Origin of the sequence: Paenibacillus roseus, from assembly GCF_016424485.1 — a bacterium.
GTDB classification, from domain to species: domain Bacteria; phylum Bacillota; class Bacilli; order Paenibacillales; family Paenibacillaceae; genus Paenibacillus_D; species Paenibacillus_D roseus.
In genome coordinates, this window is the sequence record NZ_JAELUP010000025.1 from 1 (window position 1) to 41594 (window position 41594).

Consider the following 41594-nt stretch of genomic DNA (forward strand, 5'->3'; position numbering starts at 1 on the left):
TGAATGTGGAAGACATTAAAGCGAATGCCCAAGAAGGAAAAGTGTTGAAAACTTCTGAAATTCCGGACGCTGCTAAAAAGCAGTCGAGCGGAAAAACGACAGGTGTAAAAAAATAAACCATCATCAGATGGGGATGTCCCATAAGTGTTACTATAAAAAAAGTTGGGCGGAGCATGGTTTCCGTCCAACTTTTTTACTGTTCTCAGTTCTTACTTCACCACGCCGCATGCAATCCGGTTGCCGGAATTACCGGACGGATCGGTTACGTAGTCATCCTCTTTCTCGTGAATGATAATCGCAGTCCCGCCTTCTTTAAGCAAAGAGTTGGGCTTGCCGCGAAGTAAGGTGACATGGGAGCTGGAAATGTCTACATTTACTTCTCCATCTTTCTTGACCTCTATGTTCGGCAGATCGCCGCTGTGGAAGCCCTTCGGATTATTGAAGCCGTGCTGCTTTCCTGTCGGGTTGAAGTGCTCTCCGGCGCTTTTGAAATCCGGGGTATCGCATTTGCCGACATTGTGGAAGTGGATGCCGTGCTTGCCTGGCGGCAGTTTTTCGGCTTCAAGGTGCAAGTGAACCTTGTCTCCCTCCTGCGTCAGCTTGGCTGTACCGATATTCTTGCCCTCGCTGTTAATAATCGGGACGACCAGCGGACCTTCGGAAGCTTCAACTTTCGCAGATATGGTTCCAACCGTCGAGGTCAGAAAAAGCAAACAGGTGAGCATCGCTATTATTTTCATGTGTATCCTCCTGATATTCTATACAAGTTTGGACGAATGAAACGAAAGGCGGAGCCGGAGTGTGAGAGGATTCTGGAGAAGCGAAGCGCTCGCCTTTGTTCCCGGATTCCTCAGAACCTTTCACACGCAGGCCTCGACATTTTTTTTCACCTTATATATCAAAAGCATTATCCTTAGCATGCACATAAAATTGCATAATATGTATAATTCTGTTTTCATTTATTGTCATGATGTTTTGTAATCCTGTGAGGTGTTAATAGTAAATAGGTGCTTAATTCGATTTGGCTACCATTCATTACATTCCAGAGGCGGCGCTTCCGGCGGATAATGGTGTATACTTTTGTCCCGTAATCACAAAATAAACAAGGATATTGACATCCTTAACTGTAACTGATAAAATTACAGTATGAATCGGGGTGCCATGTATGAACAGCGAATTTACCATAGCCGTCCATAGTCTTGTGCTGCTGGCCCATCTGCCAGAAAGGATGGCGCGCAGCGAATATATCGCAGAGAATGTGCAGACTCATCCTGCCCGAATTCGCAAAGTGATGGGATTTTTAAGACGCGAAGGCTATGTCGAGACCCGTGAAGGAACCCGCGGCGGCTATAAGCTAATAGCTGATCCTTTGACGGTTACACTCGGCGACATCTATCGCTGTATAGCGAAGGGCACACTCAGTCCCAGCTGGTGTTCAGGTGACCCGGACATGGATTGTGTTGTAGGTTCGAACATGCAGGAGGTTATGAACCGTATATTCTGTACGGCAGAGCGTCAGCTTGAAGCCCATTTCAACGGGATTACGATTCAGGAAGTACTGGGTCAGATTCATGAGTGCGAGCAATGTTGATGTGACGGGTAATCCCTTAACATAGCTTCATATTACCTTGAGAGGATGATTATAATGGCAGTAGTATTGACTAAAGATAACTTTAATCAAAGCATTGAAAACGGCGTATCGGTTGTAGATTTCTGGGCTCCATGGTGCGGACCTTGCAAAATGCAGCTCCCAATCGTAGAAGAACTGGCAACTGAAATGGAAGGCCAGGCTACGATCGGCAAAATCAACGTGGATGAAGAGCCAGAACTGGCTTCCCAATTTGGCGTTATGAGCATTCCTACCCTGATTGTGTTCAAAGACGGTCAGCCTGTTGACAAACTGGTTGGTCTGCAAAGCAAAGACGCGCTCAAAGGCAAAATCCTGGGCCAACTGTAAATCATACATTTTCTATAAAGAACCTCCTGCTTTAAAGCTGCTCCCCCGCAAAGGGGATGCTGCTTGGCAGGAGGTTTGTTTTTTCAAGATACAGAATCGTTTGTGTTTGTTTCAGTACGTTCAAGTCGAGTATAGTCAATAACTCTCCTCTCTTGACCTCCTTCGTAATATAACACCTACTTTATTTAGAAATGCACATCGTTATGAAAGCGATACCAAATTATGATAAAGAGGTGAACGATTTACATAAGCGAGTGCTTGCGGTGTCAGTTGCACTGCACTTGCGTATCCTAGGAGGTCTGTACAATGAAACGTGCAAGGTCTGTTTTGGCATTTATGCTGGCATTGCTGCTCGCGCTTACAGCAGCGCCTGTCTATGCGAATGAGGCATTGCTGCAGGGTGAGGGCGAATTGCAGCAAGAAGCGGCACAGGAACTGGCTGTTGCCCCTGGGCTGGAGTCCGGCTATGTAAGAATTCAGAACAAGTGGAAACGCAATTATTTATACGAGGATGAAAGCGGTGTTGTCCGCTACGGTTTTCCGGCCTATGACGATAAGTCTGCGCAATGGCTCATTGAAGATTACCAGGGCAACAAGCGTATTCGAAACCGGGCAACCGGCCATTACATCACAATCGCTGATGTTCAGAAAAGGCGTGATCCGCTGACGAGCCGGGAAATTACAACGAGCACGTTGGCGGACCAATGGACGATTCATGAGTCCAACCGTGCGGGGTTCGTGGTCATCAAGAGCGCGACAGTGCCAGAGAACGCCAACCTGGTTATTCACCAGGAGGATCAGCTTGGGTTTGCCGAGGTCAGCAATGATATTAATATCACCTTCGAAAGCCCGCAATGGGCGTTTGAGCCGGTGGAGGCTGCCGCTCCGGTACGGCTGGCCAACAAGTTTCGTGCAGGACAATATCTGTATGAGGGGGAAGGCGGCGCTGTCGATTATGGCGAAACTCCGGCTTTGAATCGCAACTCGCACTGGATTTTGGAGCCGGGCACGACACCTGGCACTTACCGTCTTAAAAACCGCGCAACTGGGAACTACGTGACCCAGGTTGAATTCTGGGAACCGATTACAGCAAAACCTTTGGATCATACATCGAAAAGCGAGTGGACGATTAACCCGACCGAGAGTGGGGACTTCATCACGATTCAGAATGTAGATGTTTACCAGTCAGAGTCCAAGGTTTATGTCCTCAATACCCAATATGATGACATTCATGCACGGTCTAACGACTGGTCTGTGCCGGAACGCGACAATGCACAATGGCGGGTAGAGGTAGCCCCGGACGTGCAGCCATACCGTATTGCGAATTTTACGCCTGAAAAGGTCAGTAATGCCTATTTGCATGAAGCAGGAGGCGTTGTGAACTATGGTTCGCTAACGACTGATCCCGGACAGAAGGCTTTCTATCAATGGGTGACTGAGAATTTTAACGGCAAGCAGCGGCTGCGCAATTTGGCCACCGGCCATTATATCACGCGCGAAGGAGCAGGCCCCGTCACCGACCCGCTGCGGGTTGCGCAGCTTGAGGTTAGTACGGCGGCGGACCAATGGACCATTATCAACTCCAAGCTCTACGATGATTATAAGACGATCCAAAGTCAGGCTGGTCAAGGCGAGTATTTGCACATTCAGAACAGTACTGGCGCTGCTCAGGCAGGGGCAATTCCCCCAGGGGAGGATGCGGCGCAATGGCTGTTCGAAGATCCCGTTTTAAGCGGCGACGGCTCTCCGCAATATTTTCGCATTCAAAATGAATGGAAAGCTTTCGTGCTCTATGAGGATGAGGCAGGGCAGTTGAAGTATGGCAATGTGGCCGAAGATGATCATAAAGGGCAATGGCTGATCGAGCGTTTCAAGGGACGCAAGCGGATCCAGAACCGGGCCACGGGCCATTATATCAATCTGGAGCGTGTGTCCGAAGGAAAAATCAGTGTGTCTGACGTTGACGATGAGTGGAAAAGCGCGATTTGGGTCATTGAGGATATTGACGGGGCCAAGCTGATTCATAGTGTGCTGGACGCCAATGAGGTTCCTGAACAGCAAAAATACGTCAATCTGGAAAATCTGACCAAGTATCCAGAGTACGGCGTCATTAACCCTAAATGGGGAAGCACGCACTGGCGGTTTGTACTGGTGACGGATACTGTGCTTTCGAATGTCAGACTAAAGAACAAGGCCAACGGAAATTACCTCTATGAAGTAACGGAAACTGGCGATGAGCTTGGCAAATTAAAATATGAAGCGCTGCCGGAGACGGATCAACGTTCGGTGTGGTATCTGGAGAGAACTGGGGACGGACCTACATCTGTACGGTTGAAAAATCTGGTTACCGGTCATTATGTCGCCATGGAGCATGTGGGCCTAGATGTCGAGCAAGATGCGCCGCCGCAGCAAATAATAGCGCAAGGCGATATCTGCCCATGCTGGGGCAGCGCAAAGTGGCTGATGGAGCCAGGCGTTGAAGAAGGGCTCACGATTTTGAAAAGCGGCTGGGCCAGCCATCTGCTGTATGCCGATGAAGAGGGTTTTACCAAGGTCAGCAAGCTAGTGGCGGAATCAGACAGCGCGCAATTCATCGTGGAGCCTGTTGTATTGCCCTCCGAGCCGCTCCCGAATGCACCAATTCGCATTAAAAATAAAGCGACCGGCGAATTTCTGTATGAGAACAACGGAGGAATTGTCCTCTATGGCTCGGTAGCTGAGAACAACGGCTACAGCCACTGGTTGATTGAGGATCGCGATGGCGTGCAGCGGTTGAAAAACCGGGCGAGCGGCCGTTATATCACGATGAATCACGACTATGATTACCTTGAGGTGAAAGATGCGGATATCGCAAACGCTGCTTCGCAGTGGGCCGTTGAAAGAACGCCAGGCGGAGCTGAATACTTCATCCGCAGCCTGAACGGCAAGTATAATGATGAGCTGATTCATGTGGAAAATCGTGTCGGATATCCGGAACGAGGCTTGTACCCGGTATCATTAGGCACCGTACAATGGGTCTTCGAACTGGCGCCGGAGCAATTCGAAAAGCCTGCGATGGGGGAGGAAAAGACATATGACACCGCGACTCCCAGCTTTAATGCGAACAACTACGTAAGGATCAAAGGGAAGAAGAGCACAGATTATTTGTATGAAAGCGACGGTAAGGTGCAACTCGGTAAAGTCTCGGAGAATAGAGAGAGTTCGCAGTGGCTGCTGCAGGATTATAATGGACGCAGACTGCTCAGGAACAAGGCCTCCGGTAATCTGATCGCCTGGAGCGAAGAGGGACTCGTTACTGTGTCCGGTGATGCCAGAGGGGAAGATGCAGCCCAGTGGACGATTGAAGACCGCGCAGGTTACCAGCAACTATTCCATGCAGCAGGACAGAATGGAACGCTGCTGCTGGACAGGGGTCAAGTCAAATACGGTGTGCCGGATCAAATCGAGCAGTCACTTTGGCAGCTTGTTCCAGTAGCTTCCAATCAGCGATATGAGGCCGAAAAGGCATTTTATTCCGGAACAGTTGCATTGGACACCTTGCATGATGATTATAGTGGTGAAGGTTATGTTGGCAGCTTCACTGCAACTGGCGACAAGATCACATTTACGGTCCATGCCCAGTCAGCCAGAAGCTACAACACGGAGCTTCGTTATTGGAGTGAAGCTGATGCTGGCAAGACATTAAGCCTGTATGTCAATGGTCTCAAAGTGAAGCAGCAGTCCTTCGATCCGGCGGAAGGCGAGCCGGGCTGGGCCGATGCGGGGATTGCAATCCGGCTTCGCAAAGGGATCAATACCATCACACTGCAAAAGGATGCCGCGGACACAGGAGACATCTGGCTAGACGGCCTGCTCGTAAAAAACAGTGTGGGCCTCGATTATCGGGGAGCAACAGTGCCTTATATTACCTATGAGGCTGAACACGGCAAGACAAACGGTGAACTGATCGGTCCGTCCCGCAAGTACCGTGAGATTGCCTCCGAGGCTTCGGGGCGTCAGGCGGTAAAGTTGGCGCAGGTGGGCCAGTACGTGGAGTTCGAGCTTGCGAAGCCCGCTAATTCACTTGTGCTCCGCTACGTAATTCCGGACAGCGAGGACGGAAGTGGACGGAATGAGACGCTTGCGCTCTATGTGAATGGCGTGTTCAAGCGCAATCTGTCGCTCAGCTCCAAGCACGCGTGGGCATACGGCAGCTACCCATGGTCGAAAGATCCGAAGCAGGGCAATGCCCATCGATTCTTTGCGGAGACTCATGCGCTGATTGGCGATATTAAGGCAGGCTCAAAGATTCGATTGCAGAAGAATTCCGATAATAAAGCGGACTATTACGTTATTGATCTGGCGGATCTGGAGCAGGTGGACGGCCCGCTTGCGAAGCCGGAGGGCTTTCTGTCTGTGACGGATTTTGGCGCTGTTGCAAATGATGGTCAGGACGATACAGAAGCTTTCGATCGTGCTGTTGCCGCTGCGAAGGAGCAGGGCAAAGGGGTATGGTTCCCGCGAGGGGAGTTCGTGCTGAATCAGGATAATATTATTCTGGACAACATCACGATTCGCGGCGCGGGCATGTGGTACACCAAGCTGATTGGAGCCAAGTTCATAGGAAAAGGTGCGAACATCGGCGTCTATGACTTGCTCATTGACGGCGACCTGAATGTCCGTGATGATGAAGCGCTGACACATGCCTTCTACGGCGGATTTGGTCCCGGGTCTGTCATTCAGAACGTATGGGTGGAGCATTCCAAGACCGGGTTATGGTTATCCAGAGTCCGGGGCGGCGAGGAAATGACCGATGGCTTGCATATGGTTGGACTGCGGCTGCGCAATTTAATGGCGGATGGCATCAACTTCTCAGTCGGTACGAAAAACAGCTTGATGGAGCAATCCGTAGTCCGCTATCCGGGGGATGACGGCATCGCCATCTGGTCGGCGGAAGGAGTTGCCAGCGTCAACAATACAGCGAGGTTCAATACCGTCGCCTTGCCATGGCTGGCAGACAACTTCGTCATTTTTGGCGGGATCGGCAATAAGCTCCAGGATAACATAGGAACGGACACGATTACGAACGGAGCAGGTATTGCGGTCTCAACACGGTTCAATCCGGTTGAGTTTGGCGGGACGACAATCGTCGAGCGCAACACGTTGCAGCGTACAGGAAGCGCAGATATGGCCTACAGCATTAACCTCGGGGCGATTTGGATTTTTGCAGGGGAGAAGAGTATTAACAGCCCGGTTATTCTTCGGGACAATGTAGCGCTGGATAGCACGTATGCGGGCCTGACCATCCACGGCCTCGGGTTCAATCTGAATCATGTATCCTTGCAAAATATCGTGCTGGACGGTATGGGCACCAACGGTATAGATGTCACAAGCAACGTAGCAGGCAATCTCTTGGCAGATAACATCATCGTACGTGGTGAGAAAATTGCTACGATTAACAATAATAACGACAGGCTGACATTCACGGAGCGTAATGAAGGCTTTGCCAACCGTCCGAAGCCGTTTCTAGTTGAGCTGGAAGACGGCAGTCGTGGACCGTTCCTGCTTGCTCCAGATGAGCAACAAGCCTTGAGAGTACTTGGCCCATCCGGCGAAGATGTGACAGATGACGCAAGCTTTACAGTGGATGAAGAAGACATCGTGGCCCTTGATGAAGATAATCAGCTAATAGCCTTGAATGTGGGCGCAACAGAGTTGATCGTCCAATATGGCGATGACAGCCGTGTCTTTACAGTTGAAGTGAAGGAACCGGTCACCTTTATTTCGGACCCGGAAGAGGAAGAGGAAGAAGAGAATGAAGGCGGCGGAGCGGTATACTACCCTAGCGGCAACGTCTCAGATACCTCATCTGAATCCAGTCAGAATTCCAAGCTGAAAGAGCAGGCTGCTGGCAACACCAAGCGGATTGTATTCGGGCCAAATGAGCTTGGGGCTGACGGACAACTGACGTTCTCTGCTGAAGAACTGCTGGCGGCTGCAAAAGCAAGCCCGGAAAGCATTCTTGTAATTGAGCAGGGAACGGCTACCTATGAATTTCCGCTTGCGCTTGTGCCTGAATTGTTGAAGCAAACAAAGCTGACTACGGACAGCAAGCTGGTCTGGAGTTTTACCGTGAAGACGGCTGATCAGCAAACAAGAGATACGATCAGGACAAAAGCCGAGGCATCGGGAATTCGATTGGCAGGTCTGCCCGTAGAGTTTGGCATTACGGTGTCTGATGGCAGTCAAACGGTGGCGATTACCAGCTTTGGCCATCATTATGTCAAACGAATTATTACAGCGGATGGTGAACTGGATGTCCATACAGCCGCCGCATTTATCTTTGATCCTGTTAAGGGCAGCTTCCGTTATGCGCCAGCCCTGTTCCAGGCGAAAGACGGCAAGACGGTTGCCGCCATTCTGAGCACCGGCAACAGTATTTATGTGCTGGCATCTAATCCAAAGTCATTCCCGGACATTGAAAGTCATTGGGCGAAGGCAAATATTGAACGTCTTACGTCCAGACAGATTGTCAGCGGAGTAAGCGAATCAATTTTTGCACCGGCACAGACCGTAACGCGTGCGGAGTTCGCGGCGATGCTGACAAGAGCGCTGGGATTGCAAAATGATAGCCAGAAAATAGCCTCTGACTTTAAGGATGTTCCGGCACCTGCATGGTATGCGGACAGTGTTGCTGCCGCGGCGAAAGCTGGGCTGCTGAAAGGTTATGCCGACGGTACTTTCCGTCCGAATGCCACGATTACTCGTGAGCAAATGGCCGTGATGGCCGCTAATGCGATAACCTTTGCCAGAAACGCCGGGGCAGATGTCCCACAGGCCATCAGCAAAGCGCCCATCTTCAAGGATGAATCGGACGTTCATACATGGGCAGTGGAGTCGGTGAGGCAAGCTGCCGCCGCTGGAATTTTGGAGGGCAACAGCAAAGGCCAATTCTTGCCGCTTGATAGGGCGAGCCGTGCGGAAGCTGCCACGATTATCGTCCGCTTGCTGCAATATGCGCAACTGCTGAACAAGTAAAGATTTCGTAATAAGAGTTACCCGATAATAGATGTGTGCACATACAAAATGCAAACAGGATCGCCCTGAGCCGCTGATTATAGGTCAGCTCAGGGCGATCCTTTTGTTATTGTGCTTAATCCTTTCAATCGCTATTTTGCACGGCAACGCCGTTTACGCTTGATCGAGGGGGTAACCCAATACGTTTGCATATGTGTTTCTTTTAACGGCTGCGATTGTCTAGCTGCTCCCACCTTGCCCCGAAATGACGGCCTGCATCAAGCAAGCTTTGGGTATAGGGGTGATGCCCGCTCCTGTACATATCAAACGCGCCGAACTGTTCGATTACCTTCCCCTCCTTCATAACGGCGACCTCGTCACACAGTCCGGGGACGAGTGACAGATTATGGGTAATGAAGAGGAGAGTAAGCTGTTTCCGGGCTTTAAGGGTTTGCAGCAGATCGATAATTTTGGTTTGGTGAATGGTGTCCAGGTTCGAGACAATTTCGTCGCATACTAACAGCTTGGGCCTTATTATGAGCGCCCGGGCAATGCAGGCCCGCTGGTATTGGCCGCCGCTGATCTGGCCGGGCCGCGCACCCAGCAAGGCCGAGGGGATTCCGGTCATTTCTGCATATTTGTGAACAAGCTCGAGTCTGCGGGACTTGCCCAGGGAGGTAAAATGCAGCAGCGGCTCCTCGAGACAGCTCCCGATGGTCATTCTCGGATTCAGAGAAGCGGCATTGTTTTGAAAGACGAATTGCATCTCCTGATACCAGCTTTTGAAATCGGCGGTTCTGCGAACGGGCGCGGGTCTGCCCTGGAGCAGCACTTCACCGGAGGTTGGACGCTCCAGAGCCATAATCATACGGGCGAGCGTCGATTTGCCGCTGCCGCTCTCCCCGACAATGGCCAGTGAGCGCCCGGCTTCAACTTCAAGCCGTATATCCTCAAGAATGAACTTTCTGCCTATAGTTTTGTACACATGGCGAACCTCCAGCAACGGGCATCCTCCTTTCTCCAATACTAAGACTGGTTGGGTTGTTACAGTCACATGGAACGCACTGCAAGGTGCGAGCGTTTGGCTGCCTCGACAAGCTGCTGCGTATAAGCGTGCTGTGGACTGCCGAGAATCTGAGAGGCAGGACCTTGCTCGATGATGAGGCCCTGCTGCATGACGGCTGCCTCGTCAGCGAGATATCCGGCAACGAGCAGATCATGCGTGACCAGCAGCATGCTCATCCCGGCTTCGCGAGTCAGTTCCCGCAGCAGATCGACAATTTGAGCCTGGGTTATCATGTCCAGAGCGCTGGTCGCTTCGTCGGCGATCAGCAGCTGCGGCTCCAGGATGAGCGCCATTGCGATCATCACGCGCTGGTTCATGCCGCCGCTAAGCTCGGAAGGATATTGCTTCATGACCAGCGCAGGAGCTTTCAGCTCGACTTTGCCGAGCATCGCCTGTGCGCGTCTCTCCGCTTCCAGTCGGGTCAGCGGCAAATGGCTGCGCAGCAGATCACCGAGCTGCCGCCCGACAGGAATCGCCGGATGCAGCGCTTGCTCGGGATGCTGGAAAATGATGCTTATTTGCCTGCCCCGCACCTGCCGCCACTCCTGCTTGCTGAGCATGGCCGTATTCCGGCCCCGGAACAGAAGCTCCCCGCCCATGGCAAGGCCATAGGGCAGTATGCCCAGCATCGCTTTGACCGTCAAAGTCTTGCCGCTGCCGCTTTCCCCGATCAGCGCAAGCGTCTTGCCCGCCCGCAGGGAGAAGCTGCTGCCCGCAACGAGCAGGCGCCCGCTTCGATCCGCTACGGACAATTGATGCGCTTCAGAAATTACGGTCATCGACAGATCCCCCTTATTTCAGCTTGTACCGGCTTCGCAGCTTCTCCCCGCAGATCTGGAAGGCGCAGGCCGTCAGAAAAATCATCAGACCGGGAAAGAAGCCGAGCCACGGTGCAAGCTGGATATAGTTTTTGCCGTCGAGCAGCATCGCTCCCCATTCCGGGGACGGCGGTTGGGCGCCGATACCAAGGAAGGACATGCCGGAGAGCGTCAGAATAATCCGGCTTACGTCAAGTATGATCATGGTCAGCACCTGCGGCATAATATTCGGCAGGATATGTCTCATCATCGTGGAAAGGCCGTAAGAGCCGCTGACCCTTGCAGCGAGAACGAACGGTTCTTTTTTCACATCATGCACAAGTCCTCTGATCAGGCGGACATATTTGGCCCACCATGATAAGCTAATCGCCAAATAAACATTCTCCATCCCCACGCCGAGAAAGCCGATGATGACAATAGTCAGCAGCAAATTCGGCAGTGCGGTGAACATATCGGTCGCGCTCATCAGTAGCATATCGAGACGGCTGCCGTAGTATCCGCTAATCATTCCTGTAACGACGCTGATGACCGATACGACTGCGAGAATAATAAAGACGGGAAAGACGGAATGAACAATCCCTGCAAGTACCCGGCTGAACAGATCGCGCCCGAGATAATCGGTACCGAACCAGTGTGCCGCGCCGGGCGGTCGAAGCTTGGCGCTGTAGTCCGTCTCATACGGATCGAACGGCTGGAACCAGGAGCCCAGGAGGCCGCAGACAATCAACGCTGCAATGAACAACAGGGCGGCCATTACCGTTGTGTTCGTTGCGAATCGGAGCTTCAATTCTCCCACCTCTGTTTCTCCAGTTGAATGCGGGGATCGACGGCATAATAGCACAAGTCGGTCAAATAGTTCAGCAAGAAGATTGCGGCGGCAACAATCAGGGAGCAGCCCTGTATCACTGGGAAATCACGGCGATTAATCATGTCGAGCATATATTTGCCGATTCCCGGAAAACTGAATATATTTTCCATCACAATAGCAGCCCCGAAGAAGGCGGGAAAGCTGCTGCCGACAAGCGTGATGAATGGGACGAGCATGGAGCGAAACAGATAAGACGGGTACAAAACGATACTTTTCAGTCCGCGTGCCTGGGCTGCTTCGATGTAGGGCGCTTGCTTGTACTCTACCGTGAAAGAGCGCAGCATTCGGATAAAATAGAAGCTCTGCACGATGCTGATCGCCAGTACCGGCAGTACGTAGTGCCGGACTGATCCGCTCCCGATGATCGGAAGCAGCGGCCAAAGGACGCCAAACAGCAGCATTAGTATAATCGCAAGCCAATATAACGGAATGGACAAGCCCAGAACCGACAGGGCATACGTTACCCGGTCCAATCGAGAGTGCTCGCGAAGCCCGGTTCCGATGCCTAGCGGAATAGAGATGAGCAAGGTAACCGCATAGGAGGATGCGATCAAGGTCAGTGTAGGCGCAAGTCGGCTTGCAATCTCCCCGGTGACAGACAGACCCGTCAAATAAGAGGTTCCAAGCTTCCCCTGCAGCAGTCCGGTGAGCCAGAGCAAATATTGCGCAGGCAGAGACTGATCCAGCCCCCACTGCTGCTCATAGGCTGCAACCACGCTCTGATCGCGGGCTGCGCCGAAGTCATTCAGCAGCAGTCTGACGGGGTCGCCGGGGGCCATATGCATAAGCGCAAACACGAACAAGGTGAACAGCAGCATCGAGAGCAACAGCATCCAGAACCGGCTTATGGCATAGCGCAGCATGTTATTCTCCGGCAGTAAGCAGATGCCATTTGACAGGATCATCTTCAATGGAAGCGAAGGTGAAGCCTTTAATCTTGCTGCTGTGCACGAAGGTTTGGCGGGTATAGTACATCGGTACGGTCATCGCTTCTTCATGCATTCGGGTGAACAGCTTGTCGAAGATTGCCTGCTGCTCCGGCTCCGATATCGTATTGGCGATTTGATCCAGATATTCAGTCAATTGTTTGTCCTGATAAGCGACTGCAGGAGTCTCCTTGGTATCGTAAAACAGCGAAGAGAGGAACCGATACGGGAGCTGGGCATCGGTGTAGGTCCGATAAAGCAGCAGATCATATTCCTTCGTATCCCACAGCGTATTGTAGTAAGAGGCGCGCTCCTGATTCAAAATGTCGATACGAATACCGATTTTCTTCATCTGATCCTGGAAAATCTCGGCCATTTCCTTCCATTCCGGGTATTCCTCCGTCTGAATCACCAGCCTGAGGGCAAGTTCCTTGCCGTTTTTCTCATATAGCTGCTTGTTGTTGTTCCAGACAAAGCCGGATTTCTCCAGAAGCTGCTTGGCCTGATCCGGGTGGTAGCCGTAGAACGGCTGATTGTTGTCCGTCACAAAAGCGACGCTCGGCTGGAACAGCCCTTTCACTTCAGCCCCCTGACCATTCATCAACACACTCGAATCCTTGCCCAGATTAATCGCTTGCCGGACGTTGCGATCAGCCAGAAACTCCTGGTGCTGATTGATTACCATAAAGTAGGACATGGTGCTCGGGTGCTGTTCAATTATGAAATCCTTGTTGTTCTCAAATAGCGGCAAGTTTTCCAACGGGATATTCCCTAGCTCGCCGCCTGCGATATCCGCTTCGCCATTTTGTAGCGCAAGAACGCGCGCCTGCGGATCGGTAATGACCTTCAGCACAAGGTTATGTGTGGACGGCTTCTCCCGCCAGTAATGTTCGTTCGGCGCAAGCACAGTCTCGACATCTTTCTTGTAGCTTGTGATCTTCCACGGTCCGGTGCCGATCGCCTGCTTGAATTCTCCGTCTACAGCGCCAGCAGGGCTAACGGCATTCGGGCTCATAATCCGCAGCGGACGAGCCTGGCTCAGCTCCAGCAGAATCTGGCTGGCCATTTCCTTGAAATGAATGATAACCGTATAGTCATCCGGGGTGTCGATGCTTTGCAGCTTGCGGACAAGCTCCAGCGGAGCCGTGTCTTTGTTGGCGGCAGCCCGCTCCAGCGAGAATTTGACTGCCCCGGCTGTCAGAGCGCTCCCGTCGGAGAACTGAACGCCTTTGCGCAAGTGGAAGGTATAAGTGGTGCCGTCCGGTGTTGCTTCCCAGCTCTCGGCAAGGCTTGGGGCGAGCTTGCCGCCGCCCTGATAGTCGACGAGCGCCTCATAGACAGAGGCGTGAACATGGCGGGAGCCGTTGTAGCTGGCTGCATCAAGGCGGTCACCTTGCGCATCCTGGGTCGTAGCGATGATAATTGGCCTGGAAGCTTTGTGTTCTTCCTGCTGGGCGGGCTTGTCCGCGGATGCGGTATCGGCAGCGCCTGACGGTGCCGATGGAGCCGAAGAGCAGGCGGTCAACGCAAAGAACAAGGCAAAGCTGAGCATAAGATGACTGCGAAAAAGTCTGAACATGTGAAAGATTCCTCCTGATGTCATAATCGAGCGGCGTTTGATGAGCGATCAAAACGTCTCTCTTATTATTAATCGTAATAATTACAATAATCAAGTTATTTTTTGAAATTTGAGACTCAACCTGAAAATTAGTGCGGGACTTGACAGAGAGGAACGAGCAGCGAAGGGGCAGAGGAATTCTGGAGAAACCGTAGTAGTCGCCTTTAAGCCCGATTCCCCCTGCAAACCTCCATGAAATAAAGGAATCAGGCTTTAACAGCGATCGGAAGAATCTTCTGCCACGCAGTGTTCCCTCCCTCTATTGACAGTAATAATTACGAATAGTAGAATGTTGACGACTGTGAATGAGCGGGAGTGGATGCGCTTGTTCGCCGATTTAGGAGAGCAAAGGAGCTTTTGGACATGACGAAACAGACGAAGCGGCAAGCCACCCAGGTTTATCGGGCTTACTGGGACAAGGGCGCGGACATATACGACAGCATTATTGATAAAGAAATTGCAGATGGCGCGTACGGCAAATGGGAGCAGCTGATCCGGGAGCAGCTTGGCCGGAAGAGCGAAAGTCGGTTAAGCGTGCTGGATGTCGGGACAGGCCCATGTTTCTTCGGCATTTTGCTATCCAGGATGGGACATCGGGTGACGGCGATTGACTCTTCACCGGAGATGATTGCCAAGGCCAGGCATAATGCCGATAAATATGGCTGCGATATCAACATTGTTGAAGCCGATATGATGGAGTACCGCCGTTCCGATCCGTTCGATCTGGTCATCTCCCGCAATGTGACCTGGTTTTTGGCTAATCCGGCGGGTGCTTACAAAGGCTGGTACGAGATGCTGAAGCCGGACGGGGAAGTTCATATTTTTGATGCCAACTGGAATTTGCACCTGACCGATCCCAAGGAGGCGCTGCTCTATCAACAGGCCCATCAAGAGGCAGTGGACAAAGGATATATTCCGTACCGTGAAGAGGCTGAGATTGCGGAAGGAAATGAGCTGTATGTGACACTTCCTCTCAGTTATGTGAAGCGCCCTTCCTGGGATGTGGAAATGCTGACTGCTATCGGATTCAACAGGGTGGAGGTTCGCAGCGGATTTGACCAGCCGTTCTATTCGACCGGAGAACAGATATTGAATCGACACAGGCCGATGTTTGCGATCAAAGCGGTAAAGTAAGCGCTAAAAAAATTTTAGTGTGAATTCCCTCCACATGCAACTTATCCCGGCCAGGCTTCGTTAATAGGGTAGCTAGTATCCAATTTCCAATTCAGGAGGATGTCTATGATCCGGGGTAAAAAGAAAAGTTTGTTCATCGCTTTTGCAACCGTAATTGCTTTAACAGGAACGATTCCGCAGGCTGCATTCGCGGATAAAGCTGCAGGGTCATCCGCTGTTGCTGCAAGTGGCGACAGTAAGGAGGCGCAAGGGCAGGAGCAGAGCGAGAGTCCGATCAATGCCAAGATTTCCAAGGACAAGGCAGATCAGCTGTCCAGAAGCATCCTGAAAATTCCAAAAGAGTATGTGCTGCAGCATGCTTCCTACCAGTCCAATTCGCTGTATGCAGGCAAGCAGAGCAACTGGTCCTTGTACTATACGCTGAAGAAGAATAACAAGACAATCGGCAATATCAGTACTACGATCAACTCCGATACCGGGGAACTGGTCAGCTATAACGCCAGCCTGAACGACCCGAGCCGCAAGCCGTCCTATCCGCCGAAATTCAACCGGGATAAGGCACAGGAAGTGGCAGACTCCTTCATCCAAGATGTAGGCGCCAAATACCGAAAAGACATCAAGTTTGACAACGACCTCGGCACAAATTCTCGCCAACCGCTCAGCGGGGAGGTTTACTATGACTTCCGCTATAACCGCACGGTAGACGGACAGCCGTTCAAGGACAATTACATCCAATTGACGGTAGATGGAGAGGGCCATGTACTGAATTATTCGGTAAATTGGGACCCGACAATCAAATTCCAGAAGGTTGTTCCGGGACTCACGCTGGAGGAAGCGGTCAAACGGTTCCATGAGGAAGCAAAGCCTCACCTCAGCTATACGATTCCTTACAATGCCAAGAACGCGAAAGACCGTCAGCCGTCACTGGCTTACAGCCTGCCTGCATTGACAATTGATGCTGTAACCGGTAAATCCGTCGTGGATGGAGGGCTTCCTTACAAACGCAACACGACAGAGCCTGTCAGTGACAAGCCGCTCGGCTCCAAGCCGGTTGCAGGCAAAGCGCTGACTTCCGAGCAGGCCGAGAAGCGGGTACGCGATGCATTTGCGATTGCTGAAGCCGCCAAGGTGACCGATAGCAGTTATTCGGAATATAAGGACGAAGTAACAGGCAAGACGTATTCTACCTGGAACATTGGCTGGAGTCTGGAGAAGGATAAGAAGACCTTGTACAGCATCCAGGCTGAGGTGAACGCCCAAACAGGTGAAATCCGCAGCTATTATCAGTGGAATAACAATGACAAGTCAATTGATACAAAGGGCGTAACCTATGCAGAAGCCAAAAAAACAGCGCTGGAGCTGGTGAAAAAACAACTTCCGGGCTATGCGCATGAGCTGTACTTGCAGGAACAACAGGATTTGTCCTACTATGATAGCAAGAAGCCATCCGAAATTGGCGATTATAGTTTTTCCTTTGAACATCAAATTAACGGAGCCGTTGCCAGCTATGACCGGGTCTATGTCAATATTGATGCGAATACGGGTGAAGTCCGCAACTACTATTATGAATTGCTGGATTATAATTATCCGTCGAAGCTGCCTGCTGTGATTAGTCAAAATGAAGTGCTGCGCGCGTTTGACGACTTTTACAAGGTCGAGCTTACGTATGCGCTGATTGGCGATAACCAGGATATTGGCATCTCCGATGAGAAAAAGAGGTTGATGATTGCTGCGGGCGAGATTTCGCCGTCCCAAGGTGATGGCAAAGGAACTGGCGAGGCGAAGCTGATATACCGGATGGTGCCGAAGGCGACGGATGAACAGGTCTTCCTGGATGCGGTGACCGGCAAATGGCGCTCCCAAAGCTCGGGGGATGTGACGGATCTGGAGCAGAAAAAAGCGACGGATATCGATGGTCACTGGGCGGCCAGAGAGCTGGAGTTGATGGTCTCCTACAAGGCGCTTGATCTTGAAGATGGCAAAGTACGCCCGAACCAAATTATTACGCGCGGTGAACTGATCAAAATGCTCGTGCTGTCCATGAACGGCGGGGGCGGTTATCGTCCTTACCTCGCTGCAGAGAAGGCTTCTTTCAGTGATGTTAGCACAGACTCCTCCTATTTCCTCTACGTTGAGGATGCGCTGGCTAATAATCTGATTGACCGTGGGGACGGCTCATTCAATCCGGAAGGCAAGGTTGACCGTGAAGAGATGGCTGAGTTGATTGTTCGTGCGCTGGGCTACAATACGCTGGCCGACCATGAGAATCTGTTCAAGATTAACTTCTCGGATGCAGCCAAACTGAAGAAAAAAGGCCAGGCGGCGATTGTAGCCGGACTTGGCATCATGTCGGCGGACAGCAAAGGCAACTTCAAGCCGCAAGGTCAGGTTAGCCGTGCTGAAGCCGCAACAGCGTTCTTCCGCTTCCTTCAGGCGAGAGCGGATTTGAAGGAAGCGCCGCTGCGCGACTAAACGAGGCTTGCTTCATCTAAGGCGGCGATATCGTCTCCACTTGTTAAAACCAGACTTATAGAAATGGCGCCTGCCAAACATGCTATTGCATATCGGCAGGCGCCATTTTTAAAATGATAACTGAAGAGCAACGTCTGAATAAGTACAATGACTCCCTGTTGCCAGATTGGTTGGCGAGGGAGTCTTTTGTCTTTTAACCGTCGTCATGGGTAGTCTGAAACGATACTAATCGCTTTTCTTTTTCTTCTGTTCCGAGAACGGTGTCACAGATTTGGCCTGCTCCACATTGTCGTTGACGAACGCCATATCCTGATTTTTTGCCTTCATATGTGTTGTTCCTTTGTAGTTATTGGCATGTGATTTATTTTCCACAATCGTTCACCTCCCTCGAAACGTTATTATTTTTCAATATCCGGCACGCTATACGTTTTACTGCTGAAAAGCTGGAGATAACGCGAAAGGCTGCTGAAGAAGCAAGACGTTCGCCTTGAAAGGATTTGGCGGAATAATTGCACAATTTTTGTTTTGTCCCCAGTCTGAATGGAATTAATGTGGATAAACAGTGGATATTGTGGATAAGTTTGTGGATATATGTTGTTATTTTGTGGGCACCTTGGGGATAATGATGGGGGAAATCGAACGGAAATTCACTAGGGGGCCAATGTTGGTACACAAATATAAAGGTATAGGCGGGGCTTCTGCACTCCGCAGGAAAGTGTCGCTGTTCTGTTGGCGGGACTTGTAACAATCGCTCGGACAGATCGCCATTCGTAATCGTTGTGTCTGCGCCATCGCTGCCTTTTTCCACTTGTATAGCGTCGTTTCCGATAGCGCACTTTCTTTTCCGTCTGACTGCCCCATTCGTTATTTGGAGGCAGCATTCGCTTTACAATGCTCTCTCTGAGTTCTTTAATTAACCGGATTCATCCTCGTCCACCTCGTTCTCGTTTTTCTCACTATCCATTCATTAAGTAGGTACGACAACTATTCTGGCAGAAGGGCGATTCACCTGAAAGTACATGTTTCTTTCAAATTTTCTAAAAAAAGAAACTTTTATTGGGATAAAGTGTATATTATATAGAATTGAAAAAATTGATGACTTGTTACAATTATATTAACACTGGATAGTGTAATATCCGGCGCTTGCGAGTTGTAACTGACTAAACTCGATTCAAATTCTTGTTGTAATAACCATAGTGAGTTTACAAAAGAAGTATACTTCAGTTAACAATTTACTCTTTACATAAATAGTATGTAAATTCATAGTGATGGTCTCCGCCTTCCTTAAAGATACAACGTATTTCATCTGAGGTCTAAAATTATAAATGGCATGGACATTTAAATGGAAAGGTAATTACAACTAAAAATTATATTATAAGGGAAAAATCTATACTTAATTTAATTGGAGGGTTTGCATTTGAAAAAAATGTTAACAGCAATACTGGTTCCGGTTTTACTTTCTCTTCCTTTAACTACTGCTCATGTTTCATCTACAGGTAATGAGGAAATAAAACGAGATCAATTAGTCCAAAAGGCGATTAAAACTAGAAGTCTATTGGGATTAAATAGTAACTACGACGAAGTAGCTCGAATATTTGAAAGTGAATTAATTGATACTAAGCAAGAAGAAACTTTAGGATTTCCGTTGTTACCAGCAGAGGAGCTTCTCTTGGCAAAAAAAATATCATTTGATGAGGAACTTGAGAGTATTCAAGGAATACTAGAAGGAAAACCATCTATTAATGGTGGAATTACTATAGATGAAGAATCTATTATTATTAACGTTACTGATCCATCTGACAAAGAGATAAAAAGCTTGGAGAAAAAGGGTGGTAATGGAATAAACTTGATTGTAAATGAAGTGGATTATACGCTTGCTCAACTAGAAGGAATAAATAAAGAACTGTCTGAGAGTTTCACATACCTTTCTGATTTAGCGACAGTAAGTATGGTTGGCATAGATGCTAAGAGAAACAAAGTAATTGTGTATTTAAAAGAAGATTCAGAAAAAAATAGATCTGCGATTTTAAGTACTCTTGAAATTAAAGATGCAATTGAGTTTGTAGAGGGGAGTGTTTCATTCAATGATTAAGCTCCGATACACGTAGGTAAGCAAATTGTTAATAATTCCACAAACAGACCTTGTACAACGGGATTACGCCGAAAAGGGATGTAGCAGTAACAGCGGGTGTACAAATATATTCAAAGATAATGAATGTGTAGACTGGATTAGGATTAGGTTACTTTTGGTTCTTTATAGCTCTCTGAGAAGTTAGATACGTCTTTCGGTAACGGACAAAGGCGGCATTGAGGAAACACTTTCGGGTTTCTAGACAGCACCTGGGCGGCAGATTGAGCAGTTCCGACAGATAGGTGCAGGGAAGATTCAGATGAGCGGTACCGATTATCCCTATAAGCTCAGGTTTTAATCGACCGAAAATTAGTCTGCTCAGGCAATGGAGCTTGTCCTGTGTAAGAGAAGGGCTTCCTTTGGCTGGGTGCATCAGGTATAATGGCAAAAGACTATGCTTATGATAAGGGGATGTATGTTTTATGCCACTCTCTTGCGGAATCGTCGGTCTCCCGAACGTAGGGAAATCGACTTTATTTAATGCGATAACACAAGCAGGTGCAGAATCTGCCAACTACCCGTTCTGTACGATTGATCCGAACGTCGGCGTGGTTGAAGTTCCCGACCTGCGTCTGGACAAGCTGACCGAGATGGTCACGCCGAACAAGACTGTTCCAACTGCTTTTGAATTCATCGATATTGCAGGGATTGTAAAAGGAGCCAGCAAAGGCGAAGGCCTAGGCAACAAGTTTCTTGCCAATATCCGTGAAGTGGATGCGATTGTTCACGTGGTTCGCTGTTTCCAGGATGACAATATTACACACGTATCCGGTAAAGTAGACCCGTTGAGCGACATTCAGACCATCAATCTGGAGCTGGTGCTTGCGGACCTTGAATCGGTGGAGAAGCGAATCGACCGTTCCAGAAAAAATATGAAGAGCGGCGACAAAAAATACGCGCAAGAGGTAGAAGTGCTGGAGCGCGTCAAAGAAGCGCTGTATGCTGACAAGCCAGCACGCAGTGTGGATCTGAGCGATGATGAGCGGCTGCTTATTCGGGAACTGCACCTGTTGACGATGAAGCCTGTATTGTATGCGGCCAACGTCAGCGAGAACGAGGTTGCCGATGCGGACAGCAACCCTTACGTGAAGATCGTAAGAGAGTTTGCCGCAGATGAAAATGCCGAGGTCGTTCCGATTAGCGCCAAGGTAGAAGCTGAGATTGCCGAGCTGGAGGGAGAAGACAAGGAGATGTTCCTGGAGGAGCTGGGTCTGGATGAATCCGGCTTGAACCGTCTGATCCGCGCGGCATACAAGCTGCTCGGCTTGTACACCTACTTTACGGCTGGTGTTCAAGAAGTGCGCGCCTGGACGATTCGCAAGGGAATGAAGGCTCCCCAGGCAGCGGGCGTTATTCATACCGATTTCGAGCGCGGCTTTATCCGTGCCGAAGTTGTCTCCTATGAAGATTTGGTGGCGGCTGGCTCCATGAATGCTGCGAAAGAGAAAGGCCAGCTTCGCCTGGAAGGAAAAGAATATGTCGTGCAGGACGGAGATGTTATGCATTTCCGGTTTAATGTATAAAAACAAATCCCCCGAAGACTATGGCTCCTGTGGCGGGTCGGGAAGATAGAAACAAGCAATATGCTTCTATCTTCCCTCCAGGCCGACGGGGGTTTTTGTCTTCAAATAGCAACTCTTGATTATACGAATGAATATCCCTGTCGAAATTGTTAATGAACGCAAAACTGTATCTGCTGCGATCAATTCGCCCATATGGGATTATAGGCTGATCTTAGGCGGAATCAGAATGTTTTGATGTCTTGATCATTTTGGGTACGGTTATGATATAATAAGGGGACGGATATTGATTTTAGGGGTGCATAGTTATGATGTTGGACCGATTGCAGGCGCTTGCCGACCGCTATGAAAAGCTGAGTGAGCTGCTATGTGACCCGGATGTTGCAAGCGATACGAAGAAGCTGCGCGACTACTCCAAGGAGCAGTCTGATCTGCAGGAACCGTATAATGCTTATATGGAATATAAAGAAACCCTGACGCAATATGAGGACGCCAAAGTGCTTCAGGGTGAGAAGCTCGACGATGAAATGCGCGAGATGGTCAAGATGGAGATTGAAGAACTTGGCGAGAAGCTGGAGGAGTTGGAAGAGCGTGTTCGAGTTCTTCTGCTTCCGAAAGACCCTAATGATGATAAAAATGTCATCGTAGAGGTTCGCGGCGCGGCGGGCGGTGACGAAGCTGCTTTGTTCGCTTCGGACTTGTACCGGATGTACAACCGTTTTGCTGACAGCCAGGGCTGGCGTGTAGAGGTGCTGGATGCGAGCGAGAATGATCTTGGCGGTTATAAAGAGATTATCTTCATGATTTCCGGCAAGGGTGCGTACAGCAAGCTGAAATACGAAAGCGGCGCGCACCGTGTGCAGCGTATTCCCGTTACGGAGTCCGGGGGGCGTATTCATACGTCGACATCCACGGTAGCGGTTATGCCTGAAGTTGAAGAAGTGGAGATTGAAATTCACGACAAGGATATCCGCGTCGATACGTTCTGTTCCAGCGGTGCTGGCGGGCAGTCTGTTAATACGACGAAATCTGCTGTACGGGTCACGCATATTCCAACTGGGATTATGGCGACCTGTCAGGACGGAAAATCGCAAAATGACAACAAGGCCAAAGCGCTGCAAGTGCTTCGTGCCCGCATTTACGATATTCATCGCCAGGAAGAGGAAGCCAAGTATGCAGGGGAACGCAAAAGCAAGGTTGGTACCGGTGACCGCAGTGAGCGCATCCGTACCTACAATTTCCCGCAAAGCCGTGTGACCGATCATCGTATCGGACTGACGCTGCATAAGCTGGATACCGTTATGAGCGGTGAGATGAATGAAATTATTAATGCACTGACCGTTGCAGAGCAAGCTGAATTGCTGGAGAGAGAGAATCTGGCTTAATGCTTGCGGACAGCAGCATAGTCTGGGGGTAAAGATGATGAATGAGAAGGGGAATGCAATTGCATTGTCTCATCATCCCGGCATGACCCTGAGAGAAGCCTGTTTGCAGGCTTCTTCTTTTTTATCTGGGGCGGGCGTGGATGAAGCCCGAGCCAATGCCGAGCTGCTGCTGATGCATCTGCTCGGCATGGAGCGTGCAGCGCTCATCCGGGATTGGGGCGAGCTGCTGCCGATAGATATATGGGAGCAGTGGACGGAACGGGTGAGACGCAGGGCGGCGGGCGAGCCTGTGCAGTATATTATCGGGGAGCAGTGGTTTTACGGGCTCCCCTTCACGGTCCGACCGGGCGTGCTGATCCCGCGCCCGGAGACGGAACTGCTCGTCGAGGCGGTATTGGCTGCCGCTGACGAGCTATGGCCGGAGGCCCGCGGCGCGCAGGCTGGTCGCGCCGCGGGCGGAGAGGCTGGCGGGGACGAAGCCGCCAGCCAGGATGGGGCTGGCCCTGCGGCTGTGCAGCAGGGCCGGGTTGTGCCGACGGTGATCGACGTCGGCACCGGCAGCGGCGCCATCGCCGTGACGCTGGCTGCGCAGCGTCACGCGTGGCGCGTATGCGCGTCCGACTTGTCGGAGGACGCGCTTGAGGTCGCCCGCACGAACGCTGCCCGCCACGGTGTTGGCGGGCGCGTGCAGTTTGTGCGGGGCGACCTGCTCGGGCCATTCGTGCAGCAGCGGCCCGGCAGCGGCGGCAGTCCCGGCGAATTGGCCGGGCTGCGCGCCGATGTCCTTGTCTCCAACCCGCCGTATATTCCGGCGGGCGACCTCCCGCACCTGCAGCGCGAGGTACGGGACTATGAGCCGCGGCTTGCGCTGGACGGCGGCGCCGACGGCCTCGACCCTTACCGGCGCATGTTGGCGCAGCTCCCGGAGCTTGCCCGGCTTCCGCGTCTCGTCGCCTTTGAGCTGGGTATGGGCCAAGCGCAGCAGGTTGCTCAGCTATTGCGGGATTACGGCGCTTGGGAAGATATTCGGATTATTACCGATTATGGCGGAATCGAACGTCATGTTATCGCATTATCTGCTAAATAATTCCCCCTGATAAATTCGGCTCAACCTAAAACTTAGTGGTTGACATCGAGGAGAGAGCAGCGAAGGGGCAGAGGAATTCTGGAGAAACGATCGTGGTCGCATTTAAAGCCCGATTCCTCCTGCTAACCTCCATGAAATCAAGGAATCGGGCTTTAACAGCGATCGGAAGAATCCTCTGCCACGCAGCGTCCCCTCCACTTAGAGGTCAACCATTAATTATAGTTTTGAGCCATAAGTTCGGATGTGTTTGTCCAAAAAGAAAAGCAATTCAGCGTCGTTTCGAACTAGAAGCCAGGCAGACCAGAACCACTAGGATATCCCTGCTTTCTGGGGGCGCTATATGGAGGGGAAATGGGGAGAGAACCTGTACGTGGTGTGATCTTCAGCGAATGGTTCCCGAACTCGGGATATGAGCATTCCGGGGGCGCCGAATTGGAGTGCTACGACGAGCGCTGCTGGCGCAACCGAGAGCGAGTTGCTGGAGATGGACATCTACATTCCGATCAAGCCCAAGCCGTAGAGGATCAACCGTAAGTGCCCATCGCAAGAGAAGCTGGACAAGGAACGACCTTGGCTGACACCGCCGGGCCAATCCCGAAGCGAGCGGACGCTCGCCTCGGGATTGGCCTTTGGTCGGTTTCGAAGTGGATTACGGATTCAACTTGACGAGGATTCGGGTGATATTGGCTCCTCCCGAGCCGCCTTCGATGCGAATGACGTTGTTGGAGCCGGGATTCAAATCGATCAGACGACTGGCGCTGCCGTTATAGGTACTCCAGCTTCCCGTGCCGGGCAGCGTAAGGGAGTACCCGTTGCCGGAAGTGTCGCCGCTGGAGCGTATGCGGATCGCCGCCTGGCTGTCTGCGGAACCGTAGACGACGGTCAGAAGCGCTTGCCCGCCCGAGCCGCCGTTAATACCGGTCGCTTGGAAATAAGAACCCGGGATATGCAAGTTCTCGATGCTGGAGCCGGAACGGGTGGCCCCTCCGCCGAATGACACATTGCTTCCAGTGACCAGATATTCCGTTTCCTGGCTGGATGCCGGAATCAACGAGACGATGACTTTGGAGACGTTGGCTCCTCCCATACCGCCGCTCAGCTTAATGATGTTGTTGGAGCCTGCATTCAGATCGATCAGACGGTTGGCGCGGCCGGTATAGTTGCCCCAGCCCCCCGTACCGGGCAGCCCCAGGAAATAGCCGTCGCCGGCGGTATCGCCGCTGGCGTCCACCTTGAAGGCTGCCCCGCTGTCGGCTGAGGCGTAAAGCACGGTTAGAAGAGCTTTGCCGCCTGAGCCGCCGTTAATGCCGGACAGTTGAATATAGGAGCCGCTGTTATGCATACTCTCGACGTTGCTGCCCGAACGGGTGGCTCCGCCGCCGATGACGACGTTGTTGGCGTTCAGCGCATATTCCGTCTTCTGGGTGTATTGACTGAAATTCTCCTGAACCAGGTCGTAATACTTGACCTCTGTGGCGCGAGAGCGCGGCCCGACGGCCGGAACGCCATCGGTCGTTTGAATGACCTTTTGAATGGTTCCATCCGCATTAAAGTATAACCGATCCACGCTGACTGAACGCAATGTGCCGTTGCTGGAAATTTTGGCGTTATGATAGAACATATACCAGTTGCCCTTGAATTCCACGATAGAGCCGTGCGTTGTCTCGCTACCGATTACCGGGTCCAGAATAACACCTCGATTGACCCATGGACCAAGCGGATTGCTGCTGGTCGCGTATCTCATCTTGTTAGCTCCCGGATTATTATCCGAATACATCAAGTAGTAAATGCCATTACGCTTGAAAACCCACGATGCCTCATGGAAGTCATTCAGTTCGGTAAATTCCTTCAGCGGCCCATCCAGTGACATCATATCAGCGCCCAGCTTGACGCCGTAGCTGCGCCCTCCTCCGCCCGCGTATAGGTAGTAGCTCCCATCATCATCGCGGAATACAGCAGGGTCAATGAAGCTATTGCCGGGAAGTCCCTGGATATAGCCTTGAACAGTGAAATCTGAGGCTGGCTTGTTGCTAGTCGCAACGCCGATTTTCCAGGTGTTATTCCAATCCGTCCCGCTGGGGTGGGGGAAATAGAAATAGTAGGTTCCATTCTTGTAGGCGGCATCCGGCGCCCACATAAAGCCGCCTTCCGACCGTCCCCACGGCACGTCGGCGGCGCTCAGAATCTGGCCTTCGTCCACCCAGTCCACCATGTTGTCCGAGGAAAAGACGTGGTACTTATCCATCAGATCGCTTCCGCGCGAAGGGAAGATATCGTGCGACGGATACACGTAAATGCGGCCGTCATTCCACACATGAGCGGAAGGATCGGCAGTGAAAATACTTGTGAATATCGGATTGCCGGACATCGTGACGGGCTCCTCTGCGGAGGAAGAGGATGTGAGACCGAAAAAAACGCTCAACAGAATCATGCCTGACAACGAATGAATCCACAGCTTTTTTCTCATTAAATTTGCCTCCTCGCTAGAAATGGGGTGTTGCAGAGTTAAAGCGATTGCTGCTTGCTCATTCTATGCTCTGTTCCAGCAGTGCGACTCGTCGTTTGGCGGTCCCCTCCTTCCCTCAATTTTTGATATGGATTATTATATAAAATCGTGAATCAACACTAGCATACTTCAAGGCGAGCCGTTGCGTAGTGAGTCATTCTTAAACTTTTCTTAGTCGATCTTGGTGTGATTGTCGCTTTTATGAAAGCGATTGCATTTTTTTATTTTTTTTATCCAGGGCGGGTGGTAAGATGAAGGGGCGCGGGTCCAAAAAGTGCGCGAAGGAGGACGATACGCCGACACTAGGCATCATGCATGCGCAAGGCAAGACTGGCACAACCGGAGCAATCCGGCAGGATTACAATCGACAGGAGGAAAAGGTAATGGAACACACGCGCACCACCTGGAACAGGCGTTGGCTGCTGTTGACGCTCGCCTGCAGTCTGATGGCCTCTAGCTTGATCACCGGCACGGCGGCCGCCAGTCCGACATCCCACTCGTTCAACTCGGGAACGGGTAAGCTTAACGTTGATTACGCCAGTTATCTTTCCAAGCACGATCTCGTATTCAACTCTCCGATCAACCAGCCGAAGAGCGGCGTGCCGGTCGGTAACGGCCGCGTAGGCGCTCAAGTGTGGAATACAGCCGGCGGGCTGACGATGCAGCTACAGGGCGTGGACGCTTCCCAGCAGGGCTGGGCGTCTCAAGGTCTCGTCAACCTCTACACCAATCCGGGCTTCGATGCCGACTATTCCACCTATCAGCAGCGGCTGTCGCTGTATGACGGCTTAGTCACAACGAAGTATGACAACAACCGGACGATTACGGTCATGGGATCGCCCAACTCCGAAGTGATGGGCATCCACGTCGAGGATAGCCGGTCGGGCTTATCCGGTGTCTCTCTCGATCTCAGTCTGTGGGATGTCAGCGCATTGAACAACGGCGGCGACGTGCCGGACCTTAACACTTGGCGCACGGTGTCCACCTTTGTGGAACCGAATGTCGTCGGCTTCAGCCGCGGACAGACAGACGCGAATAAATTCGGCTATACAATGGCCGCCACCGTCGAGGGCGCGAGCTTCACGACGCAGAACGTCGGCGGCAACAAGGTACGGCTGAATATTGCGCCGTCCTCTACCAGCTATACAATCTGGATTGCAGTCGCCAGCCGTCTGAATGCGCCGGGTAACGATTCCGTCACGCAAGCCAAAAACCTGCTGACGAGCGTTAAGAATACCGGCTATACGACGACGCTGAATCAATTCAAGAATTGGTGGAACGACTTCTGGAACAAGTCGTTCGTCCGGTATTCTAATGCGTCCGGAGACGCCGACTATTTGGAGAGCTTCTATTATCTCTCTACGTATATGATCGCCGCCGGCGGTTACGGCAATTATCCGAACCATTTCATCAACGGCGCATTCAGCGGCGTGAACGACAGCGACGCGGGCAAGTGGAGCCACGCTTACTGGTACTGGAACCAACGCGATGTCTATCATTCGTTCCTGGCTTCCAACCACGCGGATATGGTCCAAATCTTCAACAATCTGTACAGCCGTAATTTCAACACTCTCAAGTCGTATACGATGACGCGCTACGGCATCGACGGCATCTGGGTGCCGGAGACGATGGGCTGGGACGGCAACGCGCGGCACACCATTAGCAGCGATTATACGAAGGATACCCTGTCGACGGCAGCGGAGGCGGCGCTGAACATGTACGCACAATACAAGTACACGAACGACTCGTCGTACTTGTCCAGCACCGCTTACCCGTTCATGAAGGAGGCCGCCAAGTTCTATGCCGCGAAGCTGACCTACAACAGCGGAACCGGCAAATACGAGATGGCGTCTTCCAACGCTCATGAACAGCATTGGGGCGTTAAGAACGCCATTACCGATCTGGCCGCCATCCGGGCGCTCTTCCCGGCTGCGATCCAGGTCAGCCAGCAGCTCGGCCTGGACAGCGGGCTCCGTTCGCAATGGCAGAACGTGCTGAACAATTTGGTCGCTTACCCGGTTGATCCCAACAACTCCAACCAATACTACCCGCATTCGCCGCCGATCTCGCCGAATCGCAACAATGAGAACGTCGTGCTGGAGCTCGCCTGGCCGTACAGCGTCAGCGGCATCGACGCGCCGGATCTGGGGATGCTGATCAACAACTACAACAATCGCCCATATCCTTACGGCGGCAACAACGTCTGGGATCCGGCGCCGGTTCAGGCAGCCCGGCTGGGGCTCGGGGACGAGGCATATCTCGGTATGCGGATGATGCTTCAACGGTACCAGGATTTCCCGAACGGCCGCACATTGAATTCGAACGGCGAATTCGAGTACATCGGCGTGCACTTGCTCGCGATGAACGAATCGCTGCTGCAAAGCTATAACGATAAAATCCGCGTATTCCCGGCGCTGCCCAGCGATTCCAGCATGGACGCGAAGTTCACGCTGCTGGCTAGCGGAGGCTTCCTGGTCAGCTCGGAGCGGGAAGCTAGCGAGACAAAATACGTCGGCATCAAGAGCCTGTACGGCAATCAAGCAACGGTGATTAACCCTTGGGGCACGCAGCAGGTGCAGGTCCGGAGAGCAGCCGACAATGCCATCGTTACGACGAGCTCCAGCAGCCAGATCAGCTTTGCGACGACGGCGAATACAGTCTATATCGTCGAACGGACTGCCAAGCCGCTGGGCAACTACTCGTATTCGCAATTGAACGGCACGGCCAATCAAGGAGCGAAGAGCATAACGATTAATGGCGTGCAGCGTACGCTCGGCAGCGCCGCTCCGTATACCGGTGCGATGCCGACGTTCTATTCGGACAGCAACTACAGCGGCACAGCGGTATCGCTTCCGCCCGGCGAATACAATATCGCGCAGATGCAGGCAGCGGGTATCGCCAATGACAGCATCTCGTCGATCCGGGTGCCGTCGGGTATCACCGTCATCGCCTACGGCGACGGAGCGTTTGACGGACCGTCCTGGACGTTCACGGCCGACAACCCTAATTTGGCTAACACAGGCAACGACAATATGATTTCCTCGCTCAAGGTTATCTCGGGCGGCGGCGGAGGGGGGAGCAGCGCGCCGATCGGCCAGACGATTGCGTTCAAGGCATCCATCAACGGACAATTCGTAACGGCGGAGAACGCGGGAGCCAGCCCCCTCATTACTAATCGTCCGGCGGCGGGCTCTTGGGAGCAATTTACCATTGTCGATGCTGGAGGGGGCGCAGTAGCGCTGTTGGCGACGATCAATAACAAATATGTAACCGCTTCCGCTACTGCAAGCCTGATCGCCGATGCGACAACGATCGGTACCGCGCAGAAGTTTAACTGGATCAGCAACTCTGACGGCACGTTCTCGCTGCAAGCCGTCGTGAACGGCCAGTACGTATGCGCCGACAGCGCGGGAGTCGCTGCGCTCATCGCCAATCGTCCCGCTATCGGCTCTTGGGAGAAATTCACGTACTGATTCCGTAACGAACTGTGCTTCAATTTTGCTGGAGAAGAGGGAACCCGAGCGGGTCCCCTCTTCTCTGTAACAGCGGGATCAAAGGCGGGGCGGGGCTCCACCGATCAGTATGCCTGATATAGCCTACGCCATGCGGCGGAAAGATAACCAAGATTGTATGCGAGATTAATATTGTGCTAGAACAGCATCAATTTCAGGAACAAAGGGTTGTCCTGACCATAGATGTTATTAATTAATATAGGACACATCATCGATTGCGGCAGCAACAGGATACAACTTGGATCAATTTCGGCATTTACAACTACAAGTAGATTAATCGCATTAAACCGCTCAATCAGCGGTTTTTTTTGCATTCACCTCACCGTCCCCGATTTTTAGCGTAGAAGCAGGATCAACCCCCTCTTGGATGCCGATTAGCTTCCCTCTGAAAAGCCAACTCTATAAGACTTATATCTAGAGGCCTCTCATTCAGAAGTTGTATAGATTTCTGTTATATACTAAACGGAGTTTTAATTTTGCTACAAAGAGAAGCAATTTGTGATGGATCAGCAATATTTCTAGCCCAGCGAACAGCTGTCTGTGATTCAGTCTGTAGGGTGAGGCGGGCAGCTATTACGGCCATGGTTTACCCGTATGCGATTCATTTAAAGTCATAACATTTTACTAGCGTCGCTGCTCTTTGTCAGATGGAGGTGGGGGCAAAGAATACATGCGAAATCATTCATTTTACGTTCTTCATGGTGTGACTGCCAAGTTGTGCACGATGAAAAGCGTATAAATGATCTATTTTGCATGCCGAAAGGGGTGTTGAAGAGTGGTCAGGCGGCTGATGGGTGCAATACTGCTGATGGCTGGGATAGCCATTGTCCTTTATCCGTATTTCAAAGGCCATCAGGAGTTGGATCAACAGGCTGAACTGGTCGCCAGCTTTGAGCAATTGGGCAACACAGAGCGTCTGGAGGAACTGTCCAGTTCATTGCAGCCAGGTGATGACCCCGATGTTCTGGAGAAACTCCAAGGGGCCAGGGGTGTTTTGCGTATTCCCCGAATCGACCTGGAGATTGTCATTTTTGAAGGGTCCAGCTTGGAGACGCTCAGTGCAGGGATTGGCATGATTGAGCCGGGCAAGGAAATCGGGGCCCACAATGTCGGTTTGGCAGGACACCGCGCCTTAACCTACGGCAAGCAGTTCAACCGTGTGGGCGAGCTTGAGTCGGGGGACGTCATTGAAGTGAAAACGCAAGAGAAACAGCTGACCTTTATCGTAAAGGACAGTTTCGTCGTGCCCAAAACCAGAGTGGATGTCTTGAACGATAATGGCGAGCCTATGCTCACACTAGTTACCTGCACGCCAGCGGGCAAGAAGAATCCGCCGGATCGGCTGATTATCACCGCGGAGTTGCAACTAGAGAGTCCGTAGCGTAAAGAGAATCAATTTGGCCGAGAGGAGCTTGACAGTGAGAAAGAAATTGAGGTTGACAGCCATTGCACTCGTGTTGTTTTTGCAGAACATTCTGTCCCCGTTATCCGTCATTTATGCGGAGGGTACGGAACCATTCGTACTGAACGATGTGCAGATTGAAGATGCCGATGGCAACCTGCTTGATGCAGATCTTTACCCTGACAGGGTGATCCAAAAGGACTCTATTATTCGGATAACGTACACTTGGACGCTTACCAGTACCAGAGACCAGGAAGAAAGCTACTCTTTCAAGCTTCCAGATAACGTACATGCAACCATTGAGCAGGGAGAACTGCGCACTTCGGATCATCATTCAGTTGGAGGCTTCCGGGTTGGAGAAGACGGGAAAGTCCAGCTAACGTTGGATGCTATACAGCCGCAGCTGCCTGAGACGCCAGTGCCTGGTGGAGACTTGGAGCAGCTGGAGACAGTTCCGATTGACGAAGCTGACAATTCACCGGCGATTGAAGGGTCTTCCACTTCCATAGAAGACTCTGTATCGGAAGAACCGTCAGAGGGCGGGTCTGAATCACTGGTGGCATCTGCAGCGGGAACGGAGCAGGATGCCGCTTCGCCGGAAGAGACAGCGGCAGCATCGCCAACGGATGGCTCAGGAACTGAGACCCCAGCTAACGTTAACGGCAGCAATTCTTCTAATCCTGTCGCAGAGGAGCAAGCGGACGGTCAAGAAGAGGCTCCAGGAAATGGTGAGCAATCCGTAGAAGGGAATGCAACGAGTCCTGAGCAAGTGGCAGAGGTGATCCACGGAACGTTTGAAATTGAAGCAAGGCTTGCTGACGCGGCGGCGGAACAGGATACAGCCGAGCTTGTTTTCCAACTTACGCATCACTCCAAAACGATCACGGTTCCGCTAGCCGACAGTAAGCTGATGCAGAAAAGTCTGGCGAGGAGCAGTGAGCAAAGCCTGCTGACAAACGTCATTCTCCGGGATGCCAACGGCAATATCATAGATTCGGAAGCAAACCCTGACAATCGGCCCAAGCGCGGGGATGCACTCACCATCGAGTACGAGTGGAAGCTTGAGAACGGACACCATTACAAGGCCGGCGACCAATTCACCTTCCAACTGCCGGAGGCATTTGAACTGTATAACGAATTGGACGGCGCTTTAGGGCAATACGGTACTTACGAAGTCTCTGTGGACGGTACGGTTGTTTTTACATTTAACTCAAGTGTAGAAACGAATTCCAATATCTCCGGTACCTTTAAGGTTGAAACCAAATTCAGCGAACAGACCATTACCGGCAGCACGAAGCAGCAACTGGAATTTCCGCTTAAGGATGGGCTGAAGACAATACCGATACACTTTCAGAAGGAGATCGGCGCAGAAATAGAGAAGTCCGGTCTTCCGAACAAGCCGCTGAACCCGAGTCAGATCAACTGGACGATTGCATTCAATCAGGGGGAGCGCGTGATTGAGAATGCTGTCCTGTCTGAGCAGTTGCCGGCAGGTCTGGAGCTTGCGGAGGGAACGGTTAAGTTGTTTGGGCTCACCATCAACCTGGATGGGACCTCGCAAAAGGGCGACCTTATTGAAGAGGACCTCTATGAAGTGGTGCCAAAGCCTGACGGGAGCTTTGAAATTCAGTTCAAGGAGCCGATATCTGAGGCGTATACCTTAGAATTCGCTACAAATATTACAAATGAAGGTCAGACCAATTTTACAAATAAAGCGATACTAAAGGGTAGTTCTATGCCTGATCTGGAATCGACATCTACGGTCGATATCGGATATGGCAAAGCGCTTGACAAATCAGCCCTGGTCTATAGTGCAACAGATCAGACCATTATGTGGTCGGTTAGATACAACTTTAATGAAAAGTTTATCTCGAAAGAAAACGCTGTGCTGAATGACATATTTAACGGCAGTCAGGAGCTGGTGAACGGTTCAGTCAAGCTGTATCCGATTACTTTTGATCAGGATGGCAACCCGGTGCGCGGGGCGGCGGTGCCAGACACGGAATATACGCTGGATTCATCTGTACCTGGAGGATTTGCGTTCCGATTCCATGACGATGTAACTTCTGCCTATGAATTGGTTTACCAGACAGTTATCCACGACCGGGTCTATCAAAACGGCACTGTTAATAATACGGTATCCTGGGATGGAATTGATGCTTCGTTCGACCAGCCGACCAGTCAGGTCGTACTGAACAAGCGCAATGTATCCGCAGATTATGCGGCCAAAACAACGGATTGGGAAATCTATGTAAACGGCAATCATTTCCCGATGGAAAACCCGGTTATAACGGATTCCTTTGTGAATAGTCGCCTGGAGCTTTTGCCTGGTTCTGTGACCATTGTAGATGGGTCCGGTTTAACCCTTGCTTTGAATCAAGACTACACACTTGAGCCGACGAACAGCTATCGTGAGGGCTTTGTAATTCGGTTTCTGAAATCTTCTACAGAGAGTTATACCATCCGATATACAACCAGGTTCGACCCGGTTGTCGGCAACTCGCATCAGTACTTGAATAAAGCGAAGCTGGACTGGAAGGAAAATAATGTTCAGATGCCGACCATAGAAGCGGAGGCGACCTTTGAGCAGGACACGTATACAAAGGCCAACGGCTTCAAGAAAGGCTCCTACAACGCCAAAACCAAGGAGATTACTTGGACACTTGGATTGAATTATAATAAACAGCCAGTGAATCATCCCGTTATTCAGGACTTTTATTCAGGCGGACAACATATGGTGACAGGCTCACTCAAAGTATATGAGCTGGAGCTTACAGGCTCATCCGATGGAGTAGCCGTAAAGAATGAAGTGGATAATGCTGACGGCAGCGTATATACCGTCGATTACAGCAAGGTGGATGATGAAGGCAATAAGGGCTTCGAGTTGACGTTCAATGATGAGATTGCATCGGCCTACCAGATCGAGTACAGAACCAGTCTTGCCGATCAAATTATAACGGATAAGTATGACAACACGGCCACTTTGCTCGATGGGAACACGGAACTGTCGGAATTGCCGGCGTCGGTGTCCGTCAATCACGGCAAGGAGTATGTCTTTAAAGAAGGCGTGCAAAAAGGCAAAGCAGTTCATTGGAAGATAGATATTAACCGAGGCCAGTCCAAGGTATCCAATGCGCAAATCACAGATACGCTGACACCGAACCAGATTCTTGTGGAGAATTCCTTCAAGCTCTATGAGGGTGAGGTAGAGACCAATGGCGATGTCCGCAAGGGCAGTCAGCTGTTGACGAAGGGAACGGATTATGATCTTGTAATTACAACTGGTACGGACGGCGGGCAGCGCTTTGCTCTTACGTTCCGGCACACCATTGATATCCCTTATGTACTGGAGTATCAATCCTTTATTAATGCTGCTAACGGAGCAGAACTTAGCAATGCCGTAATCTTCACAGGTGATCACATCCAGGAGGGAACCAAAGATAGCACACAGACGATTACGGTCCGGTTCTCTGCCGGGTCAGGTTCCGCTACCGGAGAGACCGGCAACCTGGAGATTACCAAGGTGGACGCCGCTGATCATGCCAGAGTGCTGCAAGGGGCTGTGTTCACGCTATATGACAGCACCGGAACAATTGCGATTCGCACCGCCACTACCGGAGTGGATGGGAAGGTCGTATTCGCTAATCTCATATACGATAATTATATCCTCAAAGAGGATTCAGCTCCTGAAGGATATGTTGTCGGCATCCAGGACCGACAGACAGTCAAGCTTGATGCGCCTGTAAGTTCATTCATGATTCAGAACAAAAAAATCATTCGCGATGTAGAGCTGTACAAGGTTGGCGAGGACAACCGGAATGCCGGTCTGTCGGGAGCTGTCTTCAAGCTTCAGTTCAATGCGCAGGATGGCAACGGCTATCAGGATGTGGCGGGCAAGACCAGTCTGACTAGCGGCTCAGACGGCAAAATTCTGGTTCAAGATCTGAACCCGGGAGCTTATCAATTCGTCGAGGTCACTGCGCCGCAGGATTATGTCGTGAACACGAGCCCGATCTCTTTCACGATCCAAGAGAAGCAAACGGAAGTGCTGCGTCTTGATGCGATTGTCAATGAGCTGAAGACGGGCGATGTCGAGCTGACCAAGCGGGATCAGGATAATGCGTCAGTAACGTTGCCGGGCGCCAGATTTAACCTTCTCAATGCGGCCATGAATCAGACGCTGCGCAGTAATCTGACCACAGATGCGAACGGCAAGCTGCTTGTGGAGGGCTTGAAGCCAGGTACCTATTATTTAGTAGAGACACAGGCGCCGAATGGATATCTGGTCAACTCCACACCGATTCAAGTCGTAATTGACAGAGGGCAAACTGCCCCCAAGCAGGTCACGTTCACTAATGCTTTGATCCGTAACGCTTTGGAACTGACGAAGGTAGACGAATTTGACAATGTGCCGCTGGCAGGCGCGCAATTCATATTGCAAGATATGGACGGCCATCGTGTTACAACCGATCAAAAGGGCAACAGTCTGCCGGCTTCCTTTACGACAAACAACAACGGGAAATTTCTGATCAATGATTTGCCGCCAGGCGACTACCAGCTGGTGGAAAGCCAAGCGCCGGAGCACTATGAACAACTTGCGACAGCGATTCCATTCACAATTACCGCGGGAACAGGCGTTATAGCAAGGGTTACTGCCGAGAACAAGCTGATTCCCGGCTCTGTTGAACTTATCAAGGCCGATTTCTACAATGGCGCCATCAAGCTGCCAGATGCAGAATTTGAGCTGCAATATGAGGATGGAAGTTCGGTTCCGGGCGTGTCTTCTGTCTTGAGGACCGATACCAACGGGGAAATCCGGGTCGATAATTTGAGACCGGGGAATTACCAATTTGTGGAGAGGACAGCGCCTGAGCATTACAGTCTCGACTCAACTCCGCGCCAATTTACGATTGTGAAGAGTCAGATCAGCACGTATGAATTGACGGTTAAAAACAAGTTGAAAGAGGGATCGTTCGAACTCACGAAAGAGGATGCTGCTTACGCAGATATCAAGCTGGCTGGAGCCGTGTTCGAACTTCAGGATGCCGGTGGAAACGTTGTGCGCTCTGGACTGACCACAGGCAATGATGGCAAACTGACCATTAACAACCTTCAGCCGGGCAGCTACAACCTGATTGAAACGCAGGCTCCATTCGGCTACAAGCTCGATAGCACGCCAATTTCATTTGAAATTGTAAAGAGCCAGACGGCTGCAGTTAAGCGTACGATAAGCAACGTCATTCAGCCAGGCGATGTCGAACTGATCAAGGTTGACGACCGGGATAACGCCATCAAGCTGAGAGATGCCAAATTTACGCTGGAACGCAAGGATCGTGCGACTGGGACCTGGGTTCAGCAGCAAGCGGATCTTGTTACCGATGCGGACGGTAAAATTACCGTGCTCCAGCTCCGACCGGGCGATTACCGATTTGTTGAAACCGAGGCGCCGCAATATTACAAGCAATTGCAGCAGCCTGTCGAGTTCAAGATTGACCTGGGACAACAGCAGATTAAATCGGTCAAAATCGAAAATACGCTGATTCCAGGAAAGCTGGAGATCACGAAGGAAGACAGTGTGGACTCGGCAAGGAAACTTGCGGGCGCCGTATTTAAAATTGTAGATAGCCAAAACCGTGATGTGCAAACGAATTTGGTGACTGGAGCGGATGGGATCGTCGTATCCGGCAACTTGCAACCGGGAAGCTACTCTCTGATTGAGACGGCGCCGCCGTCCGGTTATGCGCCCAACAGCGCTCCGACTGCTTTTACCATTGCTAAAGGAACGACGGAGATTGTTCGCACGCAGCTTACCATTCAGAATGAGTGGTCGAATGGGGCTGTTGAGCTGACCAAGGTCGATCAGGATAACGTCAGCCGGGTGCTCGCAGGAGCGGTGTTCAGCCTGCTGGATGGAGCAGGGAATGTGCTCCGTACAGGACTTGCGACTGACGCTGACGGCAAGCTTCAGGCAACCGGCTTGAAAGCCGGGAACTATCAGCTGGTGGAGACGACCGCTCCTTTCGGATACAAAGCGAATGCTGATCCGGTTTCCTTCACGATTACAAGATTCAACACTACAGCAGAATCCGTACAGAAATCCAATGAGGTTCTCAGAGGAGCCGTCAAGCTAGTAAAAGTCGAAGCGGGCAACACAACCGAGAAGCTTGAAGGGGCGGTATTTAAGCTGTTGACTGAGCAAGGTGATCTGCTGGAAGAAGACCTTGCAACAGATGAGAACGGTGAATTGACAGTAACCGATTTGAAGCCGGGCAAATACAAGCTTGTTGAAACAGAAGCTCCGATAGGCTATGAGTTGGATGCAACTCCGGTTGCGTTTGAAATTGTTCTTGGTCAAACGGCGGCAGTCTCCGTTCAGAAGGAAAATGTACTGACGCCAGGTTCGGTCGAATTAACGAAAGTTGACGCAGATGATAATAGCATTGTTCTTTCGGGGGCGGTATTTGAGCTGCGGGATGCTGGCGGCACTCTGCTTCAGTCCAATTTATCTACCGGTGCAGACGGCAAGCTGACTGTTGATGACCTGCCGCCGGGCAACTACAGCTTTGTTGAAACGACGGCCCCGACAGACTATGTATTATCTGGTGCGGCTATACCTTTTACTATTGTTAAAAATCAACAGGCTATCGCTGAGGTAACAGCCGAGAACGAGTTGATTAACGGCGCTGTTGAGATTACCAAAGTAGACGCTCAAGACAACACGGTGACACTTGCGGATGCGGAATTCAAGCTGCTGAGCGCTTCTGGCGCATTGCTGCAGACCGGACTTACAACCAACAGCAATGGCAAGCTTGTGATTAACAATTTGAAGCCGGGAACCTACCAGTTGGTAGAGACGGAGGCGCCAGCGGACTACACGCTGGATGAGTCGCCGGTAAGCTTTACAATTGTTCGGAATCAGCAGGTCGCCGTGCAGGTTCAAGTTGAAAATGAACTGATCCGCGGCTCCGTGGCGTTAACGAAGAAGGATGCCGATAACGCGTCGGTGACGCTGCAGGGTGCAGAGTTTGAGCTCCAGAATGCCGCCGGGCAGACTTTGGAGAGCGGGCTGGTCACCGATGAGGACGGCAAGCTTACCGTAAGCAATCTGCTTCCGGGAGACTATCGATTTGTAGAGACCAAAGCACCGTTTGGCTATAAGCTGGACACGACGCCGCGGCAATTTACAATTGTGAAGAGTCAAGAGGAAACGTTTGAGCTTGTAGTGACGAATGAGGCGGTTCCAGGCTCCGTTGCGCTGACCAAAGTGGATGCGGAAAATTCTTCATTGAAACTGGAGGGTGCGGAGTTCGAGCTGCAGGATGCGCTGGGCAATGTGCTGGAAGCAAGCTTGACCACCAATGAAGATGGTGAAATCATAGTCAATGATTTGAAACCAGGCTTCTATCAGTTCGTTGAGAAGCAAGCTCCACGGTATTATGTGCTGGATGCGGCCCCAATCTCATTTGAAATTATACTTGGTCAAGATGAGCGTCTGGAGATCGAGGCGATCAACCATCTCATCACAGGTTCTGTAAAGCTGACCAAGGTGGAAAAAGATCACGATACGATCACACTCGAAGGCGCGGAGTTCAAGCTGCTGGCAGCCGATGATGCTTTGATTCAGGAGCATCTAACCACAGACGAGAATGGCGTTATTGAGGTGGCGAATCTGAAGCCAGGGACCTACCGGTTCGTAGAAACAAAGGCGCCAGTCGATTATGTGCTGAACGAAACGCCAATTGAATTTACAATTGAGAGAAATGAAACTGCGGGCACGGTTGTTGCCGTCCAGGCAGAGAATGAACTCATTCGCGGTGCAGTTGAATTAATCAAGACCGATGCGGATGCGCAAGGCCAAGTGATTGAGGGAGCTGTATTTGAACTGCAGAATGCTCAGGGCCAAGTCATCCTTTCTAATTTGACTACGAACAGTGATGGGAAAATAACGGTCGGCAATCTGCTTCCGGGCAGTTATCAATTTGTTGAGACCGCAGCGGCGCAAGGGTATAGACTTGATGATACGCCGATAGCCTTTACAATTGTAAGAGGGCAAACCCAAATCGCCAAGGTGACGAAGCAAAATGAACGTCTTACAGGCGCAGTAGAGCTTACCAAGATCGACTCGGTGGACCATGAGGTCACACTTTCGGGCGCGACCTTCAATTTGCTTGATCGCAATGATCAGGTTCTGCGTACAGGTCTCGTAACGGATAGTGAAGGCAAACTGTACATTTCGGGCCTGAAGCCGGGAGACTATTCTCTAGTTGAGACGGCAGCGCCAGAGCATTACAGTCGTTCCGATCAGCGGCTGGAATTCACCATTGTCTTTAATCCGCAGAACACTGTGGAATTAACGATGGAAAATACCTTGATCAAAGGGTCGGTGGAACTGACCAAGGTCGATTCGGAAGATGCAGCACGTGTTCTTCAGGGAGCTGAATTCAAACTTCTCGATGCGCAAGGTGCACTGCTGCAAGAGGAATTGAGTACGAATACCGATGGCATCCTGTTGATTTATGGTCTGGCGCCGGGCAACTACGAGCTGATTGAGACAAAAGCACCGGAACATTACCAGTTGAATGCTGCGCCAATCAGCTTCGAGATTGTCAGAAGCCAGCAGGAGACACTAAAACTCGTATTCGCCAACACACTGACGCCAGGAGCAGTGCAGCTCATTAAAGTGGATGCGGATCAACTGGATAGAGTTTTGGAAGGCGCTGAATTCACGCTTGCCGATTCGCAAGGGAATGAGCTTAAGGCTGGCCTGAAGACGGATGAGGATGGCGCAATTCTGGTTGAGAACTTAAAGCCGGGCAGCTACCGGTTCATTGAAACCAAAGCGCCGCTTGGGTACCAGCTTGCAACAGCGCCAATTCCGTTTGTGATTGTAGAAGGTCAGCAGGAGACATTGCAGCTTCAGGCAACTAACGAGCAGACGCCAGGTTCAGTAGAATTGACCAAGGTGGATGCGAATAATCACGAACGGAAGCTTCAGGGCGCAGAATTCAGTCTGAAGGATAAGAACGGCAATACGATTCAGATTGGTCTTGCAACCGATCAAGACGGCAAGCTCTTGGTTTCTGGGCTGAAGCCGGGAGACTATCAATTCGTAGAGACAAAGGCGCCGGCTGGCTATATTCTGGATCGGACTCCTATTGAATTTACGATTAGTTTCAACCCGACGAATACGCTGGAAATTACAGTAACCAATAAATTCAGACCGTATTACCCGTCAGGACCTAATCCGCCAGATCCGAATACACCTGTAAACCCAAATCCGGATGAAAATTCGGAGCATGGGCAAAAACCGGATTCGGGCAAACCTGACAATGAGATTCCAGGCCAAGGGCCTGGAAATAAACCTGAACATCCGGGTGAGTCAGGGGATGGAGACACAACACCAGGCAGTCCCGAACATCCAGATCGTGGAGAGCCGGGCAAGCCGGGGAACGGCACCGGTCATCCGTCGGACAAACCAGGTGAAACAGGCGGTAAAGGCGGAAGCAAAAACCCGGGGAATTCTGAAGCAGGGGACTCCGGCAAGAACCCTAATGGTTCAGAGAAATCTGGCAACGGAACGAACGGCAAAGATTCGAATCACGGCGGCAAGGGCGGCTCCGAGCATTCAGGAGCAGGTACCAATGGTTCCGTTCTTCCATCAGGCAACGGTGGAGAGCTTCCTAGAACGGGAGAAGAAGCATCGCATATGAATCTCATATTGGGACTGCTCTCAATTACTGCAGGAGCCTGGCTGCTGCTTAACAAACGGATAAGATTCAAAAAAGCCAAACTAGATAAATAGAGAGATACAATATAAAAAGGCAGAAACAATTTCGGAGCAGCATAAGCATCACAAGAACAGCCTGTCACAGGGGACCATGGTCGCCAGTTGACTGGCTGTTTTTGATGTGCGGCTTTTCTTCACCATCTTCTGGAGCGAACAACCAACGAAGAACAATTGGCAAAATCGAGAAAAATAAAAAAACCGAAAAACCCCCAAAAACTAACGATTCCTCAACTTTCAGTTTGCTATACTTCAATCACAGGCAACGGAGCCTGAAGAAAGAGAAAACAAAATCAAACATAAAAGGAGACATAAAAAATGGCACTTAATAAGAAAAAGGTAATCGGATTGACACTAGCAGGCGTTTTGGCATTAAGCGGCACTTCGGTATTTGCAGCGTCAGAGGCTTCTT

Annotated in this window: 24 protein-coding genes; 13 read left to right on the forward strand and 11 right to left on the reverse strand. The window is 51.1% G+C overall.

Annotated features, from left to right (window positions below):
- Positions 1–209: 209 nt before the first annotated feature.
- Entirely contained in the window at positions 210–740 is a 531-nt protein-coding gene (locus JFN88_RS08605; protein ID WP_199018917.1) for a superoxide dismutase family protein, read from the reverse strand.
- Positions 741–1165: 425 nt separating this feature from the next.
- Here JFN88_RS08605 and JFN88_RS08610 point away from each other — a divergent pair, with 425 nt between their 5' ends.
- From JFN88_RS08610 to JFN88_RS08620, 3 genes are all read left to right on the forward strand, one after another.
- Positions 1166–1591, forward strand: coding sequence for an Rrf2 family transcriptional regulator (locus tag JFN88_RS08610; protein ID WP_199018918.1), 426 nt, complete (start codon positions 1166–1168; stop codon positions 1589–1591).
- 54 nt (positions 1592–1645) lie between these two features.
- On the forward strand, positions 1646–1957 hold the full coding sequence (gene trxA / locus JFN88_RS08615) for a thioredoxin (protein WP_199018919.1): 312 nt from the start codon (positions 1646–1648) through the stop codon (positions 1955–1957).
- A 306-nt stretch (positions 1958–2263) separates the two neighbouring features.
- The gene (locus tag JFN88_RS08620) at positions 2264–8974 is read left to right on the forward strand and encodes an S-layer homology domain-containing protein (RefSeq protein WP_199018920.1); all 6711 of its coding nucleotides are present in this window, start codon (positions 2264–2266) and stop codon (positions 8972–8974) included.
- Positions 8975–9176: 202 nt separating this feature from the next.
- Here the strand turns inward: JFN88_RS08620 and JFN88_RS08625 are convergent, their stop codons facing one another.
- The 5 genes from JFN88_RS08625 to JFN88_RS08645 all read right to left on the reverse strand — a co-directional run bounded on the left by JFN88_RS08625 (position 9177) and on the right by JFN88_RS08645 (position 14210).
- Positions 9177–9938: an ABC transporter ATP-binding protein gene (locus JFN88_RS08625; protein ID WP_199018921.1), complete on the reverse strand. Its 762-nt coding sequence runs from the start codon at positions 9936–9938 to the stop codon at positions 9177–9179.
- 65 nt (positions 9939–10003) lie between these two features.
- Positions 10004–10798 carry an ABC transporter ATP-binding protein gene (locus tag JFN88_RS08630; RefSeq protein WP_199018922.1) on the reverse strand — a complete coding sequence of 265 codons (795 nt, stop codon included), beginning with the start codon at positions 10796–10798 and terminating at the stop codon, positions 10004–10006.
- A gap of 13 nt (positions 10799–10811) precedes the next feature.
- Positions 10812–11633, reverse strand: a complete 822-nt coding sequence (locus JFN88_RS08635; protein ID WP_199018923.1) for an ABC transporter permease — start codon at positions 11631–11633, stop codon at positions 10812–10814.
- Positions 11621–12568 (reverse strand): ABC transporter permease, encoded by a 948-nt coding sequence (locus tag JFN88_RS08640; protein ID WP_199018924.1) that lies wholly within the window; start codon positions 12566–12568, stop codon positions 11621–11623. The genes JFN88_RS08635 and JFN88_RS08640 overlap by 13 nt, the downstream gene beginning before the upstream one ends.
- 1 nt (position 12569) lies before the next feature.
- Positions 12570–14210 carry an ABC transporter substrate-binding protein gene (locus JFN88_RS08645; protein WP_199018925.1) on the reverse strand — a complete coding sequence of 547 codons (1641 nt, stop codon included), beginning with the start codon at positions 14208–14210 and terminating at the stop codon, positions 12570–12572.
- Between the two features lie 402 nt (positions 14211–14612).
- Between JFN88_RS08645 and JFN88_RS08650 the strand changes: the two genes are divergently transcribed.
- On the forward strand, positions 14613–15383 hold the full coding sequence (locus JFN88_RS08650; RefSeq protein WP_199018926.1) for a class I SAM-dependent methyltransferase: 771 nt from the start codon (positions 14613–14615) through the stop codon (positions 15381–15383).
- A gap of 105 nt (positions 15384–15488) precedes the next feature.
- Positions 15489–17855, forward strand: a complete 2367-nt coding sequence (locus JFN88_RS08655) for an S-layer homology domain-containing protein (RefSeq protein WP_199018927.1) — start codon at positions 15489–15491, stop codon at positions 17853–17855.
- A 225-nt stretch (positions 17856–18080) separates the two neighbouring features.
- On the opposite strand, the gene JFN88_RS08660 is transcribed toward JFN88_RS08655, so the two are convergent.
- Positions 18081–18227 carry a hypothetical protein gene (locus tag JFN88_RS08660; RefSeq protein WP_199018928.1) on the reverse strand — a complete coding sequence of 49 codons (147 nt, stop codon included), beginning with the start codon at positions 18225–18227 and terminating at the stop codon, positions 18081–18083.
- 1045 nt (positions 18228–19272) lie between these two features.
- Between JFN88_RS08660 and JFN88_RS08665 the strand changes: the two genes are divergently transcribed.
- From JFN88_RS08665 to JFN88_RS08685, 5 genes are all read left to right on the forward strand, one after another.
- Entirely contained in the window at positions 19273–19947 is a 675-nt protein-coding gene (locus JFN88_RS08665) for a hypothetical protein (protein WP_199018929.1), read from the forward strand.
- Positions 19948–20408: 461 nt separating this feature from the next.
- Positions 20409–21509 carry a redox-regulated ATPase YchF gene (gene ychF, locus JFN88_RS08670; protein ID WP_199018930.1) on the forward strand — a complete coding sequence of 367 codons (1101 nt, stop codon included), beginning with the start codon at positions 20409–20411 and terminating at the stop codon, positions 21507–21509.
- Between the two features lie 308 nt (positions 21510–21817).
- The gene (gene prfA, locus JFN88_RS08675) at positions 21818–22891 is read left to right on the forward strand and encodes a peptide chain release factor 1 (RefSeq protein WP_199018938.1); all 1074 of its coding nucleotides are present in this window, start codon (positions 21818–21820) and stop codon (positions 22889–22891) included.
- Between the two features lie 34 nt (positions 22892–22925).
- Complete coding sequence (gene prmC, locus JFN88_RS08680) at positions 22926–23978, forward strand: peptide chain release factor N(5)-glutamine methyltransferase (protein WP_379166390.1); 1053 nt, start codon at positions 22926–22928, stop codon at positions 23976–23978.
- Positions 23979–24329: 351 nt separating this feature from the next.
- Positions 24330–24512 (forward strand): hypothetical protein, encoded by a 183-nt coding sequence (locus tag JFN88_RS08685; RefSeq protein ID WP_199018931.1) that lies wholly within the window; start codon positions 24330–24332, stop codon positions 24510–24512.
- Positions 24513–24627: 115 nt separating this feature from the next.
- Here JFN88_RS08685 and JFN88_RS08690 read toward each other — a convergent pair whose 3' ends face one another.
- From JFN88_RS08690 to JFN88_RS08700, 3 genes are all read right to left on the reverse strand, one after another.
- The gene (locus JFN88_RS08690; protein ID WP_199018932.1) at positions 24628–26445 is read right to left on the reverse strand and encodes a family 43 glycosylhydrolase; all 1818 of its coding nucleotides are present in this window, start codon (positions 26443–26445) and stop codon (positions 24628–24630) included.
- A 341-nt stretch (positions 26446–26786) separates the two neighbouring features.
- A complete protein-coding gene (locus JFN88_RS08695; protein WP_199018933.1) occupies positions 26787–27116 on the reverse strand; it encodes a hypothetical protein in 330 nt (109 codons plus the stop codon).
- 128 nt (positions 27117–27244) lie between these two features.
- A complete protein-coding gene (locus JFN88_RS08700) occupies positions 27245–27460 on the reverse strand; it encodes a hypothetical protein (RefSeq protein ID WP_199018934.1) in 216 nt (71 codons plus the stop codon).
- A 1-nt stretch (position 27461) separates the two neighbouring features.
- On the opposite strand from JFN88_RS08700, the gene JFN88_RS08705 reads away from it, so the two are divergent.
- Positions 27462–29957 (forward strand): glycosyl hydrolase family 95 catalytic domain-containing protein, encoded by a 2496-nt coding sequence (locus tag JFN88_RS08705; protein WP_199018935.1) that lies wholly within the window; start codon positions 27462–27464, stop codon positions 29955–29957.
- Between the two features lie 176 nt (positions 29958–30133).
- Here JFN88_RS08705 and JFN88_RS08710 read toward each other — a convergent pair whose 3' ends face one another.
- Positions 30134–30310 carry a hypothetical protein gene (locus JFN88_RS08710; protein ID WP_199018936.1) on the reverse strand — a complete coding sequence of 59 codons (177 nt, stop codon included), beginning with the start codon at positions 30308–30310 and terminating at the stop codon, positions 30134–30136.
- Between the two features lie 461 nt (positions 30311–30771).
- Between JFN88_RS08710 and JFN88_RS08715 the strand changes: the two genes are divergently transcribed.
- A complete protein-coding gene (locus JFN88_RS08715; RefSeq protein ID WP_332908452.1) occupies positions 30772–31377 on the forward strand; it encodes a class D sortase in 606 nt (201 codons plus the stop codon).
- Positions 31378–31414: 37 nt separating this feature from the next.
- The gene (locus tag JFN88_RS08720; protein WP_199018937.1) at positions 31415–41200 is read left to right on the forward strand and encodes a SpaA isopeptide-forming pilin-related protein; all 9786 of its coding nucleotides are present in this window, start codon (positions 31415–31417) and stop codon (positions 41198–41200) included.
- The last annotated feature ends 394 nt before the right edge of the window (positions 41201–41594 follow it).

What these genes read in the sequence shown, in the direction of transcription:
- JFN88_RS08605 (WP_199018917.1), bottom strand. Translation starts at nt 740, where the DNA reads ATGAAAATAATAGCGATGCTCACCTGTTTGCTTTTTCTGACCTCGACG.
- JFN88_RS08610 (WP_199018918.1), top strand. Translation starts at nt 1,166, where the DNA reads ATGAACAGCGAATTTACCATAGCCGTCCATAGTCTTGTGCTGCTGGCC.
- trxA (WP_199018919.1), top strand. Translation starts at nt 1,646, where the DNA reads ATGGCAGTAGTATTGACTAAAGATAACTTTAATCAAAGCATTGAAAAC.
- JFN88_RS08620 (WP_199018920.1), top strand. Translation starts at nt 2,264, where the DNA reads ATGAAACGTGCAAGGTCTGTTTTGGCATTTATGCTGGCATTGCTGCTC.
- JFN88_RS08630 (WP_199018922.1), bottom strand. Translation starts at nt 10,798, where the DNA reads ATGACCGTAATTTCTGAAGCGCATCAATTGTCCGTAGCGGATCGAAGC.
- JFN88_RS08640 (WP_199018924.1), bottom strand. Translation starts at nt 12,568, where the DNA reads ATGCTGCGCTATGCCATAAGCCGGTTCTGGATGCTGTTGCTCTCGATG.
- JFN88_RS08645 (WP_199018925.1), bottom strand. Translation starts at nt 14,210, where the DNA reads ATGTTCAGACTTTTTCGCAGTCATCTTATGCTCAGCTTTGCCTTGTTC.
- JFN88_RS08650 (WP_199018926.1), top strand. Translation starts at nt 14,613, where the DNA reads ATGACGAAACAGACGAAGCGGCAAGCCACCCAGGTTTATCGGGCTTAC.
- JFN88_RS08655 (WP_199018927.1), top strand. Translation starts at nt 15,489, where the DNA reads ATGATCCGGGGTAAAAAGAAAAGTTTGTTCATCGCTTTTGCAACCGTA.
- ychF (WP_199018930.1), top strand. Translation starts at nt 20,409, where the DNA reads ATGCCACTCTCTTGCGGAATCGTCGGTCTCCCGAACGTAGGGAAATCG.
- prfA (WP_199018938.1), top strand. Translation starts at nt 21,818, where the DNA reads ATGTTGGACCGATTGCAGGCGCTTGCCGACCGCTATGAAAAGCTGAGT.
- prmC (WP_379166390.1), top strand. Translation starts at nt 22,926, where the DNA reads ATGATGAATGAGAAGGGGAATGCAATTGCATTGTCTCATCATCCCGGC.
- JFN88_RS08685 (WP_199018931.1), top strand. Translation starts at nt 24,330, where the DNA reads ATGGGGAGAGAACCTGTACGTGGTGTGATCTTCAGCGAATGGTTCCCG.
- JFN88_RS08690 (WP_199018932.1), bottom strand. Translation starts at nt 26,445, where the DNA reads ATGAGAAAAAAGCTGTGGATTCATTCGTTGTCAGGCATGATTCTGTTG.
- JFN88_RS08710 (WP_199018936.1), bottom strand. Translation starts at nt 30,310, where the DNA reads ATGCAAAAAAAACCGCTGATTGAGCGGTTTAATGCGATTAATCTACTT.